Genomic DNA, 54812 nt, shown 5'->3' on the forward strand with positions numbered 1-54812 from the left:
TAAGCCGGCCAGCGCCGATGGTACTGCGGGGTAAGCCCGTGGGAGAGCAGGGCGCCGCTGACCGGTGGACGGCGTTTCGAGGAGGGGCCCCTTCGGGGGCCCCTTTTCTTTTTACAAGGACAATTTGACATCGTTGATGATTCATCCATCAACCGTTTCTCAACGATTAGACGCTCGGCTCATTCGAGCAGTCGCTGGTTACCGCGATCGTGCTGCTCGTTTTTGCATCGCCGCTCCTCGGCCTTCGTCGTGGTGTCTGTGCATATATGGTTCATCTGCGTGGTGTTGCGAGTACAATGAACCATACGTATGTGTATATCCGACAGATTGGTGATTTGCATGGCCGAGGCCGCTATCGGTGTCGACATCGTCGAGATCCAGCGATTCGAGGAGATCCTTCGGCGTACCCCGTCGTTCGCTCAGCGCATGTTTACCGAGCAGGAGCGTGCCTACTGTGAGCGATCGTCTCGTCCCGCCGCGCACTATGCGTGCCGTTTCGCCGCTCGCGAGGCGGTGCTTAAGGCCTTGGGCACCGGTTTCGGGCAGGGAGTGGGCCGTAAGGACGTGTCCGTCGAGCGTGATCCCAACGGACGTCCGCGCGCCGTTCTTTCAGGAAGGGCCCTTGAGATTGCCCAAGAAAAGGGCATTGTCGAGGTGGCTTTGTCGCTCTCGTTTACGAGCGGCCTTGCCGTCGCCAATGCCATGGCGATTACCGATTCTGCGCGCCCGAAGCCCAAGGCGACCAAGCAGGATGAGAAGGCCATGATAGCCCAGTCGTTTCGGGATGCACGCTCGGTGCTCGACGATCTCGAGCGCGTATCGATTGATGACGCATCTGAAACCGCTGTCGATTCCGACGATCTGCAGTAAAGACGGGAGTGTGCGATGAAGCCTATTTTGAGCACCGAGGAAGTCGTTCGCCTCGAGGATATCATCGAGCGGCAGGGAACGTCTAAAGCCGAGCTCATGGAGCATGCTGGCGAGTTTGTCGCCACGTTGGCGCTCGGGTACGAGCCCCACGAGGTCGTCGTGCTTGCCGGTTTCGGCAACAATGGCGGTGATGGCTGGGTTGCTGCGGATATTCTGCAACAGCGCGGTATCCACGTCGTTGTCGTGACGCCTGTCGAGCCCAACGAAATCCCGAGTGCGCTTGCGCGCCATGTCGCCCGTCGCACCGCTGGTCGCGAGGTGACGGTCGTCGTCGGTCCTTCTCGTGACGAGCTTGCCGAACTGATGGAAAAGGCTGACGTCGTTATCGACTCCATTTTGGGTACTGGTTTTCACGGTGCGGTGCGTCCTCCCTTCTCCATCTGGATTCCTACGGTCAACGAGCTCGCCAAGCATGTAATCTCCGTCGACGTTCCGTCAGGCTTGGATGCCCAGACGGGTGTCGTCGAGGACTGCTGCATCCGCGCTGACAAGACCGCGACCATGATCGCGCCGAAGATCGGCCTATACAGCGCTGACGGTCCGAGCTACGTAGGCGAGCTGGTGTGCGGCGAGCTGTATGACAACCTCGATGAGGTCATCGACGATGTCGACCATGCCGCCGAGATCGTCCAGGCAGGTGACTTGGTTGAGTTCATGGAGCCCCTGCCTGCCAACGTGAACAAATACTCCCGCGGTTCCGTTCTGATCGTGGCCGGTTCTGCCCGGTATCCCGGCGCCGCGATGATGGCTGCCAAGGCTGCGGCGCGCGCCGGCGCGGGCTATGTCGCTGTTGCCGCGCCCGACGCGTGCGCCAACCTGATTCGCATGGCGCTGCCGTCCGTTCCTGTTATTGCCATTCCCTCGGATTCCCGCGGTTCGTTTGGCGCTGCCGCCCGCTCGGTCGTGTGCGAGATCGCGCCCAAATACGATTGCGTGCTGTGCGGGCCCGGCATGACCACGGCCGCCGGCTGCATGCAGGTGGTAAGCGGCCTGCTGGAGCTCGACATCCCCTTGATTCTCGATGCGGACGCCCTGAACTGCCTCGCCCGCTTGGCGATCGACGGCATCGACAAGACGCCGGAGCTGTACCGCCGCGAGGCGCCGCTCATCCTGACGCCGCATCACCGCGAGCTCTCCCGTCTGGTTGGCGACGCTCCGGTGGACGATCTGGGCACTGCCATCGATGCCGCGCAGCGCATCGTGTGGGCTGTGGGCTCCGACAACCTCATCGTCGTCGCCAAGGGCGCCACAACCGCCATCGTGGGCGTCGAGAAGGTGCTGATTCCCATGTCGGGTCCCGCGTCGCTTGCGACCGCGGGCTCGGGTGACGTGCTTGCCGGCATCCTCGCGGGAGCCGTCGCCACGTCGCACGGCGAGGTCGACCACTGGGAGCTTCTGGCCTCCTATGCCGTGGCGATCCACTCGTATACCGGATTCGCTGCAGCGGCTGAGTACGGCGAGCGCAGCGTGATCGCGACTGACCTCATCGATCTGATCGGTGAGGCCATGCAGCTCGTCGAGAACGAGGCGTGCAAGGATCTGGGAATCTCTGCCGACCAAGGAGATGAATAGCCGATGATCGGTCGCAAGGAGCCGGCAACCCGGTGGGCGTGGGTCGAGATCGACCAGGGCGCCCTGCGTCGCAACACGCGCGCCTTCAAGAACCTGCTGGGTCCCCGTCAGCGGCTGTGCTGCGTCATCAAGGCCGACGCCTACGGTCACGGCGCGGTGGCGTGCGCCAAGGTCATGCACGCGACGGGCTGCGACATGTTCGCCGTCGCCACGGTGCTGGAGGGCGTCGAGCTCCGTCAGGGCGGTATCGAGGAGCCGATCCTTGTGCTGTCCGAACCTCCGCTGACCGCGATCGATACGCTGCTTGAATATCGCCTGATGCCGTCGGTCTACACGTCCGAGTTCGCGCTCGCCTACGGTGAGCGCGCAGTGAGCCTCGGTACGGTGGGCAAGTACCACATGGCGATTGAGACCGGTATGAACCGTATTGGCGTGCATTACACCGAAGTGCTCGACTTCAGGCGTGAGATCGATTTCCACCGCGGTATCCAGTGCGACGGCGTGTTTACCCACTTCGCGACGGCTGACGAGTCGAGCGGATGGGACTACCAGCTTCAAAGGACCCGCTTCGACGAGGCGGTCGGCGCCCTGCGCGACGCCGGCTTTGAGTGCGGCATCGTCCACTGCGACAACACCGCCGCGTCGATTCTGGACGCGTCGTCCCATTACGACATGATTCGCGCGGGCATCGGCCTGTACGGTCTGCAGCCCTGCGAGGCGACGCGCCCCGTCTTTCCGCTCGAGCCGGTCATGAGCGTGCGGGCGCGTGTGACGCGGACCGTGCATCCCGCGATGGGCGAGGGCGTGGGCTACGGCTTCACCTACCGTGTGCCGCGGGCCCGCGTGCAGATCTGCACGCTTCCGGTCGGGTACGCCGACGGTCTTGCGCGCACGCTGTCCAACCGGATGGATGTCCTGTATCGCGGCCAGCGCCTGCGCCAGGTGGGCAATATCTGCATGGACCAGTTCATGGTCGCTATCCAGCAGACCTCCATGCGCCAGATGCCGGAGGCCCAGATGGGCGACGTCATGACGATCGTCGGCCGCGACGGCGACGCCGAGATCACGATGGACGAGATGGCGCGTCTGCGCGGAACCATCAGCTACGAGGTCGCCTGCGGATTCGGCATGCGTCTCGAGAAGGTCTACTGCTGAAGGAGCGCTATGGGCGTTATGCATATTCCCGGTCACGACCGGCAGAAACCGCGCGAGGTCTCGCTTGACGAGATTCGCGACGTCATGGGCGACTGCAGGCTGTGCCCGCTCTATGAGACGCGGACCAAGCTCGTGTTCGGCGTGGGCAACCCGCGGGCGCGCGTGATGTTTGTCGGCGAGGCGCCGGGCCGCAACGAGGATCTGCAGGGCGAGCCGTTTGTCGGGCGCGCCGGCGAGAACCTGAACTCTATCTTGGCGCTTGCCGGCCTGAAGCGCGAGGACATCTATATCGCCAACGTGCTCAAGTGCCGCCCGCCCGGAAACCGCAACCCGCGCCCGGAGGAGGTGCTCGCCTGCTCCCCGTTTTTGCGCGAGCAGATCCGCAGCATCTGGCCGGACATCATCGTGACGCTCGGCAACCCGGCGACGCACTTCGTGCTCAAGACTGAGATTGGCATCACCAAGCTGCGCGGACGCTTCCATCAGATGGGTCACTTCGTGGTCATGCCGACGTTTCATCCGGCCGCCGCGCTGCGCAATCCGGCGTGGCAGGAGCTGCTCGAGCAGGACTTCCGCATGCTCGGCGATTACCTGGCCCGACATCCGGAGGACGGGCCGGTGATCCCCGCGACCGCCCATTCCGACGCGCTGCCGCGGGTGGAGGAGTAGCCATGGCGTTGACGCGCGAGGCGGCATGCCGCTACGAGAGCGAGTCCGCCGAGGATACGATGCGCTTCGGCGAGCTTACCGCCGACGCGTTCGACGAAGGCGACGTGGTCGTGCTCACCGGAGGGCTCGGCGTGGGCAAGACGCACCTCACCAAGGGCATCGCACGGGGGCTGGGGGACGACCGACCGGTCACGAGCCCGACCTTTGCGCTCATGGCGGTGCACGACAAGGGTCGTATCCCGCTGTTTCACTTTGACCTCTACCGCCTTGAGCACGCGTTCGAGCTCGAAGATACCGGGATCTACGACGTCCTCGGATACGAGGGGGTCTGCGTGCTCGAGTGGGGCGAGCAGTTCCAGGACGAGCTGACCGACGAGTACCTCTCGATCACGATCTCCCGCGATGGGCGGGGACCCGAGCTGCGCTCGATTGTTTTGGAGCCGTATGGCGGCCGTGCCGAGCGGCTCGCCGAAGCTATAGATTCGATTATCGCGGCGCGCGCCTAGACGCACCGTCGCATCTGCAAGGATGGACAGGATGGAAAACGACACCTCGCGCCCCTTGGTGGTGGCGATCGACACTTCGACGGATATGCTTGCCTGCGCGGTCGCCCGCTGCGGGCGCGCGAACGACGCCGAGCAGGTCGAGGTGCTCGCCGCCCGCGACCATCTGTGCCGTCGCCATGCCAACGTCGAGCTCGTCAACACGGTTGATGCCGCCCTTGCGGAGGCGGGGGCGGGCATCGCCGACGTGAGCGCCTTTTTCGTCGGGCGCGGTCCCGGATCGTTCACCGGGGTCCGCATCGGCATTTCGACCGCCAAGGGCCTTGCCCGCGGCGCGAACGCGGCGCTGTACGGCGTCTCGACGCTCGATGCGAGCGCATGGACCGCATGGCTGGCGGGAACGCGCGGCATGCTGGCGGTCGCTGCGGACGCGATGCGCGGCGAGGTCTATCCGGCGCTCTATCAGCTTGACGATGAGGGCCCGCGCCGTCTGTTCGAGCGCGAGCGCGTCGTGAAGGCCGCCCTCGCTGCGGACGAGTGGGCCGAGCGCGCCGACGCGCATGAGCTCCAGCTGACGGGCGACGGTTTGGTGCGCTACGCCAAGCTCTTCGAGGATGCCGGCCTCATGGGGCACAGTCTGCCCCGCGAGCTGTGGTGGCCGTCCGGCGAGGGCTTGCTGCGCGCTGCGTGCGCAAACGACGCGGGCTATCCCGCGGGCGACGGCGATCCCGCGCTCGTGTTACCGGTCTATACGCGCCTCTCCGATGCCGAGGAAAACGAGCGCAAGCGCCTGGGGCTTACCGAGAGCGCCAACGCCGCCCTCACCGGCGTCGCCGACGAGCTCGCCGGCCGTCACCTGCAGGTGCGCCCGATGGCGGCCGCGGACGCCGAGGCCATGGCGGCCCTCGAGGCCGAGAGCTTTGCCGGTGCGGGCCATGAGCCCTGGAGCGCCTCGATGTTTTTGTCGGAGCTCGACCCCGATGCGGCCGCTGCGCGCACCTGGTGGGTCGCCCACGACAACGGCGAGCTGCTCGGATTTGCCGGGGGCATGGTCGTCGACACCGATATCGAGATCCTCGACGTCGCGGTGGCCGTCGAGCACCGGCGGGAGGGCATCGCCCGCAAACTGCTGTCGCACGTGAGCTATGACGCCCAGATGCTCGGCTGCACGACCGCCTCCCTGGAGGTCGAGGACGGCAACGACGCCGCGCGCGCCCTGTACGAGAGCCTGGGCTTTGCCGAGGTCGGCCGCCGTCGGAACTATTACGGGCAGGGGCGCGACGCCGTCGTGATGAGCTCGACGCTTCCGCTGGTCTTGCCCCTGGATGCCGCCTCTCCCGAGCCCACCGCCGCAGTCCGTCGCGCCTGGCCGCTTCCTGCGCCCGTGCGGACGGATGCCGAGCGGGCCGAGATCGAGCGCCGTCAGCTCGTGCTGGCGATCGAGAGCTCGTGCGACGAGACGGCGGTGGCGATTATCGACGCGCAGGGCAACCTGCTCGCCAACCAGGTGTCCACGCAGATCGACTTCCACGCACGCTTCGGCGGCGTGGTGCCCGAGATCGCCTCGCGCAAGCACGTCGAGGTCATCGTGGGCGTGGTCGACGCTGCGCTCGAGGAGGCCGCCGCGTCGCTGGGGCTTGCCGGCGGCGCGATCGCGCCGGGCGAGCTTGCGGCGGTCGGCGTGACCCAGGGCCCGGGCCTCGTGGGGGCGCTCGTCGTGGGCGTCGCGTTTGCCAAGGGCTTCGCCTATGCTGCCGGCAAGCCGTTGATCTGTGTGAATCACCTTGAGGGCCATCTGTACGCCAACCTGCTGACCACCCCCGACCTCAAGCCGCCCTTCATCTTCACCCTCGTGTCGGGTGGGCACACCATGCTTGTCCACGTGCGCGCATGGGGCGACTACGAGGTGCTCGGCGAGACGCTCGACGACGCGGTGGGCGAGGCGTTCGACAAGGTCGCCAAGGCGCTTGGTCTGGGGTATCCGGGCGGACCGGTCATCTCCCGCCTGGCCGAGACCGGCGACCCACATGCCATCGAGTTCCCGCGCGCCCTCAACCGGCGCGGCGATTACCGCTTCTCCCTGTCCGGCCTGAAGACCGCCGTCATGCTCTACATCGAGCAGGAGCAGCGCGCGGGCCGTCCGATCCACCTGCCTGATCTGGCGGCGTCGTTTGAGGCGGCCGTCTTCGACGTGCAGTACAAGAAGGCGAAAAACGCGCTGCGCGAGACGGGCGCCCGCGAATACTGCATCGGCGGCGGCGTCGCCGCCAACCCGCACCTGCGCGAGATGATGGTGAGCAAGCTCACCCGCCAGGGGATCCGCGTGACGGTTCCGCCGCAGAACGCCTGCACGGACAATGCGGCGATGATCGCTGTCGTCGCGCGCGAGAAGTTCGGTCGGGGCGAGTTCGCGTCCTTCGACGTGGACGCCGACCCGAATATGACGCTGTAGGGAGCTTTCGGAAGGCGGGGACGAGGGTTGCCCTAGCCTTCGCACACGATGTCGATGAGCTGCGCGGGCGCGTCGATGATGTAGTCGGCGCCCGCGGCCTCGAGCTCATCGCGGCCGCGGAAACCCCAAGCCGCACCGGTGACGCGCAGGCCCGCGTTGTGGCCGGTCTCGACGTCGACGTTTGAGTCGCCCACGTAGAGCGTTCGCTTCGGGTCGGCATCGAGCTGCTCCAGAACATGCAGGGTTATGGGTGCGGCCGGTTTGGGCTCGTAGCCTTCGATATGGCCCTGCACCAGCTGAAAGCAACCGGCTCCAAAGTGTCGGTCGACGAGCGGGGTGGCGGCGGTGTGGTCCTTGTTGGTGAGGACGGCGAGCGTGACGCCCGACGTCCGGAGCGCCGAAAGCATGTCGATGACGCCCTCATAGGGCTTCGTGTGATCGTATTTATGCTCCTCATAGCAGGAACGCAGCTCGGCGAGGGCACGCCCCAGCACGGTGGCGTCGCCGGCGAACTCCGCCGGTGCGATGCGCTCGACGAGGCGCTCCATGCCGTTGCCGACCTTGTAGCGGTATGCGTGCACGGGGAAGGTGGGCCAGCCGAACAGCTCGCAGGTATGGTTTGCGGCAAACGCGAGGTCCTCGAGGGTATCGAGAATCGTGCCATCCAGATCGAAGATCACGTGGCTGAAGACGGGAGTGCTCACAGGGGGTCCTTTCCGGACTGTTGGACGGACGCGGTACTAGCAGATGCGGGGAAGCTGCTCGCCGACGAGCATGTCGAGGATGCGGGTGGCGCCCCAGCCGGTGCGGACGCGCACGTGCGCCTCGCGGCCGGGATCGAGCTCGAGCACGCGTCCGATGATCGCGGCGTTCTCGCCGTACGGCGCGCCGCGCATCGCCTCGAGGGCGGCCTGGGCTTCCTCGGCGGGCACGACGGCAACCATCTTGCCCTCGTTGGCCACCTGCAGCGGATCGTAGCCGAGCATCTCGCAGGCGCCGCGCACCTCCGGCCGCACGGGGATGGCATCCTCGTCGACCTCGATGGCGACGCCGCTCGCGTCGGCGAATTCATTGAGGGTGCTCGCCAGGCCGCCGCGCGTGGGATCGCGGAAGCACCGCGCGTGCGGTGCGGCGTCCATGGCGGCTGCGATAAGGTGGTTCAAGGGCGCGGCGTCGCTTTGTATGTCGGTTGCGAACGCGAGGCCCTCGCGCGTGCTCATGACGGCGATGCCATGGTCGCCGAGCGTGCCCGACACCAAGACGACGTCGCCGGGGCGGCAGTTGGCGCCCGAGAGGTTCACGCCGCACGGCACCTCGCCCACGCCGGCCGTGCTGATGTACACGCCGTCGGCGCTGCCACGGCCGACGACCTTGGTGTCACCCGTGACGATGCGCACGCCGGCCTCGCGCGCGGCGTCGGCCATGGATCGGACAATGGTGCGCAGATCGTCGAGGGGATAGCCCTCCTCGAGGATGAAGCCGCAGGAAAGATAGCGCACGCGGGCGCCGCTCGTGGCGACGTCGTTGACCGTGCCGCATACGGCGAGCCGGCCGATATCGCCGCCGGGGAAGAACGGCGGCGTCACCACGAAGCTGTCGCACGACATGGCGATGCGGCCGGTGCCGGGCAGCTCGCCCACGCCGGCGTCGTTTCCCTCCAGCAGCTCGGGCGAGCCGAACGCCTCGAGAAAGACCTCGTCTATCAGGCGCTTCATCATCTGGCCACCCGATCCGTGACCCAAGAGCACCGTGTTGTCTGCCATGGTCGACTCCTTGTTCCAAAGCCGCGTGGCGGCATGCGTATCGCCGGCGCCGCCTCGTGCCGTCGCGATGTCGCGTCAGACGCGGTAGCGATGGTATGCCGCGCAGCTGCCCTCGCTCGATACCATGCACGGACCGACCGGATGCTCCGGCGTGCAGGCATGTCCGAACAGCGGGCAGGTGTCGGGTGCGATGCGCCCGCGCAGCACGTCCCCGCAGCGGCAGCCGCGCGGCTCCTGCGTCGGCTCAACGTGCACGTCGAACCTCCGTTGCGCATCATAGCACGCGTATTCCTCGCGGATGCGCAGGCCCGAAGCGCAAAGCTCGCCGAGGCCGCGCCACGTGGCGCCGACCGTCTCGAAGACCTGCTCGGTCAGGGCGCGCGCGGTCGGGTTGCCGTCGGCGTTCACCCCGCGGCGATAGGCGTTGACGATATCGGGCGTGCCGTCGATGATCATGCGCACGAGCAGCTCGATGCTCGCGAGGATGTCGACGGGCTCGAACCCGGTCACCGCGCCCGGCAGGCCGAACTCGTCCACGAGGAAGCGGTAGGGCGCAAGACCGGTGATGGTCGACACGTGCCCCGGCAGGATGAAGCCGTCGATGCGCGTCTGCGGGTCGTCGGCGATGGCGCGCAGCGCGGGCGGCGTCAGCTTGTTGGCGCACAGCATGGAGAAGTTGGCGAGGTTGCGCTCGGCCGCATCGAGCAGGCAGGCCGCTATGGCCGGCGTCGTGGTTTCGAATCCGACGCTCACGAAGACGACCTGGCGGCCAGGTTCATCCTCGGCGATGCGCAGGGCATCGAGCGGGGAGTAGACGATGCGCACGTCGCGTCCGGCGGCTTTTTCGGCTGCGAGCGAGGAGGTCGATCCGGGGACGCGCATCATGTCGCCGAACGTGGCGATCGTGACGCCCTCGATGCGCGCGATGGCGATCGCGCGGTCGATATCGCGGTTGGCGGTCACGCAGACCGGGCAGCCGGGGCCCGAGAGCAAGCGAAGGCCCGCGGGCATGACGGAGCGGAAGCCGAAGCGCCCGATGCTCATCGTATGCGTGCCGCAGACCTCCATGAGGTTGATGGAGCGGTTGCCGACCGCGCCGCGGATGCGCGCGATGAGGTCGCGCGCGAGGCCGGGGTCGCGAAACGCGGAGAAATCGATGGCGGCGGCCTGCGGCCCGCTCACCGCGCTCATGCGCGGTCGCCCGCAGCGCCGGGGAGCTCTTCTTCTACCAGCTCGTCGAGCTCGCGCATGAGGGCGATGGTCTCGGCAGCCTCCTGGGGGTCGATGACCTGGATTGCGAAGCCCGCGTGCACGAGCACGTAGTCGCCGAGCGCGGCATCGGGCACCAGGCGCAGCGATACCTCGCGGCGCGCTCCGAGCATGTCGGCGACGGCGCTCCCATCCTGCGTCATCGATACGATTTTCCCGGGTACAGCCAGGCACATGGGCAGCTCACTCCTTTTTCGGGCGCGGTGTCGCGGCCCGCGATTGTCTGTGGGACATGGTACCGCGCGCGCCCCGGCAGGACAACGCTCGCGGTCGGGCTTCAGCGCGGAGCTTGAGCCAGCCGAGCGCGCGCGACCGACGCCTGGCCGTAGGCGATGCAGCCGTCGTTGACCGGGACGGTGCGGGGCACAAGAACGGTGCAGCCATCCGCGCGAAGCAGATGCGTGACGTCCTCGAGCAGCAGGCGATTGAGGAACACGCCGCCCGAGAGCGCGACCGTTGTGATGCCGGTGTCCTTGCGAATGAGGTATACCGTGCGAAGGATCAGGGCGGCCATGTCGCGGTGGAAGGCGAGCGCGATCTCATCGACCGGTATGCCGGCGGCGATGCGGTCGAGAATCCGGGCAATTATCGGCAGGGTGTCGACTACGTATGCCCCCTGCCCGCCTTTTTCGGCCGGGCGGTCGGGGCCGTGGAGTGCTTCGTACGGGCTGCCCTGCGCGACCGCGCACCACGCCGCGGCTTCGAGCTCGCATGCGGGCTCTCCCTCATAGGTCGCCTTGCCGCAGATGCCCAGCAGGGCTGCTGCTGCGTCGAACAGCCTGCCCGCGCTGCTCGTAAGCGGGCTGTTGAGCCCGCGTTCGATCATGGTGGCGATGACGGCGCGCTCCTGCTCGCCCAGGTCGCGCAGGAGGGTCGCGGCGCCGGGATGCTCGAGCAGGCCGAGGGCGTGGAGCAGCGAGAACGCGCAGCGCCGTGCGTCGCGGATGGAGGCCGCGCCTCCGGGCAGGCGCCAGGTGCGCAGGTGCGCGGCGCGTTGGGCGCCGGAGAGCGTGGCGACAAGGAACTCGCCGCCCCAGACGGTGCCGTCCGCGCCTGCGCCGGTGCCGTCGAACGCGATGCCGATGACGGGTTCCGCGAGATCATGGACGCCCGCGCTTGCCGCCTCCGCTATGACGGAAGCGATGTGGGCGTGATGGTGCTGGACCTCGATCAGGGGGGTGCCGTGGCGATGCGCCTGCTCGCGCGCCCAGCGGCTTACCTGATAGCCAGGGTGCGCATCGCAGGCGAGGGCGGCGGGGCGCAGGTCGAACAGGGTCTCCAGGCGCTCGCGCGCCTCGTGCCAGGCCTCGAGGGCGGCGGCGTTCTCAAGATCGCCGATGTGCTGCGACACGAAGCAGGATGCGCCGCCATCCTGCTCCTCGCGCGTGAGGGCGAGGGTTGATTTCTGCTCGGGGCCGCACGCGAGCACGCTGGGCGCCCGCACCCCTGCGTGGGGGAGGGTAGGCAGCGGAAGCGGCTGCGGCGCGTAGCCGCGGGCGCGCCGTACGGACAGGGCCGTGCCGTCGACGACGCGCATCACCGAGTCGTCGTAGCGCGACAGGATGGCGCGGTCGTTGCCCAGCAGGGCGTCTGCGATGCCCGTCGCGACGAGGTGGTTCCAGGCGCGCGCGTCGTCGACCTCGATGGGCTCCTCGCTGATGTTGCCGCTCGTCATCACGAGCGCGCCGACGCCGTGACGATCGCAGGCCGCAAGCAGAAGGTGCTGCAGGGGCGTATAGGGCAGCATGACGCCCACATCGGGCATGTCGCCTGCGACGGCTTCGGCGATGAGGGGCTCATGTGCCCCGGGGCGCCGTCGCATGAGGACGATCGGATGGGCGCTGCTTTCCAGAAGCTCGATCGCTTGATTGTTGGGCACGCAGCAGCGCCTATAGAACGCGTCCATGTGTGCGCGGTCCATCATGACAGCAAGCGGCTTGTTGCTGCGGCGCTTGCGGCGGCGCAGCTCACGGACGGATGCCTCGTCGGCCGCATTGCAGGCGAGATGGAACCCGCCCAAGCCCTTGATGGCGACGATGCGACCGTGTGCGAGCAGGTCGGCGCATCGCCCGATGATCGCATCGCTCGTCTCGCGCGTCGTGCCCACGGAAGGTTCCGCATCGCCGGACTCGCGCCAGGTAATGTGCGGACCGCAGGCGAAGCATGCATCCGGCTGGGCATGAAAGCGCCGGTCGGCGGGATCGGCGTACTCGGCGGCGCACGCGGGGCACATGGGGAAGCGATCCATGGAGGTCGCGGGCCGGTCGTAGGGCAGCGATCGGATGATGGTGAAGCGCGGGCCGCAGTTCGTGCAGTTGATGAAGGGGTAATGGTAGCGCCGGTCGGCGGGATCGAACAGTTCGCGCAGGCAGTCTTCGCAGGTCGCGATATCGGGGGAGACGAGCGTCGTGCGCTCGCTTTCCCCGTCCGAGGCGATGATGGAGAAGCCGGGTGCGCGGTCGGTCGCCGGGCAGACGCGCACCTCGATGTGCTCGATGCGCGCTGCGGCGGGCGCGTCGCACTCGAGAGCGCGCACGAAGGCGTCGATATCGCCCGGCGTTCCGTGCGCCTCGATGTGGACGCCATCGCCGGCGTTGTTCACCCATCCCGAGATGTCGTGCTCCAGAGCCTTTCGGTAGACGAACGGCCGCATGCCGACGCCTTGGACGATACCCGTGACGTGTATGTGCGCGTGCCCGGTCTCCATTGCGTCGAACCTTAGATATCCAGGCTTGCACCCGTTGCGGCGCAGGTCAGCTCGCCGTGCTTGACGCCGCGAAGCCCCAGCAGCCGGTCGGCGAGTTCGTAGACGCGCGATCCCAGGCCTTTGAGGGCGAGGATTTCCAAGCAGTTGTGATGGTCGAGGTGCACGTGCATGGTCGAGACGATCTCCGCCGTGAAATCGTGCTGAATCTCGTCGAGCCTGCGCGTGAGGTCCCCGGTGTGGTGGTCGTAGATCATCGTGAGCGAACCGATGACCTGCTCGTCGGGAGTGCGAAGGCTGTCTTGGACGAGCGCCGCGCGCATGAGGTCGCGTATCGCCTCGGAGCGGTTGCGCGCCTCGCCGCGGCGCGCGATGAGCGCATCGTACTCGTGCAGCAGGTCCTCGGGGACGGCCACGGAAAACCGGGCAAGTTCAGCGCTGTCCGCCGCGCCCATATCAGACCAGCTTCACGGTGCCGACGCTGTTGTGGTCGGCCTCGATGGCGTCCTCGTAGCCGGCAAGCGCCGCGCGCGCCTCGCCGAGGGCGTCCATCGCCGCCTGCAGCTTGGAGCCGATGCGCTCCATGTCGAACGCCTCGGTTGCGTGCAGAAGGTCGTGGCTCCAGGACCGTGCGAGCTCGATGGTGTCGTCAACCTGCTTGACGCTCATCGCGAGCTGGCTCATGTTCATGCCGGTATCGTGCATAGTGCCTCCTTGTCGATTTCGTCCAGTGTAGCGCAAACCGGAAGGGGGCAGGCGCCATCGAGGCCGCACGCAGCCGCCAGGCGCGAGCATCCGTTCATCGCGAAATGTCGGCCGTTCACCGTCCCGAATCAACCGGCAGGGTCTCATGATGCAGCAGCTCAACTCCGAGAAGCTGCTGGTCCAGGGCGCCATCGAGGGGTCCTACGAGAAAGTCCTCCAGGCGTTCACCCTCAACAAGACCGTGCCGTCCATGACGGTTGCCAAGGCCGTGCTCGATGACATGATTGAGGCCAACAAGGACTTCTGGCCCGAGCTCCATTAGGGCCTGCGCCCATCTTCGGGCATCGCTAACGTGCGGGAAGGGGCTGTATTAGAAGTCGTTTCCCGAACTCAGCCCCGTGAAGGCGGCCCGTCCCGGTTCCCCGGGGCGGGCCGCCGCCGTTCCCTGCGATGCCGCAGCCATCCGTGAAGAAGGGCGGGGAGGGGCTATTCCTCCTGCCCCTGGTCCTCCCTGAGGCCCGCCAGGAACATCTTGCGTATGTTGTGGCCGGTCGCGGTGCCTCAGGGTCGGCTTCCTCCGCGTGAAGCTGAACCTGTTGGCGACGGCCCCGACCTTCGCGCCGTCCAGGAAGCAGGTCTCGAGGGCGATGCGCCCCGCCTCGGCGAGCACGGCCACGACCTCGGCGAAGACCTCCTCGAAGACGGAGCGCGCCCGCTCGGTGCGGAACCCGTTGACGGTGGAGTGGCCGAGCGGCTCCATGCCGGTGAGCTGCATGGGGTTGATGTTCTCCCGCGTCGCGGCCGCTATCTTCCTGCTCGAGCAGATGCCGCCCGCGCAGCGGAACAGGACCACCTTGGGCATCATAGCGGGGTCGTGGGCGGAGGCGCCGCCCCCCGGGCAGGGCGACCCGGGCAGGCGCCTGTCCATGCGCCCGACGGCCGCGTCCACGAGCCTGACCATCGCGTTCGCGGGGATCGGGTCGGAGACGTCGGGCGGCAGCGGCATCGGCTGGCGCTGGCGGCAGGGGCGGAACCTGGGTCCTGGCATGGCGTCCCCCGCTCTCCGGGTGATAGCTCAATTATACCATAACCGCAGGTAGATAGCTGTTTTAGGGTCTCCGCGCCCCTTGCCGCCGGACCCTTCTGGCGCCCTCCCGGGACAAGGCGAGGGGCCCGCGCCGGAGCGCGGACCCCTCAATCGTTAGGGACCTTATGATACGGGCCCCGCGGGCGTTTCGTTCGGGTATCGCTGCTGCTGCAATGCCCGAACCGTATATCAGACGCGCCGGCTGCCGGTCTAACGTCGAGCGGCCGGCGCGCCCGTAAAGCGCGCATTCGGGTTTGCCGCGCTTTACCGCAAAAGAAGAGGGTCTAGAACACCGGGTAGATGATGGACAGCCAAGCCGCCAGGACGACCCAGATCAGCAGGGTGGGGAACCAGCCCATCTTGAGCATGGTCTTGAGGTCGTAGCCGCCGGCGCCCATTGCGTAGACGACCGTCGAGGTGGCCGTCGGCAGGATGAAGGCGCTCTGGGTGGCAGCCATGACGCAGATGATGCTGCCGATGGGGTTGGCGCCCAGAGCCTCGCAGACCTGGATGGCGATGGGGTAGAAGATGAACGTCGTCGTGCGGTTGTTCAGGAAGTTCGTGCAGATGTAGGGACCGACGCAGAGCAGGATGTAGTACATGAACGTGTTCTGGAAGGTGTTCACCAGGGCGGCGACGGTATTGCCGATGATCTCGCCCGCACCGGTGTTGGTAAGGGCACCGGCCATAACGAGGCCGCCGACGAACATGAGCCAGACCCAGATGGGCAGCGCGCGGGAAGCCTCTTTGGGCTTGAGGACGCCCGTAAAGACCATGAGCAGGGCGCCGGCCATGGTGACGACCCAGTTATCGAGCTGGATGGGCAGCTCGACGGTGCTGACGATGATCAGGGCCAGGGTGACGCCAAAGAAGATGATGAGCGCGGAGGCCTCCTGGAAGGAGCTCAGCTTGGGCTTTTCTAGCTCGGCCTTGGCACGGCCCTTGGTGTCCTGCTCCTCGACGCCCATGATGGCGGTCACAGGCTCTTTGGGCGTGAAGCGCGGGGCGATGAAGATGCAGTAGATGAACATGGCGACGAGCACAGGCCAGCGACCCATGAAGGGGTCGAAGATGCCGGCGCGGTACTCGGAGCCCAACGCCTCGAGCTGCGTGTTGTAGATGGCGTACTCGGTCGCGCCGCTGCCGATGGGCATGCACACGACGCAGGAGATCAGCAGGGCGGCGTAGGGGAACATGACGCGCGAGGGGCTGTAGCCCATGGTCTCGACCGTGGCGGCGAGCATCGGGGCCATGACGCAGAAGACGACCAGGATGCTCGGGATGAACTGCACGAGCAGAAGGCCGATGATGCTGTAGCCCAAAAGCACGAGCGTCAGGCTTCCCCTGGACAGGCGCTGCACGGTCTGCGCCAAGGTCTTGACGAATTGCGTTTTGTTAAATCCCGCTGTGACCACAAACATGGTGCACGTCAGAATACCCGTCGTGTTGCCGAAACTGCTGACGACGACCTCCTCGTCGACGCAGCCCGTGATGAAGAACAAGACGACGCCGAGCACCGTGGTGGTGGCGATGGACTTATAAGGATCCCAGATAAACAGAACCATCAACAAGATGGTGATGGCAAAGCAGATCATGACCTGCATATCCATATGGAACCCTCCTTCCTACGTTGGAAATGGAACAGGCGATGCGCTATTGGGCGGAGATTCCGGTGGTGATGCTGTACCACTGGTACGGCTTGGGGTTGAACGCCACGCCGGGGTAGCCGTCCGCCTTCAGCACCCCGTTCACGCGCCCGAAGTACTCGTTTAAGTCCTCGCCCTTGGCGCGCGCGTTGTTGTGGTGCAGCGGCATCATGAGCTGGGCGCCCATGGCCTCCATCTGGCGGGCGTACTCCTCGGGGGTGTACGAGCGGATGCGGTGGCGAAGCATCAGGTTCGGGGCCTTGTCGCGCACGTGGCGCACGTGGTCGGGGTAGTCGCGCCCCGCCGAGAAGTCGATGCGGTAGTTCTGCGGGGTCTCGATCAGGAAGTTGAAGCAGAACATGGTGCCCAGGCCGTTCAGACGGTTGGGGCACGGGATGGCAAAGTCATCGCTTGCCGCATACGGGGTCTCGGGGCTGCTCGGACGCATGAAGGCGCCCTCGCGGAAGGCGCGGTTGTCGTGCGCGCCCGGGTAGACCGTGAGCGTGAAGTCGTCCAGGTAGTAGGTGTTGCCCGGGTACAGCGGCATGATGGCCCCATACGGGATGTCCTCCACACGGGCGAGTTCCTCGGCCGCCCCCGCCGGGACCAGCACCCGCCCGTAGAACTTGTTCCAGAGGTCACCGGCGATATTCATGTGGTCGCCGTGCACATGGCTGATCAAGATGTAGTCGGCACCCGTGAAGTCGTCGACCGAAAACCCTTCCTGCGCGTAGACCTTGAGGGAGTTCGCCTGCTGCTTCGTGAGTTCGGGAAGCACCCGCAGGTTGTCGCCCTCCCAGTAGAAGGGGTCGGTGACGATCGTCTTGCCGTTGGGCAGCACCATCTCGTAGCACTGGACTGAGATCCAGCGGATGCGCAGCGCCTCGGACTGAACGGATTCGACATAGTCGCTCATCGTCGGTCCTCCTTTCTCGTTTCATGCTCCATAACCAGCATTCCTCCTTTTCACATGGGTGGATATCTCGTCGATGTGGAATATAGAAAGCGAGAAGAAATGTGTAAAATGACTTAATATTCAGTTTTGTTGAGAAAAAGGAATAGTGCAGACCGCGAGGGGTTGACGCATGGGTGGTCATGACATGAAAAACGCGCCCAGCAGGCGCGTTGAGACAAGAGATGCTATTTCTTAATACTCTTTAGGATATATATCCATATAACAATCTAACGACTTTCTGCATATGCATCAGCGACTCGTCCTGGTCCAGATCCTTGGATGTCACCATGCACATCTGCTGTTCTTCTCGTGTTCCTTCCGGCAAACAGAGGCAGGTGACGGAATTGCGCAGATAGGGAGGCTCCATCACGATGGTGTTGCCGAGACCGCGATACACGGCGCCGAGCGCACTGCGCACGTCATTTACGTACAGGCGGTTGACGGGATGCTTGCCGATACGGTCAAAATAGGCCTGCGCCGTCGCTCCGGACCTCGTCAGGGTGGCAATGCGGATAAAGGGCTCATCGAGCCAGCGGTCATCGGCGACGACCGGATAGGGGTAGCCGCTTTTGAGCTCGGCGGTGTCGAGCAACTCGGAATCGTCGGGCACCACGAGCACCGGGCGCGCAGGGCTGAGCGGGACGTAGGTGAGCCCCGAGCGGAAGCTGTCCACATAGGCCAGGCACACGTCCAAGTCGCAGTTTTCCGTATCGCGGATGAGCTCGGCCGAGCTGCTCTCCCGCACGCTCACGGGGCGGACGCCGGGGTTTGCAAAATAGGCTGGCAGCAGGCGGTCCAAGATGAAGTCGGCAAAGCCCATGCCGTACCCGAGGCGGATGGCGTCGGCGCCGTTGGCTTTAAGTTTCTGGATCCCATCCGCCACGAGCTGGTCCTGCCGGATGATCTCGCGCCCCCGGTCGACATAGAGCTTGCCGATGGGCGTCAGGGTGAAGCGCTTGCCGTGCCGGTAGAACAGCGGGCTGCCGAGCTCGGACTCGATGCGCCGGACGTATTTGGACAGCGCGCCCTGCGTGATGCGCAGGCGCTCCGCCGCCGCGGTCAGGCTCGCTTGGTCGGCGATCTCGACGATATAGCTGTAATCCTTGATGTTCATGGCGCTCCTGCGGCTCGGGTGCCTTACATCATATCCATGTGTCCGCGCTGCGGCTCATGAGGTGCAACGAAATGACGCGAGGGGCCCGCGTGCGAGCCCCTCGCGTCTTGAGGGAAGGCGCCTTGTTGGAAGGAGGGGGAGAAGTGGATTTACAGCGCCTTGGAGATTTCTGCAGCCAGGCGCGCCTTGGGCATCGCGCCCACCGTGCGCATGGCCTCCTGGCCGGACTTGAGCATCACGAGGGTGGGGATGGACATGACGCCGTACTTCATGGCGATGTCCTGGTTCTCGTCGACGTTGCACTTGGCGACGATGAGCTTGCCCTCGAGCTCGCCGGCGAGCTCGTCGACGATGGGGGAGAGCGTGCGGCACGGGCCGCACCACGGAGCCCAGAAGTCGATGAGTACGGGCAGCTCGGACTTGAGCAGGCTGTCAAAGTTCTGGAGCGTGGCCTCGACGATGTTTGCCATAAGATCCTCCTATGCGGTCTCGCGTCTGCGCGCGGGGCATTTCGTACGTTGGGGGTTATACCCAGTTGCCAGCGGGCATTGCATGCGGATTGCGGGAATTGCGCGTCGGCGGTTCGCGCGCGCCCGGTGCCGTCGGCGCGGTATGATGCCGTAAGGAATCGAGCGGCGAAGGGGGCCTTTCGTGCACATCTCAACCGCAGACAGGAAAGAGGCGCTTGCGCGTGCGACGGAGCAAGAGCTCGATGCACTGGCCCGCCGCGGCGTGCGCACCGCCGGCAACGCGTTGTCACCTATCGTGCTGGTCAAGGGCTGTCTGAACGCCGAAGAGCGCACGTGCGGCGAGCTGCTCGGCGGTGCAGACGGGGCCGCCCTGCGCTCGGCGCTTGCAGCGATCGGCTACGCTCCGGAGGATTTCTGCGCCCTTGCCGCCGTTGCCGGTCCCGCCGATGCTGCCGATTCGGTGGCTCCCGCAGGCGAAGCGCTTCCTGCCGACGTGTTTCGCGAGGCGCTCGAGACACTGGACCCCGAGGCCGTGTTGCTGCTCGACGACGTGGCGGCCGACGTCATGCGCGACGCGTACGCCGACGCTCTGGTCGTCATCGAGGATTTCGACACCGCTATGCTCAAGCCGGGCCTGGTCGCCCATGTGCTGGGCCGGCGCGTGCTGGCGCTCGACGGCTTCGAGGCGGCGCTTGCCGACCCACGCGAGAAGCAGCGCATGTGGGCCTACATCAAGCAGCTTCCCCCGGCAGGCGCTCCCTACTAATTGTGCCCCTGCGGCGCAGTGCCCGGCGTTAAAACACCCTAGGGATTATTTTACATTGCGCATTCTATTGAATGCGCAATGTAAAATAATCCCTAGGGTGTTTTAACGCCGGGCACTGCGCGGACGGGACCTCAGCGAAAGCCTGTGGTTCCGCACCGATACCCCTGATGAAAAAAAGAGCCCGGCTCCTTGTGGAACCGGGCTCTTCGTGCAATGCGCGATGACGCGAGCGAGTTACTCCTCGATCTCGGTGATAGCGCCGGCCGGGCAGGCCTCCTGGCAAGCGCCGCAGGCGATGCAGGAATCCTCGTCGGTCACGGTAGCAACATCGTTGAGCTCGAGAACGCCCTGGGGGCAGGAGTCAACGCAGACGCCGCAGGCGATGCACTCATCAGCATCAATGATAGGCTTGGCCATGATAGTATCCTCTCTCTGTGCGATACATGGTGCGCTCGATGCGATAGGCGATACGCGCATCGAACTTTTCTGGGCTTAACATACCACGAGGGACCATCAATGCAAGCCCCGAGGGGAGCATTTTCATACCGTTCGCCGAGTCAACCGAGGTTGACTCGATGCGCAGCTCGCGTGCTGTGCATCGAGTCGCGCCGAAGGACAGACGGCGCTGTTCGGATTCTCACCGCATGACCCCAAACCTCCTTTCAGGTCATCTGCCTGACCTTTTGCCTGCTTCGACCGCCCTCTCTCCAGTTTTTTAGAAAATCTTATATGGAATGACTTAGATTTTGTATAACTGGGCCTATAAGGGGATATAGTATGGTCGAACGAAAAAACGCGGGACGTTCGGAAGGCTCCGGCGGCCCGGCAAGTAAAAGGAAAGAAGAGGGATACATCATGGGCAAGATTCTTGGTATCGACCTTGGTACTACCAACTCCGCCATGGCCGTCTTTGAGGGCGGCGACCCCACCATCATCGTCAACGCCGAGGGCGACCGCACCACCCCGTCCGTCGTGGGCTTCCGCGCCGACGGCGACCGCGTGGTCGGCAAGGCCGCTAAGAACCAGGCAGTCACCAACCCCAAGAACACCGTGTTCTCCATCAAGCGCTTCATGGGCCGCAAGTACTCCGAGGTCTCCTCTGAGATCAAGACGGTCCCCTATGAGGTCAAGGAGGGCCAGGGCGGCCGCGCCGTCGCCTGCATCGACGGCCAGGACTTCACGCCCGAGCAGGTCAGCGCGATGATCCTGCAGAAGATGAAGACCGACGCCGAGAAGTACCTGGGCGAGACCGTCACCGACGCCGTCATCACCGTCCCGGCCTACTTCAACGACGCCCAGCGTCAGGCCACCAAGGACGCCGGCAAGATTGCCGGCCTGAACGTCAAGCGTATCGTCAACGAGCCGACCGCCGCGGCGCTCGCCTACGGTCTCGACAAGCAGGGCACCGACCAGCGCATCCTCGTCTTCGACCTGGGTGGCGGTACCTTCGACGTCTCCATCCTCGACCTGGCCGACGGCGTGTTCGAGGTCCTGTCCACCTCCGGCGACAACCACCTGGGTGGCGACGACTGGGATCAGCGCGTCATCGACTGGCTGGCCGATAAGTTCCAGTCCGACAACGGCATCGATCTGCGTCAGGACCCCATGGCCCTGCAGCGCCTGAAGGAGGCCGCCGAGAACGCCAAGAAGGAGCTCTCCGCCGCTCAGCAGGCCACCATCAACTTGCCGTTCATCACCGCTGACGCCACCGGCCCCAAGCACCTCGACTACACGCTGACCCGCGCCGAGTTCGAGCGCATCACGCACGATCTGCTCGAGCGCTGCAAGCAGCCGGTCACCAACGCACTGCGCGACGCCAACCTGCGCCTGTCCGACCTGACCGAGGTCATCCTCGTCGGCGGCTCCACACGTATGCCCGCCGTCCAGGACCTGGTCAAGAACATGACCGGCAAGCAGCCCAACATGTCCGTGAACCCCGACGAGGTCGTCGCCGCCGGCGCTGCCGTCCAGGGCGCCATCCTCTCCGGTGACGGCCCCTCCGACATCCTGCTGCTCGACGTCACGCCGCTGTCGCTGGGTGTCGAGACCATGGGCGGCATCATGACCAAGATGATTGACCGCAACACCACGATCCCGACCTCCAAGACCGAGATCTACTCCACGGCGGCCGACAACCAGACCTCCGTCGAGATCAACGTCCTGCAGGGCGAGCGCGAGCTGGCTCGCGACAACAAGAGCCTGGGCAAGTTCCAGCTGACCGGCATCCCGGCCGCCCGCCGCGGCGTGCCGCAGATCGAGGTCACCTTCGACATCGACGCCAACGGCATCGTGAAGGTCTCCGCCAAGGACAAGGGCACCGGCAAGGAGCAGCAGATCACCATCTCCGGCTCCACCGCGCTGTCCGATGAGGAAGTCGACCGCATGGTCAAGGACGCCGAGGCTCACGCCGAGGAGGACAAGAAGCAGAAGGAGGAGGTCGAGGTCCGCAACCAGACCGACAGCCTCGCCTACTCCACCGAGCAGACCCTCGCCGACCTGGGCGACAAGGTCAACGCCGACCTCAAGGCCAAGGCTCAGGCCGCCATCGATGAGGCCAAGAAGGCCCTCGAGGGCTCCGACGTCGAGGCCATCAAGACCGCCGGCGACAACCTGCAGTCCGTGGCCTATGAGCTCGCTCAGATCGTGTACGCCGACGCTCAGCAGGCCTCCGAGGGCGGCGCCGCCGGTACCGCGGCCGGCTCCGACGATGATGTCGTCGATGCCGACTACGAGGTTGTCGACGAGGACAAGTAATCATGTCCGCCCGCAATGACCACACGGAGGCGGCCGCCGCTGCCGCCTCCGCGGATGCTGAGGAGAAGGACGTGAAGATTCCCGTAGAGGCAGCCGACGAGGCAACGGAGGCTGTCGAGACCGAGGCCGTTCAGGCCGCGCCGGAGCAGGCCGACCAGGCGAACGCCGAGGAGACGCCCACCATGACCGAGGAGGAGATGGTGGAGGCGGCCATCCGCGCCGGCGAGCAGGCTGCCAACGACGACTTCAAGCTCAAGTTCGAGCAGGTCCAAGACGAGTTGGCGCAGGTTCGCGCCGAGCTCGACGCCGCCGCCGAGGCTCGTGACGCCGCCGAGGCGAAGGCCGCCGACGCCGTCGACCGCACCGCACGCCTGCAGGCGGATTGGGAGAACTTCCGCCGCCGTACCGCCGCCGAGCGTCTGGCCGAGCGCGAGCGCGCGACCGAGAAGCTCGTCTGCGCTCTGCTGCCGGTTGTCGACGATATCGAGCGCGCCATCGATCACGCGCGCTCCCAGGAGCTCGCCGATGACTTCAAGCAGTTCGTCGACGGTGTCGATGCGGTGCACGCGAAGCTCATGAGCGTGTTTGAGCACGAGGGCGTCGAGCCCATCGATCCGGCGGGCGAGCCGTTCGATCCGCTCGAGCACCAGGCCGTGGGCCGCGTCGAGGACCCGGACGTCTACGACGAGACGGTGCGCGACGTGTACCAGAAGGGCTACCGCATGGCCGACCATATCCTGCGTGCGGCCATGGTCACGGTGACCTACGGCGGGGCCAAGCGACCCGCCCCGGAACCCGAGGAGGCTCCCGAAGAGGCTGCCCCGGAGGATACCGAGGAGTAAGACGCGAAGGCTCCGGGGCAAATCGCTCCGGAGCCTTTTTAAAGTGTGCGCGACAGGAGCGCTTCCCAGGCCTGCCCGATGGGCGGACATGCGAGGGATGCCATCCCGGAGCGCACGGTGGAAAGGAGGAGGCGCACCATGCCACAGGGTAAGACGTTCTACGATGTGCTGGGTGTCCAGAAAAACGCCTCCGATCAGGAGATCAAGAAGGCTTTTCGCAAGCTCGCGCAGAAGTACCATCCCGATGCGGGCGGCGACGAGGCCAAGTTCAAGGAGATTTCCGAGGCGTACGAGACGCTGTCGGATCCCAAGAAGCGCAAAGAGTACGACCAGATGCTGATGTTCGGGGGCATCCCGGGCGCCGGCGGTGGCGGCTATGCCTATTCGGGCGGTGCCGGGGCCGGCGGCTGGAGCGACATCTTCAGCAGCATCTTCAACGGCGACGGCGCGTTTGGGTCCGACTGGGCGAGCGGATTCGGCGGCATGGGCGGCGCGGCCGGCCGTGCGGCGAACCGTCCGCGCAAGGGCAGCGACCTGTCGCTTTCCGTCGACGTGTCCGCCGAGGACGCGTTCCGCGGCGTCACGCACAAGGTGACCTACCGCATCCCGTCGACCGGCGAGCAGCAGACTATCACGGTCTCGGTGCCCGCGGGCGCGGTGGACGGCGGCAAGCTGCGCTACAAGCGCCGCGGCGAGTACGGCGTCAACGGCGGCGAGCGCGGCGATCTGGTCGTGACCACCAACGTCGCCGAGCACCCGCTGTTCAAGCGCAAGGGTGCCGACGTGACCATGGAGCTGCCGATTTCGGTGTACGAGGCGGCGCTCGGTTGCTCGGTCGAGGTGCCGACGCCCGGCGGCGCGACGGTGCGCCTGAAGGTGCCGGCGGGCACGCAGTCGGGCAAGACGTTCCGGTTCAAGGAAATGGGTGCGCCCGACGTGAAGCACCGCGGCCGCACAGGCGCGCTGCTGGTGAAGATCGCCGTGCAGGTACCCACCGGTCTTTCGGGCGACGAGAAGGCGGCGCTCGAGAAGCTTCGCGAGAGCGATCAGCGCGACTATCGCGCTGAGGTGAACCGCTATCGGGCGAAGGTGTAAGCGTCGGTGCCTTCGGCCCGGCCGGCCGGCTGAGGCACCGCACCTTGCCGCTCAAGCCTTCGGGCGCCGCACGCTAGGCGTGCGCCCTCGGCTTTCACGGCAATCTGCGGCACCTCAGCCGGCCGACTTCGTTGCTGACAAGATAGGGCTGGGTTCAATCTTGTCACTTGCGTGGTAGATTTATGACAGGGAAGCATATCCTGGCTGTCATGAAGAGTTGGGGGATAGAACATGGCTGATGATGCGCGCAACAAGCCGCTGTACATGATTTCCGTTGCGGCGGAGCTGACGGGCATGCACCCCCAGACCCTGCGCGTCTACGAGTCCAAGGGCCTGGTGAACCCGCAGCGCTCGGGCGGCAATACGCGCCTGTACTCGCGTGCGGACATCGAGCGTCTTGAACTCATCAATCAGCTTACCGACGAGGGTATCAACCTCGCCGGCGTGGTGCGCATTCTCGACATGAAGGAGCGCGCCGAGGAACGCGAGCGCGAGACGGAGAAGCTCCGCGCCCGCGTACGCGAGCTCGAGGAGCAGGTCCACGAGTTCAAGATGCAGAAGAAGATCACCGCGCTCGCCCCGCGCGACGGCTCGGCCGACCCCCATCAGGTCCTGCGCGGCCTGCTCGGCAACGGCGACCTGTAGGTTTGCATCGCATTCGGTTGACGAGCGCCCGCCCTTCGCATGAGGTGTGCGAAGGGCGGGCGCTTTGCTTTGCCGATTACGGGTGCCTACGGGCGATTGGGTCATCTGTACCTGCCTCCAATGGCGCAAACAATGGCATTGAAGAAATGCCCCGGCTGCATTGCGGGCAATTTGTTCAGATATGAAGGTTTTCGGCCGGCTAAATCGGCTGAAAGGGGCCATGCTCGGGGTGGGAGCTTGCCGGAGGTAAGCCGATCCGCAGAATCATAATGTCTCATATTGTGTGCGCGGGTACTTTCCGGGCCGTTGTCCCGTGCTGATGGCGCCGACGCCTTCATATCTGAACGAATTGTCCACCTTGAAGAGGTGTCAGCGGAGTCGCCCGCTCGCGCGCTGCGGCAGTCCGGTCGCTGCGTCGAATCGCTATCCCCACAGACTGCGGATCTTGTCGAGGAAGACACTTGCCGCCGGCGAGAACTCCTGATAGCGCTTCCATGCGATGGTGATGTTGGCATGCATGGGCGGATCGAGCGGCCGGAACGCAAGCCCGCTGCCTGCCGAGGTGTCCACGATATTCTCGAGGCTCACCACGTAGCCCACACCGCGGCGGGCGAGCAGCGCGGCGTTGAACAGCAGGTTGTACGTGGCGACGATGTCCAGCTCGGCAAAGTCATGCTTGAACCACCTGCGCATCTCCTGGCTGGCCTGGCGCGAGAAAATGAGCGGCCGGTCCAGCAGATCTTCGGCGCGGATGACGTCGAGCTGGACAAGCGGGTCGTCTTCGCGCATGAAGACGCCCCAGGTGTCGCGCGCGGGCAGCTCGATGGCCTCGTAGCGCGAGAGGTCGGTCTGCCCGATGAATACGCCGAAGTCGATGCGCCCGGTGTCCAGGCGCTCACCCACGTCCTCGGCGTTGCCGCTGAACAGCGAAAACCTCAGCAGGGGATAGGCTTCCTGCAGCTCGGCGATTACGTCGGCGATCAGTCCCATGGCCTGCGTCTCGCCGCCGCCGATGCGCACCTCGCCGGCAAGCGTGTCGGCCGACACCAGAAACTCCGATTCCGTGCGCCCCACGAGGTCGACGATCTCCTCAGCACGTTTGCGCAGACGCATGCCTGCCTCGGTGAGCTCGATGCGGCGGCTGCCGCGTTCGAAGAGCGTGCAGCCCAGCTCGTGTTCCAGGTCCTGCATCTGGCGCGAAAGCGACGGCTGCGAGATATGCAGCACATTCGCTGCGCCCGAAATCGTGCCCTCACGGGCGACCATCAGGAAGTACTGCAAACGGCGAAGCTCCATAGCGCGGCCTTTCTATGCGTTCGGGGCGTGGCGACAAGATTGAACCCGGCGCCAACTTGTCACGACAAGATGGGACCGGGTTCAATCTTGCCGCTTTGGCATTAGCGGTTTTCGTAGTGGCCTCGGCAGGAGACGATGCGCACTACGTCTCCGTCAACCCTGTAGGTGAGTCGGTTCTTCCCGTCGATGAGAACGCTGCTCAGGCCCTCTTTTGAGTGCTTGAGCAATTCGGCCTTGCCGATGCCCGGCTCGGTTCCGCCGGTTCGTGCGATGTCTTTAAGCAGAGCATTGATACGGCGGAGCGTCTTCTTGTCCTGCGTGAGCCAGTACCGATAGTCAATCCAAGCTTGGTCGTCCCATAGATACGGCATTTCTAGATCTCCACGAGATCATGCTCTGCTTCGTTCCCGTTGCGCATGGAGCGGTGGCGGGCATCCATTTCTGCCGTGTACTCAGATTCGCTGGGGACGCGCCGGCGCACGTCAAAGGGGAAGCCACCCTCCTCTACGAAGCGCTTCATGAAGACCGTAAGCGCAGAGGTGGCGCTGAGCCCGAGATCTTCCGCCGTTGCCTCGAATGCTCGTTTGAGGTTGATATCGACGCGGTTGCCAAGGGGTGCGGTCGTGCTCGCCATGTCAGCTCCTTGCTACAATTAATGACGATTGTATTCTAACCAATATCACTTGCTTTCAAACGTAGACATAGGCAACAAGATCGAACCTGGCGCTAACTTGTCGGTCAAGCTTGGAGCTCTTCCAGGAAGAGTTGGACCGCGCGCGAGCGCGGGGTGTTGCGCTTCCAGACGACGTCGATGATCGAGACCGCGGGTGGGTAGAGCAGGCGGAATGTGAGTCCCGTGTTGCCGCCCGTCGCCGTGAGCCCCTCGAGCGTGAGCATGCGGCCCGCGCCCTCTTGGACAAGCAGCGCTGCGTTGAAAGACAGGTTGTACGTTGCGGCGACATCGAGCGTGCGGCCGTGTTCGCCGAACCATGCGCCCAGGGGCCCGAGCGGCCCGTCGTCGCTCCATGAGCGCTCCGGCATGACGAGCGGGGCGTCGGCAAGGTCCGCGGGGCCGATGACCTCCTGCGCGGCCAGCGGATCGTCCTTTCGCATGACGACGCCCCAGGCGTCGGTGGGCTGCAGGCGCAGGTGCCCGTAGCGGTCGTTGTCGGGGTGAGACATGAGGACCACGAGGTCGTCCAGTCCGTGCTCGAGCCGCTCGATCAGGTCGGTGGCGATGGCGCTGTGCAGGTGGAAGCGCACGTGGGGATAGCGTGCGCGGAAGTCCGCGATATGTTGCGCGACCTGCCTCATGGCGACGCTCTCGCCGGCGCCGATGTGGATGTCGCCGGCGACGATACCCTCGTCGTGGGTGAAATCGGCAGCGGTCTGGTCGGCGAGCCCGACGATCTCCTGCGCGCGACGCCGCAAGTACAGGCCCTGTTCGGTGGGGGTAACGCTTCGACTATGGCGCTCGAGCAGGTCGCAGCCCAGCTCGCGCTCGAGTGCGGCGATCTGGCGCGACAGCGCCGGCTGGGTCACGTGCAGTGCTTCGGCAGCGCGCGACATGGTGCCGTATTCGCAGACGGCGAGGTAGTAGCGTAAGGCGCGAATCTCCACGAACTCCTCCAAACCATAACGATTCCTTATATCACGATATACAGTATAAGCAATTGTATTCATCTCATTCCGGACGGAAACTGAGTCTAGAGACGTTGTAGGAGGAGGTGGACATGGCGCGGCGCATCGTGATGCATGTTGGGGACGTGACGGTTGCGGCCCTGCTCAACGACTCCGTCGCCGCCCATCTGTTCGCCGAGCGACTTCCCGTGCGCATCCGCATGAGCGCATCGACGGTCGGTTGCTGCGGACCGGCGCCGTTCGAGATGCCCGTCGATGCCGCCCTCGTGCATCGCGGCTGGATAAACGGCGACATCAACTACAACCCCGGCGGCGGCTGGCTCGCGGTGTTCGTCGAGGACGAGGAGAACTCGGGCCGCTACGGCGACCAGTTCACCATCGGCCGCATCGAGGGACCGCTCGCGCCGCTACGTGCGCTCACCGGCGCGTATGACGTCCTGATCGAGGTGGAGTCGTAGGGAGCGGCCCCTTTTCACGAAAGGAGATCGGCCATGCAGTACACGACACTCGGCCATTCAGGTATCGAGATCTCGAAGCTCTGCCTGGGCGGCATGAGCTTCGGCAAGGCGTCGCCCGACTTCCACCAGTGGACCATCGGGCGCGACGACACCCGCGCGGTCATCAAGCGCGCGCTCGACCTCGGCATCAACTTCATCGACACGGCAAACTGCTATGCGTTCGGCACGAGCGAGGAGTGCATCGGCGCCGCCCTGCGCGACCTGGGCGTCGCTCGCGATCAGGTGGTGCTCGCCAGCAAGGTGTACTTCAACGAGGGCAAGCTCTCGCGCGCGGCCATCGACCGCGAGATCGACGGCACGCTCAAGCGCCTGGGTACCGACTACCTCGACCTTTACATCATCCATCGCTTCGATTACGAGACGCCGATTGAGGATACCATGGAGGCGCTCGACGCCCTTGCGCGCGCCGGCAAGGTCCGAGCCCTCGGCGCGAGCGAGATGTACGCCTACCAGCTGCATAACATGCAGGTCGCGGCGGAGCGCAACGGGTGGACGCCGTTCACGAGCATGCAATGCCACTACAACCTGCTCTACCGCGAGGACGAGCGCGAGATGATCCCCGTGTGCCGCCAGTTCGATATGGCGCTCACGCCGTATTCGCCCATGGCGTCGGGGCACCTGTGCCGCCCCACGTGGGATTCCGAGTCCAAGCGTTCTACGACCGACACCACCATGCGCAACAAGTACGACGCGGCGCGCGACAACGACATGCAGATCATAGGCCGCGTGGCCGAGGTCGCTGAGCACCATGGCGTGCCGATGGCGCAGGTCGCGCTCGCCTGGCACTGGGCGCGCGGCGTGGAGTCGCCCATCGTGGGCTGCTCGCGCCCCGAGCGCGTGGATGATGCCGTGGGGGCGCTCGACGTGGAGCTGACGGCCGACGAGGTGGCCTACCTGGAGGAGCCCTATGTCGCCCATGAGCTCGTGGGCCCCGCCGCCCGCCCGGGCGAAAAGCCGCTGGCCGGCACTACAAACCCCAACGTGAAATAGCGACAAGGTGGTACCAGGTACAAACGTGTCGCGCTGTGGAAGGGAATGACTATGGGCAAGACATTGGTTGCGTATTTCTCGGCGGGCGGGACGACGGCGCGCGCAGCGCGCGAGGTCGCGCAGGCGACGGGTGCCGATCTATACGAGATCGCGCCAAAGCAGCGCTATACGGCGGCGGACCTCGATTGGAGGGACGCATCGAGTCGCAGCTCGGTCGAGATGAACGACGCGGGTTGCCGTCCGGCCATCGAGGGCGTCGTCGGGAACATGGGGGACTACGACACGGTCTTTGTCGGCTTCCCCATCTGGTGGTACGTCGAGCCGCGCATCGTCGACACGTTTCTTGAGTCCTACGATTTCGCGGGCAAGACCCTGATTCCGTTCGCCACGTCGGGCGGCAGCGGCATCGCGCGGGCTGAGAAGAGCCTGGCGGAGCATTGCCCGGCGGCGATCTGGAGGCCCGGCCGCCTACTCAACGGCGGGGGCGCCGCAGCATGGGCGAAGGGCCTGCAGCAGGTGAAATAGCGCCAAGCGCACGTTTTCATACCAACGGACCGTATCGGCAAGCGATTGAAAGGAATCCAGAATGGCAGTGAAGCAGACGGCCGGACGCGATCAGCTCGGTGTCGTGGCACCCAAGTTCGCGCAGCTCAACGACGATGTGCTCTTCGGCGAGGTATGGAGCCGCGAGGACAAGCTCTCGCTCAAGATGCGCTCAATCGTCACCGTGGTGACGCTTGTGGCGAAAGGCATGGTCGACAGCTCGTTCGAGTTCCACATGGCGAGCGCCAAGGCCAACGGCGTGACGCGCGACGAGATGGCCGAGATCCTTACCCACGAGGCCTTCTATGCGGGCTGGCCCAATGCGTGGGCGGCTTTCCGCGTGCTGCTCAAGGTCTATGGCGAGGATGCGGACGATGGGTCGGGCAAGACGTTCGCCCCTATGTTCGGCATGGGCAACCCCAACGACGCCTACGCGCAGTACTTCATCGGCAACTCGTACCTCAACCCACTGACCGATGCGGCCGAGGCGGGCGTCGGGCTCGCCAACGTTACCTTCGAGCCCGGTTGCCGCAACAACTGGCACATCCACCACGCGAGCAAAGGCGGCGGGCAGATCCTCATCTGCACCGACGGCCGCGGCTGGTACCAGGAGTGGGGCAAGGAGCCGCAGGTGCTCACGCCCGGCACCGTCGTGGTGATCCCGGCCGGCGTCAAGCACTGGCACGGCGCGGCGCGCGATTCGTGGTTCAGCCACATCGCCTTCGAGGCTCCCGGTGAGGGCTGCTCCAACGAGTGGCTCGAGCCGGTGGATGACGCCTCCTATCCCGCGTAGGCTCTCTGGGGGACACGGCCCGTCCGCCTCGCCATGCTCGGGCGTGGCGGGCGTGTAAAATACCCCAGGGGTTATTTTACATGTGATACTCGAGCGGGCGGGCGGATGGGCCGTTGTGTCGCCCGCCCTCATCGCCGACGGGTCTGCTACGATGGGCGCGACGACATCGGAGGCGCCATGGATATCCCAGCGACGGAGCACTACAAGTTTTTCAACCACACGGCATGCGAATTCTATCCCTGTCATGACATGCCGGCAGACGAGCTCAACTGCCTGTTCTGCTTCTGCCCGCTCTACTGTCTGGGACCTGAGTGCGGCGGTAATTTCCGCTACGTGGGCGAGAACGGTGACATCAAGGACTGCTCCGCCTGCACCCTGCCGCACCGCAAGGAGAACTACGACTACGTCATGCGGCAGTTCGAGCGCGTGAAGGACATCGCAAACCGACGCACGACATAAGGATGCGGCGCCCGCCTTGCCGGAAGACGGCAGAAGCGGGCACCGCGCTTTCCATCAGCGGCCCTGCGATTAGAACGACGCAAGTGCCTCGGGGGAGAGTCCTTCGGCCACGGCGATGGCGACGTCGATCGTCGTGCGGATGTCCTCCACGGCGCAGATGGCCGTGCCCGCGTGGATGTAGCGGCACGGGATGCCCGCCACGACGCTCGGGATATCGAGCTGGTGGAGCACGCCGCCGTTGGTGCCGCCGCCCGTGCGGACGGCGGTCTGCACGGGCAGGTCGCGCGCCGCGGCGACGCCCAGCACAAAACGCTGGTAGCGCGGGTTGGTGATCATGCAGCGGTCGAAATAGCGGAACATGGGGCCCCGACGGAGCGCCGTTTGGATCTCGTCGGCCGGGGTGAAGGTGTCGTCGGCCGGGCAGCCCTCGAACAGGAAGGCGGCTGCGGGCTTGACCTGCCGCGCCGCAGCTCCTATGCCGCGCTCGCCCATCTCCTCCTGTGCGGAGATGCAGCCCGCGACGTTGACGGGGAGGCCGTTGCAGGCGGCGAGTTCACGCAGGGCGAGCAGTAGCGCGCAGACGCCGACGCGGCAGTCAAAGGCCTTGCCGATGGCGATGCCGGTCGTCTCGTCGTAGGTAAAGGCGGTCGCAGGCACGATCGGCTCGCCGATACCGATGCCGAAGCGCTCGATGGCGTCCGCCTTGGACGTGGCGCCCACGTCGAGCGTCAGCGGCGCTGCGCCCTCGGCGCGCTCGGTGGCACTCCAGAAGTGCGGGGGCTTGACGCCGATGACGCCGCGGATCCACGCGCCGCGTGTCGTGCGCACCCAGACATCCTGTCCGGCGAGCGTGTTGGGGGCGAAGTGCCCCAGCTCCACGAAGTTCATCGTGCCGCCCGCGTGGATCGACTGGACCATGCCGCCGACCTCGTCGCCGTGCGCGTCGAACATGAGTGTCGGTTTGTCCGGTGCGGCGTTGTTCGGCGTGATGATGACGTCGAGCAGACTGTTGACCTCGACGGTCGCCCAGCCGCGGCAGAACTCGCGGACGATATCGACGACCTCGTCCTCAAAACCCGACGGGGACTTCGCGTCTGAAAGACGGGCGAGCAGATCGATCAGTTCGGCATCGGTGACGGCCATGGGCGCTTCCTTTCGGGGATGGTTCATCGCTCTCTATTGTTCCACAACGGATTTGCTCGCGCTCCGATGGTTTCGCGTCGCGTGGGCATGGCCGCCAGCGTCCCGAATGTTAAAAAATCCCTAGGGTGTTTTTACATCAATAGCTTCTAGGTATAGATAGCCATAGCTTATAGGTCTTTTACATGGGAGGAGGCCGGTCGTACCATGGTTTCACGATGGGAGGCTCCTATGGGTGATTTAAGCGAAGATCTTGAACGCTGTCTGTGCGACTGCGCGTGCGACGAAGCGCGCGCCGCGAAAGCCCGCTGCTCATGCGAGGAGGGGCGTGTTCGCGAGACCAAGCGCGTACTGCTCGACGAGCGTCGACGCCTGCTCGACGAGCTGCATGCCAGCCAGCGCGGCATCGATGCCATCGACCACATGCTCCATCGTGTGAGCTGCGAGTGCGCGCCTCGTGACCTGTTTGCCGATGGGAAGGAGGCGGGCGTCCATGAGTGACCGTGTCGTCGAGATCCTACTCGACTCGTTTTCCAAGATCCTCATCCCGGGTCTGACTGCCACGATCCCGTTGGCGCTCATCTCGTTTGCCATCGCGCTTGTGATCGCCATCGCGGTGGCGCTCGTGCAGTACGCGCGCGTGCCCGTGCTCACGCAGCTCGCGCGCTTCTACATCTGGATCGTCCGCGGTACGCCGCTGCTGGTCCAACTGTATGTGGTGTTCTACGGCCTACCCGATTTCGGCATCGTGCTCGACCCGTTTCCAACGGCGATCATCGTGTTTTCCATCAACACAGGCGCCTATTCGGCCGAGACCATCCGCGGCGCGCTGGAGTCGGTGCCGGCGGGGCAGCTCGAGGCTGGGTACTGCGTGGGTATGAGCTATATGCAGATCATGCGTCGCATCCTGTTGCCGCAGGCGCTGCGCACAGCGTTCCCGCCGCTTTCCAACGAGCTCATCGCGCTCGTGAAGGACACCTCGCTCGCCGCGAACATCACGGTGCTCGAGATGCTCATGGCGACGCAGCAGATTGTGTCGCGCACATATGAGGCACTGCCGTTGTATCTGGAAGTTGCAGCCATCTACCTGCTGTTCTCCACAGTGCTCACCTGGCTGCAGGGCATCGGCGAGAAGCGGCTCGCATCGTTTGGCATGGAGAGGGGGTAGGCGATGGCGGAGGACATGCTGCGCCTTGAGGGCGTGCGTAAGACCTTCGGCGGCTCCGAGGTGCTGCACGGCATCGATCTTACCGTGCGCCGCGGCGAGGTCGTGGCCATCCTGGGCCCGTCCGGTTCCGGCAAGACCACGCTGCTGCGCTGTGCGAACTTCCTGGAACGCGCGGACGCCGGCGTGCTCGAGCTCGGCGGCGAGCGCTACGATTTGGCGCAGGCGACCAAGCGCGAGATGGCGGCGGTGCGGCGCCGGACGGCCTTTGTGTTCCAGAACTACAACCTGTTCCGCAACAGAACGGTGCTGGGCAACGTGACCGAAGGGCTGGTCGTCGCTCGCAAGATGCCGCGCGCCCAAGCGGAGGAAATCGCCCGCGGCTGCTTGGAGCGCGTCGGCATGGCGGACCGTGCCGACGCCTATCCGGCGGAGCTGTCCGGCGGCCAGCAGCAGCGCGTGGCGATTGCCCGGGCCATGGCGACCGACCCGGAGATCATCTACTTCGACGAGCCCACGAGCGCTCTTGACCCCGAGCTGACCGTCGAGGTGCTGGGCTCCATGCGCCAGCTTGCCGAAGGCGGCATGACCATGCTCGTGGTCACGCACGAGATGGGCTTCGCGAAAAACGTCGCCGACCGCGTGGTGTTCATGGAAGACGGAGCCGTGGTGGCCGCGGCGTCCGCCCACGAGTTTTTCGACCATCCCGCCAACGACCGTGTGCGCATCTTCCTGCGCACCGTCGGAGGAGAGGGCTAGCACGGGTTGGACGGGTTGAATGGGGACGTGTTCCGTCCAACCCATCCGACTGTCTTTGACGCGGGTTGGATGAAAAAGGGTTGGAACGAACACGTCCCCAAATGACCCAAAAAGGGTTGGAGCGAGCACGTCCCCAAATGCCCCACCCAAATGCCCCAACCGTTTACTTCAGAAAGGAAGAGATATGTCCATTCAGATGATTTCGCGCCGTGGGCTCCTGACGATTGCAGCCGGCGCTGCGTCACTCGGTCTTGTCGGTTGCGGCGACGACGGCAGTGCGGCCGGCTCTGCGTCATCGGCGGGCGATGGCGATCTGCTCGCGCAGATTACCGGGCGCGGTTCCATGACGTTTGCCACCGAGGGCACCTGGAGCCCGTGGACCTTCCACAACGAGGCCGGAGATCTCACCGGGTACGATATCGAGGTCGCGCGCGCCATCGCCGAGCGCTTGGGCGTGGAGGCAGAGTTTGCCGAGGGCGAGTGGGACGGCCTGCTCGCGGGTCTCGATTCGGGCCGTTACGACACGATGGCCAACGGCGTGTCGGTCACCGAGGAGCGCGAGGAGAAGTACGACTTCACCGAGCCGTATGCGTACAACCGCATCGTGGTGATCACGACGGGCGACTCCGACATCGCGAGCATGGACGACCTTGAGGGCAGGACCACGGCGAACACGCTGGGCTCCAGCTACGCGATTCTGGCGGAGAGCCACGGCGCCATCAACACGGGCGTCGACGACTTCAACCAGACCATCCAGCTGCTCGAAAGCGGTCGCATCGACGCGACGCTCAACGACGAGGTCGTGTTCTACGACTACATGGAGCAGCACTCGGATGCCGATCTGAAGATTGCGGCGGAAAATGGCGAGTCCACGCACGTGGCGTTTCCGCTGCGTCGTGAGGAGGCCACGGCGAGCTTGCTTGCTGCTATGAACGAGGCGATCGCGGCGCTTCGCGAGGACGGCACGCTGTCCGAGCTTTCGCAGGAGTTCTTCGGCATCGACATCACCGAGGCCTAGACCCGGTTGTTGCGAAAGAGCCCCTGGGGCATTTTGCGTTATTCGGCGTGGTGACGCCTGCCTGAGCCCTGGCCCCCGCCCTGGCTCTTGCCTTGGCCGCGGTGGCCTTCCTCGTTGTGATGCGCGCCGCCGGCGACGCTTGCGGCAGTCTGCGAGGTGTCGACGCCCTCGGCCTCGATGAGGTCGAGCAGTTCGCGCATGGTCATGCTGGATGCCTCGTCGGCCGAGATGTCCACGCCCGCGGCGACGAGCTCCTGCCACACGCGGTACCTGCCGACGCCGATGCCGACGCTTGCCGCGGCGTGGTGCTCCTCCTCGCTTGCGTGCGAGCAGTGGACCTGATCCGTGCCCGATGCGCGCAGACAGCGCGTACCGACATCTTCAAGCTGGCTCGCCGCACGTCGGTCGTCGCAGATGATGGTGACCTCGATGGCCGAGGTATCGTCGAGGTAGTCTCGCAGGGCTTGTTCGATGGAAGTCATGGCCTGCTCATATGTCTCGCCATCGACATTCGCCGCGGCGAGCACGCGCTCGCCGTCGTCGTTGTAGGCACGTGTGCTCGCCACACGGTCAAAGCGGTTGATGCCGAGCTCGATGGAGGGATTCACGTCGATCGCCACGTAGGCGTAGGGCTGCCACGCCCATGCCACGCCGCCGATGCCCAGAGCCACGAGCGCCAAGCAGGCAGCTAGGACAGCGACGAGCGGCAGGCGGTGGTGCTTGCGCACCGTACGGCGCGATGGCTTTCCGTCGACGATGGAAAGCGGCTCCGTTGTGACAGGGGAGGGGCTGGCTGCGGGCTCGCGGGCCGCCTCCGTCTGCCGCTCAGCTTCGATTCGCGCGAGCGTGCGCTCAGCGAGGCCGGCGGGCATATGCACCTGATCGAAGGCCCCGCGCATCCGCTGTTCAAGCTTGTCGGTCATGACAGGGCCTCCCTCAGCTGCTTTTTCCCGCGCGAGATCCATGAGTACACGGTGCCCTCCGGCATGCCGGTCATTTGCGAGATCTCGCGCGCGGTATAACCCTCGTAGAGGGCGAGGTATAGTTGCGTTTTCGGCGGATCGCCCAGCGCGTCCATGGCGTCGAGGATCTCGCGCAGGCCGAGTGCCGCGTCATCGCTCTCGGCGCCGAGTTCCCCCTCGCGCCCCGCATCGGTGAGTTCCTCGACTGAGCTGTTCTTGGTACGCGCGCTTTTGAGGACATCCTTGCAGGCGTTGATGGCGACGCGCAGCAGCCATGCCTTTTTGTGGGCGTCGTCGTTAAACGGTGCATCGTGCAGCGCGAATTTGAGAAACACGTCCTGAAAGACGTCTTCGGCGTCAGCGGGGCGCAGGTACAGAAGGCACGCGCGCCACACGGCATCGCCATACGCGGCGATTGCCTGCTCGATGTCGCTGGCTGGACGCACGCGTTACACTCCTCTCCGCGTCGACGGGCTCGCGTGTCGCGATAGGATGGCAGCGGGCCCTTTCAGCATACCGCTCTTGCACGTGCCGCAGCGCCCGCACGGCGGGAGACGTCGTGCGGGCGCGGCCAATCGCTTGGATTTCCGAGGACAGGGGTAGATGGCTAGCAGCGGCCGTGGCCTGCGCCGTGGTGGCCGCCGTTGCCGGAGCCGTTGCCGCCGTGATGGCCGCCGCCGTTGCCGGTGCCCGTGCCTGCGCCGTTGCCGTATCCGCTGCCAGCGCCCGTGCCGTAGTTGTCGCACACCCCGTCGCCGTCGGCATCGACGTAGTTCGCACCGCAGCCCGCGCCCGCGCCGTATCCGTTGCCTGCGCCGGTACCGCCGCCTGCGCCGCTGCCAGCGCCCGTGCCGTAGTTGTCACACACCCCGTCGCCGTCGGCGTCGACGTAGCCCGCTCCGTTGCCGCCGCCTGCGCCGGTGCCGCGGTTGTCGCAGATGCCGTCGCCGTCGGCATCGACGAATACTGCGCATGCAGCCGATGTGCTGACGCGAGCGGCTCCGGAAGAAAGCGTGCCTGCAGCTTGGCAGACGCCGCTTTGCATGCCGGCGCCTCCGCCGGTGCCGGCGCCTCCGCCGGTGCCGGTGCCTGCCGCCAGCGCGGGAACGGCGCCGATAAGCGTCGCGCCCAGCGTGACGATCCCCAGCGTGGCTGCGATCGTGAGTTTCGTGTTCGTCTTCATGGCTTCGTCCTTTCCGTCGCTATGCCTGTGAAGCTTTCCTTCACAACAGAAACGAGCGACGCGGACGAATCCTTGCATCAACATGCGAAATACGTTCAGGCATTTTTTCGGGATGGGTTTGTCTCAGATAGAAGACTGTAACTGAGACAAACCCATGGGCATGAAATTACGCCCGACGCTTTCCCATGCTCGTTCCTGCGACAGGCTCTTTCTAACTATGCATATTCTGCATGAAACATCATCAGACATAGGTATTTGAAATGCCGCTGCAGCGCCCTGACAATGGAAGTGAACCTACATCGTCGCAGGAAGGGGCGCATATGCAGAACGCAGAGCTTACGTTGACGCAGGAATGGGACAAGACGTTTCCGCAGTCGGAGCTGGTTGACCATAGCAAGGTGACGTTCCACAACCGCTATGGCATCACGTTGGCGGCAGATCTCTACAAGCCGAAGGATGCTCCGGCGGACGCCAAGCTCGCCGCCATCGCCGTGTGCGGTCCTTTCGGTGCCGTGAAAGAGCAGTGCGCCGGCCTGTACGCTCAGACCATGGCGGAGCGCGGTTTTATCACCATCGCCTTCGATCCGTCGTTCACCGGCGAGTCGGGCGGAGAGCCGCGCTACATGGCGAGCCCCGACATCAACACCGAGGATTTCCTCGCCGCCGTGGACTACCTGAGCTGCCGCGACGATGTCGACCCCGAGCGCATCGGTATCATCGGCATCTGCGGTTGGGGCGGCATGGCCATCAACGCCGCGGCCCTCGACCCGCGCATCCGCGCGACGGTCGCCTCCACGATGTATGACATGGCGCGCATCAACGCCAAGGGCTACTTCGACGAGGCAGACAGCCCCGAGGCCCGCCAGGCTCAGCGCCGCACCCTCGCCGACCAGCGCACGCGCGATTACGCTGCGGGTACCTACGACCGCGCCGGCGGCGTCGTCGACCCGCTGCCCGCCGACGCTCCGTTCTTCGTCAAGGACTACTACGACTACTACAAGACGCCGCGCGGCTACCATCCGCGTTCGCTCAACTCCAACGACGGCTGGAACGTCATCGGCACGCAGAGCTTCCTGAATCAGCCGATTCTCGCCTACGCTGACGAGATCGAGACCGCCGTCATGGTGCTCCACGGCGACGCGGCGCACTCCTGCTACATGGGCAAGGACGCGTTCGCTCAGCTCAAGGGCGATAACAAGGAGCTCGTGCTCGTGCCGGGCGCCGTGCACACCGACCTGTACGATGGCGGCGGCAAGAACGCCATCCCCTGGGACGGGCTCCAGGCCTTCTTCGAGCGCTATCTGGCCTAGCGACACGCCGGGGCAAGATGGTGCCGGGTACAAACTTGTCGCGTCGGATCGGTTCGCCGGCGCTCGCCCGCAGGACCCTTGTTGTGGCGCTTGCTTTCGCCGTATCCGGTCTGACCGGATGCGGCGAGTCGGAGACGCCGACGACGGAAGGCTTGTCGGATATGGCGGGCGCCATCGCGCGCGAGAGCGCGGTGGGCATCGAGACGGATGCAGGTACGAAAGGGGAAGCCGTGCAGATCACGGTGACGGTCAACGGTGTGCCCTTCGCGGCGACGCTTGCGGACAACATGGCGGCGTCAAAACTCGCCGAGATGCTTTCGGGCGGGCCGCTGACGTTTGGCTTGAGCGACTATGCGGGGTTCGAGAAAGTTGGTGACCTGGGGTTCTCGCTTCCTGTGGAGAACGAGCGCATCACGACTGCTCCCGGCGATATCGTCCTGTACCAGGGCGATCAGATCGTGTGCTTCTACGGTGAGAACACGTGGAGCTACACGCGTTTGGCCCGGATGGACGACCTCGCGGGCTGGGAGGAGGCGCTCGGGTCGGGCGCTGTGGAGCTCACGCTTGCGCTCCCATAGCAAACGAATGCGGCCAATAGGGGCGGGTCGCTTTTGGTCTGGGCGCCGCGACCGCGTCACTCGAGATGACATGGGCGATAAGGTTGCACCCCGGCACCATCTCGTCGGTCAGCTTGACTTGAGTTGACGCTCGCAGAACTCCTTCAGGGGCGGCAGGTCCTCGGTGATGCTCTCCCAGAGGCCATCGGTGTCTACACTGGCGTAGGCGTGCGCGATGATGTTCCGGAACCCGCGTATCTCGTGCCAGGCGATGTCGTCGCGCTGTTCGATAAACTCGTCTGACAGGTCGTTGACGAATTCCCCCATCTGCTGGATGTAGAATGCACATCCGTCGCGGTAGAGCTCCTCCTCATCGAACCGCTCGCGTGTGGGGAAGAATCTCGCCCTGACGTCTTCGGTTTTACGGCACTATCTGAGAATCTGCTTGAGCGCGTTTCGTTCCTTATCGTTCATAGAGCAGCACCTGGTCCTGTTGGATATTCTGGCGAAAATCCTCGTCAAGGGAATCCAGGGTTACAACATCGACTGCCGCTTGGAGTTCGTGTTCAAGCTCATCGAGAAAGCCGCCCAGTGCAAGTCCCCGCATGGAGCCCTTATCGATAAGGATGTCGACATCGCTGTCCGGTTTTGCCTCGCCGCGGGCGTAAGAACCGAACAGCTATGCACGCTCGACGCCGTAACGGCGTGCGACATCCGAGACGACACGCTTGATGCGTCCGAGGGGAAGCGCATCCTGTGAGGCCTGCGGCATCTGAACGGCAAAGGGGAGGCCTTTATTCAAGACGATCTGGGCGTAGAGGGCGGCAATCGCAGCGGAGGGGCTGAGCCCCAACGTGCGGAGAATGGCATCCGCCTGCTGTTTCGTGCTGCTGTCGATACGCGCGCTGACGGTGGTGAACGTACCCATGGTTCCTCCGTAATAGTATCTATTACAATGTAATAATGGCTGAAACTAATAATGCCTGAAACAGGAGTCGCCGACGTGACAGGACAGTGCCAGGTACAAACTTGTCGGCTATTCAGAATGAGGCCTCGCGCGAAATGAGGCTCGGTGTTTTCACAAGGCGTTTTTCGGGATGGGTTTGTCTCAGATAGAAGCCCGTAACTGAGACAAACCCATGGGCATGAAATTACGCCCGACAAGATTGCACCTGACACCATCTTGCCGCACTTAGAAAATCTTATATATGGAGACTTAGATTTAGGTATAGCTGCAGCAAAAATCGGTAACAATACCTCTCGAACAGACGAATGCTGCCCCGGAGGGCAGCAGGCTGACCGCGTGGGAAAACGGTGCCTGTCCCCATGTTCCCGCGGGTCGGTAACACCCCAGGAGAGGTGAGGCATATGAGAATCGAGAAACTGGCCGTGACGTCGCGCGAGGCGCTGCAGGCGGCCATCGGCATCGCAAGCGATGCCCAGGCGGGTGCGGTGGAGCCCATTCACCTGCTGTCCGCGCTGCTCACGGGTGGTGAGCGCAACATCTCCGTCATCATCGAGCGCATCGGCGCCGATCCGACGCAGCTTTCGCGCGCCGCGGCGGAGGCCATCGAGCGCGCCCCGAAGGTCTCCGGCGACGGCGCCGAGATGGGCCTGTCGCGCGACCTCGTGCGCACGCTCGAGCGCGCCGAGAAGCGCGCCACCAAGATGCAGGACAACTTCGTGGTGACTGAGCACCTACTCATGGCGCTTGCCGAGGACAAGGGCGCCGCGGGTCAGGTCCTCAAGGCCGCCGGCGTCACGCCCGAGCGCATCGAGGAGGTCTACCAGGAGCTCCGCGGCGACGACCGCGTCAAGACCGCCGAGGACAAAACGCAGTTCGAGGCGCTGGAGCAGTATGGCCGCAACATCTGCGACCTCGCGCGCGCCGGCAAGCTCGACCCGGTCATCGGCCGTACCGACGAGATCCGCCGCACCATCCAGGTGCTTTCGCGCCGCACCAAGAACAACCCTGTGCTTATCGGCGAGCCCGGCGTGGGCAAGACCGCCATCGTGGAGGGCATCGCCCAGCGCATCGTGGCGGGCGACGTGCCCAGCACGCTGAAGGATCGCGACCTTATCGAGCTCGACATGAGCGCCCTTGTGGCCGGCGCCAAGTACCGCGGTGAGTTCGAGGACCGCCTGAAGGCCGTGCTCAAAGAAGTCGAGAAGTCCGATGGCCGCGTCATCCTGTTCATCGACGAGCTCCACACTATCGTGGGCGCGGGTGCGACCGAGGGCTCCATGGACGCCGGCAACATCCTCAAGCCGGCGCTCGCCCGCGGCGACCTGCACGCCATCGGCGCCACGACGCTCGACGAGTACCGCAAGTACATCGAGAAGGACGCCGCCTTGGCCCGTCGTTTCCAGACGGTCATGGTGGGCGAGCCCTCCGTTGAGGACACCATCTCCATCCTGCGTGGCCTGAAGGAGAAGTACGAGATCTACCACGGCGTGCACATCACCGATGGCGCGCTCGTAGCGGCGGCTGACCTGTCCGACCGCTATATCGCCGACCGCTTCCTGCCCGACAAGGCCATCGATTTGGTGGACGAGGCCGCGTCCCGCCTGCGCATGGAGCTCGACTCCATGCCGGTCGAGATCGACCAGACTCAGCGCAAGCTCACCCAGATGCAGATCGAGGAGCAGGCGCTCATGAAGGAGACCGACGAGGCCTCCGCCGAGCGTCTGGAGACCCTGCGCCAGGAGATCGCCGAGGTCCAGGAGAAGCTGAACGTCCAGAAGGCCGGCTGGCTCAACCAGAAGAACGCCATCGACCGCGTGCAGGACCTGAAGGCCCAGCTCGACCAGGCAAAGAGCGAGGAGGAGCGCGCCACGCGCGACGGCGACCTCGCCCGCGCCTCGGAGCTGCGCTTCTCGGTGATCCCGAGCCTGGAGCAGCAGGTGCGCGACGGCGAGGCCGAGATCGAGGCGCAAAAGACCGAGGGTGGCCTGCAGGAACAGGTGACCTCCGACGAGATCGCCGAGGTCGTCTCCGCATGGACCGGCGTGCCCGTATCCAAGATGATGCAGGGCGAGATCGAGAAGCTCCGCGACCTGGAGGGCGAGCTGCACAAGCGCGTCATCGGCCAGGACGAGGCCGTGCGTGCCGTCGCCGCGGCCGTGCGTCGCAGTCGTGCGGGCCTGGCGGACCCCGACAAGCCCATCGGAAGCTTCTTCTTCCTGGGTCCCACCGGCGTGGGCAAAACCGAGCTCGCCAAGGCGCTCGCCACGTGCCTGTTCGACGATGAGCGCGCGCTCGTGCGCATCGACATGTCCGAGTACATGGAGAAGTTCAGCGTCCAGCGCCTGATCGGTGCGCCCCCGGGATACGTGGGCTACGACGAGGGCGGTCAGCTCACCGAGGCCGTGCGCCGTCGTCCGTACAGCGTCATCCTGCTCGACGAGATGGAGAAGGCACATCCCGATGTGTTCAACATCCTGCTGCAGGTGCTCGATGACGGCCGTCTGACCGACGGTCAGGGTCGCGTGGTGAGCTTCAAGAACACGATCGTCATCATGACGTCGAACGTGGGCTCGAACGCCATCGCAGAGCTCTCCGGCAAGGACGACGAGGCCATGAAGCGCGAGGTCGACGAGGCCATGCGCACCACGTTCAGGCCCGAGTTCCTGAACCGTATCGACGACATCGTCGTGTTCCATCCGCTTGGCATGGCCCAGATCGAGAAGATCGTCGACATCCAGCTTGCCGACGTCCGCGCGCGCCTGGCCAAGGAGCGCATGACGCTCGACATCGCGCCGAGCGCCAAGCAGATGCTCGCCGTGGGCGGCCTCGACCCGGTCTTCGGCGCGCGTCCGCTGAAGCGCCTCATCCAGACCGAGGTCGTGGACACCATCGCCGAGGCCATCATCGACGGCCGCGTGCGCGAGGGCGACCAGATTACGGTCGACGTCGACTCCGACGGCAAGTTCTACGTGGTCTCCGACGCCACGGGCCCGGCTCCGACCTATGAGGTGCCGGACGAGGCGTAAGCCGTACAATGTCCCAAAAGGGGCCAGTCCCCTTTTGGGACATTTTCTTTGAATGAGAGGGAGACGCCATGGCTCAACCGGAGGAGAAGGACCGTGCGACGGTGCAGCAGCGCCCGACGACGTCGGACGACCCGTTTATCCGCGCGGAGAACGAGGACGACGACGGCTACGATCCCTATTCCGACCGACGCCCGGAACCCGAGCCGCTGTTCGAGCGCGATCCGTGGGGATAGACGGCAGGTTGCTGCTGCTTAGACCGTTGTAGCAGGCTACAATAGACAAGTTGATTCGTTCGAATCCGATTGCGTCGCGCGTGCGTCGTCGTGCCGCATCATGGAAGGAGACCTATGTCCTCGTTGTGCAAGACCGTCAAGGTCATCGCGCTCATCATGCTTGTGCTGGGCGTGCTGTCCATCATCTTCGGCGCCGTGATGTTCGTGAACGCCGGCGCGCTCGATGCCGTCGACGGCGGTGCCGCCTCGGCCCAGACCGCCGGTATCGTCATGATTGCGACTGGCGTGTTCTACCTGATTGCCGGCATCTCCGGTGCACTCGGTGCGAACAATCCCTCGAAGCTCGGTACGTTCATCGTGCTGTGCGTCATCATCATGCTCGTCAGCGTCGCCGGCGTGGCGCTGGTCCTGACGGGTGGTTCCGGCTCTCCCGTGTACAACATCGCGTACGCGGTCGTGGCACTGATCGCCGCTGTGTGCGCGGTGCGCGCCAAGAAGGATGCGGCGGACCGCCTGCTCTAAGGCGTGGAGATTCGCATCGGGCCGATGGGCCGATGGGCGTTCTGTTAGAATGCACACTACTTGCCTCCGTAGCTCAGGGGATAGAGCACCGCTCTCCTAAAGCGGGTGTCGACGGTTCGAATCCGCCCGGGGGCACCAGGGAACAAGACGGCGTCGCGGCTGCGGCGCCGTTTCTGGTTTGTAGGGCTGCCCGCGGATTCGAACCCGTTGGGGTCGCGAGGCTGAGCAAACGCGTGAGCGTTTGCCAGCGAGCGTGCGAGGGCGCGAAGCGCCCGGAGCCGCGGACGGCGCAGCCGGACGCGAATCCGCCCGGGGGCACCAGCAAGCAAGACGGCGCCGCCGCTGCGGCGCCGTTTTCGGTTTGTGGGGGGGCTGCCCGCGGACTCGGGCCACCGACATTCGCATCGCCAGTCTCCTCGTAGGCATCATTTTGGCTCGGGGTGCCTTCTTCCTTGCTTGAGAGTCTGTTTTTGGTCACGCATGGACGATTACTGTCATCGCAGGCTGACGGGATGGCGATATTCAGGGTGGTTGAGCTGGCGGCAAGCAATATGCTTTCGCGAGGTTCGGCTGCCGACTGCGCGGCGATTGGCAAAATGCAATATAAGATATCAATTCATATTATATCGACTGACGATTCCGATGCGGCGCTCGTGGGTGAGCGCCTCCATCCTGTCAGGAATCGTTCGTTGATGACCACTTGCCCCAAAACGAAGTTTCCCGTCCGGTTAAGTCGGGTTTAACGATGCATATTTCGGGTGTATTCCGCCAAATAATGAATAGCGGGCGCGCGCTCGTTTCGAGATGTCGCAATTACGAAAGCAATCCCAAGATGAACTCTAGGAAAAGCCATAGTCCGGTGCCCAGGGCGATATATGCCGCGAACGACCGTGGGCGCCCGGAGTGCTTCGGCAACGTTCCGCGCTCGATATACTCGGCAACCTCTCGCGCGCACCGCAGTCCAAGGTCGCGCTCCACCGCAAAGGCTCGCCACGAAAACCAAATCGCCGGCGGTATCAGAGCGCACGCGAACCAAAGGGACGCTGCTGTCCCGTGCATGAATTCGAGCAGGATTACCGCGGGCACGAATAGGGAAAGCCCTACGTAGATCGTCATAAGCTCGCGACGGGTGTCGCCGCCGCGCTCGACCATGCGCCGCATCTCGGGTTCTCCCAGCAGTTCGGGCAGCGTTGTCTCGAGCGCGCGGGCCATCTCGGCGAGACTCTGCACGTCGATCAGGGTTTTACCCCGTTCCCAATTTGATACCGTTTGCCGTGACACGTGAAGCGTTTCGGCGAGGGCCTCTTGGGATACACCGCGTTTCGTGCGCACATCGCGAATGCGGGCTCCGATTGTCGCCTTGTCGTATTCGAATTCACGCGTATTTCTGTTCATGGACGCCTCCAGCTCGTGCTCCACGAACCAAGTATGGTGGCCGCCGCTCGCGTCGTCTATCAAATGTCTTTGACATTGGCCTGAAATCCGCCTTGTGTCATGATGGACGAAGCGGGGGTGCGTAGTTTCGCCCGTGTGAAGGAACGGGTGCTCGCTATTATAAAGAGCGCGTATCGTGGTATAAGTTCCAATCAGATGCCCTCCGGCACAGCGAACGATACAAAGGAGCGTCGTCGTGGCCAACAAGGTGACATTGAAGCAGATCGCGCGGGAGGTGGGTCTGTCGCCCGCATCCGTGTCGCTCGTGCTCAACAACCGGCCGTGCCGCATCTCAGAGGAGAACCGCCGCCGCATCAAAGAGGTTGCATCGCGCGAGCACTATATTCCCAACCAGATCGCCCGCAGCCTGGTCACGCAGCAGTCCAAGACGCTCGGCCTGATCGTGCCCAACATCGAGAGCCGCTTCTTCTCGTCCCTCGCCAAAAACCTCGAGCAGCGCTGCCGCGCCGAGGGCTATGCGCTGTTCATCACCAACTCCGACGGCTTGGCCGAAAACGATCTCGAGCTGCTCAATCTGCTCGTGACGCGCGGCGTCGACGGTCTGTTTCTGGTCGTCAGCGACGAGGCGCCCGACGATCGCGCCCTGTTTGACGAGCTGTCGAGCCTCACCATCCCTTACGTCATGGTCGACCGCGTCATGGACGAGCTGCCTTGCGACAAGGTGATGTTCGACCACGAGCTCGGCGGCTATATGGCCACGCGCTACCTGCTGCAGCAGGGGCATCGACGCATCGCCTGCATGGTGAACGCCGCCAAGACGGTCACGGGGCGCAAGCGCCTGAGCGGCTACCTGCGCGCGCTGCGCGAATCCGGCATGGAGCCCGACCTCTCGCTGGTCGTGGAGAGCGAGTATTACATCTCGAGCGCCTACGAGGCGGCTGAGCACGTGCTCGCGAGCGATGCGACGGCGGTCTTTGCGAGCTCCGACAACATCACGCTCGGCCTGCTCAAGCGTCTGCATGAGAACGGTCAGCGCGTCCCGCGCGACTACTCGCTGGTCAGTTACGACAACAGCGCCGCCGACGCGCTGTTCGAGCCGTCGCTGACGTCGATCGAGCAGAACGTCAGCGAGCTGTCCCACCATGCGGTGCGCCTCATGATGCGCCGCCTGGGCAATCCGGGTATCGAGCCGGTGGAGCGCGTGCTCAAGCCCCATCTGGTGATCAAGGAAAGCGTCGCCTCGCTTGCCGACGACCGCGCGCGGATGCTCGCCTAGCGCAGCGCTGGGGCGCGACCGCCCTGCGACCGTTCGCGCCGCTCACCGCGAACGGTATCTTTTTGACGATGAACGGCAAATCGTGTGAAGGAAGCGCGCACGCGCGAAGGTGAACGGCTCTTTGAGGGATGGCCCCAAACGTTCGGTAGGGGAGCGCCAAGCCGAAAATTCCGCGCCGCGCCAATTGCAAAATACCTGTTAAATCCTGCGGAAATGTCACGGCTAGGCAATCGGGTAGCGGCCGTCGCGGCGGCCTGACAAAACGCCGTACTCCCGCTTACCGCCACCTGACCAAAACTTTTCTGAAAGATAAAACGTTTTTTCAGAATGCTAAAACGTTTTACCACTTATACTTCACCTTGATGCTCGTGACGGGTGCGTGCCGGTGGCCCGGCGGTTCACCCCGATGCCGGGCGGCATCATGAGGCGAGGAACCCCTGCCCGCGCCTCGTACTGTCGGCTCGCGCCCGTCCGCATCCAACTTCGTGCTTTGTCACCGGGCAGCCCGTCCGGTGCGATGAAAAGGAGGAGTACATGTCCAACCCCGTGATCGGAACTCCGTGGAAGAAACTCAACGCTCCCGTGAGCGCCGAGGCCCTTTCCGGTGTCGAGAAGTACTGGCGCTGCGCCAACTACCTCTCCGTCGGTCAGATCTACCTGCGTTCCAACCCGCTCATGAAGAAGGACTGGGTTGACGAGAAGACCGGTGAGACCCGTGACTTCGGTCGTCCCGACGTCAAGCATCGCCTCGTCGGCCACTGGGGCACCACCCCGGGCATCAACTTCCTGTTCGGCCACGTGAACCGCCTCATCGCCGATCACCAGCAGAACACCGTGTTCCTCATGGGCCCTGGTCACGGCGGTCCCGCGGGCACCGCGCAGTCCCTGCTCGACGGCACCTACCGCGAGATTCGTCCCGACATCACCGATGACGAGGCCGGCCTCCAGAAGTTCTTCCGTCAGTTCTCCTACCCCGGCGGCATCCCCAGCCACTTCGCTCCCGAGACCCCCGGCTCCATCCACGAGGGCGGCGAGCTCGGCTACACCCTGTCCCACGCCTTCGGCGCCGTCATGGACAACCCGAGCCTGCTCGCGGTCGCCGTGGTGGGCGACGGCGAGGCCGAGACCGCGGCGCTGGCCACCTCTTGGCAGTCCAACAAGCTCGTGAACCCCAAGACCGACGGTATCGTGCTGCCGATCCTGCACCTCAACGGCTACAAGATCGCCAACCCGACCATCCTCGCCCGCATCTCCGACGAGGAGCTCACCAAGTTCTTCGAGGGCATGGGCTACAAGCCGCACTTCTTCATGGCCGGCTTCGACAACGAGCCGCACATGTCCATCCACGCGCGCTTCGCCAACCTCCTCGAGGAGGTCTTCAACGAGATCTGCGACATCAAGGTCAAGGCTGAGACCGGTGTCGAGACCCGCCCCGTCTACCCGATGATCATCTTCCGCACGCCCAAGGGCTGGACGTGCCCCAAGCACATCGACGGCAAGAAGACCGAGGACTCCTGGCGCGCCCATCAGGTGCCGCTGGCGAGCGCCAAGGACACCCATGAGCACTTCCGCGTCCTGCGCGCGTGGCTGCGCTCCTACAACCCCGAGGAGCTCTTCACGCCCGAGGGTCAGGTGCGCCCCGAGGTGACCTCCTTCATGCCCGCCGGTGACCTGCGCATCGGCGCCAACCCCAACGCCAACGGCGGCAAGATCCGTCGCGACCTCGTCCTGCCCGACATCCACGCCCACGAGGTGCCGGTTGCCGAGAAGGGCCACGGTTGGGGCTCCACCGAGGCCGCCCGCGTCTTCGGTGCCTACACCGCCGACGTGCTGGCCGCCAACGATGACTTCCGCATCTTCGGCCCGGACGAGACCGCTTCGAACCGCCTGCAGGATGCCTACAAGGTGACCAAGAAGCAGTGGGAGGCCGGCTATCACGCCGACGCCGACAACGACGACCTGCTGTCCACCTCCGGCAAGGTCATCGAGCAGCTCTCCGAGCACCAGTGCGAGGGCTTCCTCGAGGCCTACCTGCTCACCGGCCGTCACGGCGTGTGGAGCACCTACGAGAGCTTCGTGCACGTCGTCGACTCCATGGTCAACCAGCACTGCAAGTGGCTCGAGGCCACCGTGCGCGAGATTCCGTGGCGCGAGCCCATCGCCGGCCTCAACATCCTGCTGACCAGCCACGTCTGGCGTCAGGACCACAACGGCTTCTCGCACCAGGACCCCGGCTTCATCGACCTGCTGCTCAACAAGGCCAACGACACGCACATCGTGAACGCCTACTATCCGTGCGACGCCAACATGGCCCTGGCCGTGGCCGAGCGCGCCTACCAGTCCACCAACTGCGTGAACGCCATCTTCTGCGGCAAGCAGCCGTCCCCGACCTTCATCACCGTCGACGAGGCCAAGGCCGAGCTCGAGGAGGGTCTGGCCGTCTGGGATTGGGCCAGCACCGCTGACAGCCTCGAGGATGCCGACCTGGTGATCGCCTCCTGCGGCGACGTGCCCACCATGGAGGCCCTGGCCGCGACCGACCTGCTGAAGAAGCTCGGTGTCAAGGTGTGGTTCGTGAACGTCGTCGACCTGCTCAAGATCCAGAGCCTCGCCGACAACGATCAGGCCATCTCCGACGAGCGCTTCTGCGAGTTCTTCGGCGACGGCGACAAGCCCGTGCTCTTCTGCTTCCACGCCTACGAGGGCACCATCCACCGCATCCTGTGGGATCGCCCGGGTGTCAAGTCCTTCCGCGTGCACGGCTACGAGGAGAAGGGCTCCACGACCACCCCGTTCGACATGCTGCGCCTCAACAACATGGACCGCTGGGCGCTGGCTGCCGACGCGCTGCGCCTGGTCGACGGCGACAAGTTCGCCGACCAGATCGACGCGTGGGAGGACTTCCGCGAGGAGGCGTTCCACTTCGCCGTGGACGAGGGCTTCGATCACCCCGACTTCACCAACTGGGTCTGGCCTGACGCTGCCGCCGCGACCGACGGCGAGCTCTCCGCGACCCAGATGACCGCCGGCGACAACGAGTAGTCGCTCGGTCTCACATCAGGCTGACGAAAAGCGCCCCGGAGCAATCCGGGGCGCTTTTTGCATGCCGAGGCGGGGTGCTGTGGCGAGGCGGCGAGGGGGCGGCCGCTGACGGACGCTGGCGGCGAGGATGAAGCGCCGACCTGCCTTTGTCGGGGGGATGCGCCGCCTGCCTGCTTTGCCCCGCTGGCCCGGCTCGGTGCGCCTTGTTTCGGGACGCACATTTCGAGCGCCGCCATTCGCGATGGCACTCCAGTGTGCTAAAGTACCGCAATACCTGCCCGGGACGCCCACATGTCCCAAAAGGGGCCAGGAGAAAATTGGGACATGCTGACGTGCCGCTGCGCCCGCCCCGTAAGGGGTGCGGGCGGATCGGCGCACCGTGAGACCGGCTCAGACGAAGGGGGCTTTTGCCATGACGAGCACGCCGTGGGGCTTCAGAGATATCTTGCCCGACGAGGCGCAGGCGCGCGAGGATATCGCGCTGACCGTCAAAGGATGCCTCCGTGCCCATGGATACGCGCCGGTGGAGACGCCCCTGCTCGAGGATCGCGCGGCGCTTGCGAGCGGCGGACGTCTGACGGATTCGCCGTTCAAGCTTTTTGACGATGACGGGCGCTCGCTCATGGTGCGCCCCGATAACACCCTTCCCATCGTGCGGCTCGTGTCAACGCGCATGCATGGGTCCGAGCTGCCGCTGCGCCTGCGCTACGAGGCGCCCGTGGTACGCGCCTCGACACGCAACTCGGGGATGTCGCGGCAGTTCACCCAGCTTGGCTACGAGCTGATCGGTGCGGGCGGCGTCGAGGGGGACGCCGAGATCGTGTCGATCGCCGTCGAGGCGGTTCGCCTTCTGGGGCTCGCCGACTGGAAGCTCGTGTGCGGCAGCGTGCGGCCCTTCAAGGAACTGCTGGACCGGTGCGCCGACGCGTCGCTTGCGGCGCGCGTGCTCGACCTCGTGCACCTCAACAACCTGGTGGACGTGGACGACCTCGTGCGCGCCAGCGACGAGAGCGATGCGGTCAAGCGGGCCATCTGCGAGCTGCCGCGCCTGCACGGGGGCGCCGACGCGCTCAGTCGCGCGCAGGAGCTGCTCACAGCGGCGGGCGTCGACGGCGACGCGATCGATGATCTGCGCGAGTTGCAGACCGCGCTCGAGAAAGACGATCCCGCCATCGCCGCGCGCCTGTCCTTTGATTTCTCGATCATGAACTCGTTTGACTACTACACCGGGCTCGTGTTCAAGGTGTACGCGGCGGGCATGTCGGAGTCGGTGGGCTCCGGAGGGCGCTACGACGCGGTGCTCGACGGTGCGCTCGAGGGAGTGCCGCACGTTCCCGCCGCGGGCTTTGCGTTCTCGCTCGAACGGCTCGAGGCGGTGCGTCCTGCCGGCGAGCAGGTAGAGTCCGCCGCCCCGGGTGCGGGCGGGGACGGTGCCATCATACGCGACGTCGCGGCTCCGCTGCGCATCGCGGTGCCCAAGGGGTCGCTGAACCGGGATGCCTTGGATGTCCTTGAGCGCGCGGGGCTCGACGTGTCGCCGCTGCGCGATCCGGGCCGCCATCTTATCTTCCGGGCGCGCGACACGCGTTGTGGCGAGGGGTCGATCGGCGAGGTCGAGTACATCATCGTGCGCCCGACGGACGCGCCGGCCTTCGTGGCGTGCGGCGGTGCGGACTGCGGCATCTGCGGGCGCGATTCGCTCATCGAGGCCGACTACAACTTGCTGCAACTCGTGGACTTGGGATTTGGCGCCTGCCGCTTCATCGAGGCTGAGCCGGCGTCCGCCGCGGGAGCGGCCGAGCATGCCTATGCGCGCCGCGGGAGCCTGCGCGTGGCGACCAAGTATCCGCGCATCGCGAGCGCGTGGTACGAGCGCCGCGGCATCAACGCGGACATCGTAACGCTTCACGGCAACATCGAGCTTGGCCCCATCGTCGGCATGACCGACCGCATCGTGGACATTACCGCTACCGGCACGACGCTGCGCGAAAACGACCTGGTCATCACCGGCGAGATCATGGATTGCACCGCCCGCTTCTTCGTGAACCCCGGCCGCGCGCGCATCGACGCCCGCGTCCGCGAGCTTGCGACGCGCCTGGCGGCCCTTGGGTAGCGGTATCGCCGACCGCGCGGGTGGCGCTTCGGTGCCGGCATCATCTTCGTCACCTGCTTGCTGATCGCTCCCGCGCGGGCGGCGCTCCGCCCGTGTGGTCCGATTTCACAGCGGAATCCGGGCTTGCCTCGCGAAGTAAGTGCGTCGTTTTGGAAACGACGTGTACAACAACGTGCTCTTATAAAGAATGCGCAGGTAGATGAATTGCTACTTCACCGGTATACAAAGGGCTTCTGAAATGACGTACACACTTCGCGAAGGGTCGTGCACGGTCGCCTTTCGTAACCAACGTATAACGCACGACGCCCCGCGTTGTGGGGGAAACTTTATCGTGATAAAGTCGAAGCGCATACCCGCGGGCGCACGGTCGCATGGCCGTGCGCCCTTTCCAGCTGATTCGCCGTCGGTTCGACCGAAGGCTGTAAGGAGAGAGCCCATGAAGACCGTCACCCTGGCGTCAGGCGAGCGCCTTGCCGCGGAGATGCTCACGCGCGAGGGCGTGCTGCCGGCGGACATCACGGCGTCTGCGCAGCGCATCATCGACGAGGTCCGCCGCGGCGGCGACGATGCCCTGCGCCGTTTCTGTCGCGAGTTCGACGGCGTGGACGTCGAGGATTTCCGTCTGCCGCTCGAGCAGATCGACACCGCGCTCGAGGGGCTCGACCCTTCGTTCGTGGCGGCGCTCGAGAAGGCGGCAGCGCAGATTCGCGCCTTCCACGAGCGCGAGGTGCAGCAGTCGTGGTTTACCACCCGCGCCGACGGCACGATGCTCGGCGTCAAGGTGACGCCGGTCGCCGCGGCGGGCATCTACGTGCCCGGCGGTCGCGCCCAGTACCCCTCGACGGTGCTCATGAACGCCATCCCCGCTAAGGTAGCGGGCGTGGAGCGCGTGGTCATGGTCACGCCGCCCCAGCGCGATGCCGCTCCGGGCGCCTGCCCCATCTCGCCCTACACGCTCGCCGCCGCCAAGGTCGCCGGCGTGGACGAGGTCTACACCGTGGGCGGCGCGCAGGCCGTGGCGGCGCTTGCCTACGGCACCGCGTCCATCCCGCGCGTGGAGAAGATCACCGGCCCGGGTAACGCCTACGTGGCAGCCGCCAAGCGCCTCGTCTCGGGCGACGTTGGCATCGACATGGTCGCCGGCCCCTCCGAGGTTTGCGTGCTCGCTGATGCCACGGCCGAGCCGGCGGTGATCGCGGCGGACCTCATGGCGCAGGCCGAGCACGATCCGCTGGCTGCGTGCTATCTGGTGACCTGCGATGTGCAGCTCGCGCACGACGTCGAGCGCGCTCTCGAGGTGCTGCTGGCGGCGAGCCCGCGCGCGGACATCACGCGCGCCTCGCTGGACAACCAGGGCATGGCGATCATCGCCGCGGACATGGACGCGGCCGTCGACGCCGTCAACACCATCGCTCCCGAGCACCTGGAGCTGCACTGCGCCGATGCCCTGGGACTGCTCGGGTCCATCCGCAACGCGGGCGCCATCTTCGTGGGCGCGTGGAGCTCCGAGCCGCTCGGCGACTACGTGGCCGGGCCCAACCATACGCTGCCCACCGGCGGCACCGCGACGTTTTCCAACCCGCTGTCGGTCGACGATTTCGTCAAGCGCTCGTCGGTCATCTGCTACACGCCCGCCGGCCTGCTCGCCGACGCGCCTGCCACCCAGCGTCTCGCGCAGGCGGAAGGCCTGTGGGCCCACGCGCTTTCGGCCGGCTTGCGCCGCCGCGTGCTCGAGGAGGGCGCGTCGGCGGTTCAGATCGACGCGCTCGCGCAGGCGGACCTGACCACCGTCGCGTGGCCCGGCGACACCCCGGACGTCGTGGTTCGTGGCGCCGGCGTGCCGGAGGAGGGGAGGTAGCATGGCCGAGCTCTCTGCGCGCATGCGCTCGATGGTGCAACCGTATCTTGCGGGTATCGAGCCCTACGACCCCAACTTCACCCCGACGCGCATCAACCTGTCGGCCAACGAGAACACCTATCCGCTTCCCGCCGACGTGCGCGAGGCGGTGGATGCGGCGCTTGCGGCCACGCCGCTCAACCGCTATCCCGATCCCATGTCAAATGAGCTGCGGGACGAGCTGGCGGCGCGCCACGGTGTGGCGCGCGAGAACATCTGCGTGGGCAACGGCGGCGACGAGCTGCTCTTCAACTTTCTGCTCGCCTTCGGCGGCGAGGGGAGGCAGCTGCTCAACTGCCCGCCGTGTTTCTCGGAGTACGAGTTCTTCGCCTCGCTGACCCGCACCGGCGTGCGCAACGTCCGGCGCGACCGCAAGACGTTCGCCCTCGACGAGCGCGCCCTGCTCGCGGCGGCGCCGCAGGCGAGCCTGGCGATCATCACCTCGCCCAACAACCCGACGGGCGACATCGTCGAGCGTTCGTTCATCGAGCGTCTGTGCCATGCATGTCCCGGTCCCGTCATGGTCGACGAAGCCTACATCGAGTTCGCAGATGCGGGGGCGTCGACAGAAGAGCTGCTTGAGGACTGCCCGAACCTGGTCGTCCTCCATACGCTGTCCAAGGCATTCGGCGCGGCGGGCATTCGCTGCGGCTACGTGATCGCTGCCCCGGATGTCATCGAGGTGTTCGCCGCGATTCGGCAGATCTACTCCGTCAACGTGCTCACGCAGGCGGCGGCGGCCGCCATGGTGCGCGCCCGCGATGCGTTCTCACCCGTGGTGGAGCAGATTCGCAGCGAGCGCGAGCGGATGTACCGGGCGCTTGCGGCAGACGGGCGCCTGACGGTGTGGCCGAGCCAGGGCAATTTCCTGCTCGTGCGCATGGAGGGGGCGAGTCGCATCCGCGAGCGCC

General features: G+C 65.2%; 55 protein-coding genes, 1 tRNA gene and 1 pseudogene (1 of these 57 running past the window's edge). 32 read left to right on the top strand and 25 right to left on the bottom strand.

What is annotated here, in order from left to right; translation table 11 throughout:
- Positions 1-339: 339 nt before the first annotated feature.
- The 6 genes from acpS to tsaD are packed head-to-tail and all read left to right on the top strand — an operon-like array spanning position 340 to position 7281.
- Positions 340-870 carry a holo-ACP synthase gene (acpS, locus tag QUW00_RS05315; protein WP_289613352.1) on the top strand — a complete coding sequence of 177 codons (531 nt, stop codon included), beginning with the start codon at positions 340-342 and terminating at the stop codon, positions 868-870.
- A gap of 15 nt (positions 871-885) precedes the next feature.
- The gene (locus QUW00_RS05320; protein ID WP_289613353.1) at positions 886-2502 is read left to right on the top strand and encodes an NAD(P)H-hydrate dehydratase; all 1617 of its coding nucleotides are present in this window, start codon (positions 886-888) and stop codon (positions 2500-2502) included.
- Positions 2503-2505: 3 nt separating this feature from the next.
- A complete protein-coding gene (gene alr, locus QUW00_RS05325) occupies positions 2506-3657 on the top strand; it encodes an alanine racemase (RefSeq protein ID WP_289613354.1) in 1152 nt (383 codons plus the stop codon).
- Between the two features lie 9 nt (positions 3658-3666).
- Positions 3667-4326, top strand: a complete 660-nt coding sequence (locus QUW00_RS05330; RefSeq protein ID WP_289613355.1) for a uracil-DNA glycosylase — start codon at positions 3667-3669, stop codon at positions 4324-4326.
- Positions 4327-4328: 2 nt separating this feature from the next.
- Complete coding sequence (gene tsaE, locus QUW00_RS05335) at positions 4329-4832, top strand: tRNA (adenosine(37)-N6)-threonylcarbamoyltransferase complex ATPase subunit type 1 TsaE (protein WP_289613356.1); 504 nt, start codon at positions 4329-4331, stop codon at positions 4830-4832.
- Between the two features lie 31 nt (positions 4833-4863).
- Positions 4864-7281: a tRNA (adenosine(37)-N6)-threonylcarbamoyltransferase complex transferase subunit TsaD gene (tsaD, locus tag QUW00_RS05340; protein WP_289613357.1), complete on the top strand. Its 2418-nt coding sequence runs from the start codon at positions 4864-4866 to the stop codon at positions 7279-7281.
- A 32-nt stretch (positions 7282-7313) separates the two neighbouring features.
- On the opposite strand, the gene QUW00_RS05345 is transcribed toward tsaD, so the two are convergent.
- The 7 genes from QUW00_RS05345 to QUW00_RS05375 form a co-directional block, all read right to left on the bottom strand.
- Entirely contained in the window at positions 7314-7985 is a 672-nt protein-coding gene (locus QUW00_RS05345; RefSeq protein WP_289613358.1) for an HAD family hydrolase, read from the bottom strand.
- A 36-nt stretch (positions 7986-8021) separates the two neighbouring features.
- Positions 8022-9044, bottom strand: coding sequence for a hydrogenase expression/formation protein HypE (hypE, locus tag QUW00_RS05350; RefSeq protein ID WP_289613359.1), 1023 nt, complete (start codon positions 9042-9044; stop codon positions 8022-8024).
- Positions 9045-9119: 75 nt separating this feature from the next.
- Positions 9120-10235, bottom strand: coding sequence for a hydrogenase formation protein HypD (gene hypD, locus QUW00_RS05355; RefSeq protein WP_289613360.1), 1116 nt, complete (start codon positions 10233-10235; stop codon positions 9120-9122).
- Positions 10232-10489: a HypC/HybG/HupF family hydrogenase formation chaperone gene (locus tag QUW00_RS05360; RefSeq protein WP_289613361.1), complete on the bottom strand. Its 258-nt coding sequence runs from the start codon at positions 10487-10489 to the stop codon at positions 10232-10234. The genes hypD and QUW00_RS05360 overlap by 4 nt, the downstream gene beginning before the upstream one ends.
- Positions 10490-10590: 101 nt before the next feature.
- Positions 10591-13020: a carbamoyltransferase HypF gene (gene hypF / locus QUW00_RS05365; protein ID WP_289613362.1), complete on the bottom strand. Its 2430-nt coding sequence runs from the start codon at positions 13018-13020 to the stop codon at positions 10591-10593.
- Between the two features lie 11 nt (positions 13021-13031).
- Positions 13032-13472 carry a nickel-responsive transcriptional regulator NikR gene (nikR, locus tag QUW00_RS05370; protein WP_289613363.1) on the bottom strand — a complete coding sequence of 147 codons (441 nt, stop codon included), beginning with the start codon at positions 13470-13472 and terminating at the stop codon, positions 13032-13034.
- A 1-nt stretch (position 13473) separates the two neighbouring features.
- Entirely contained in the window at positions 13474-13722 is a 249-nt protein-coding gene (locus tag QUW00_RS05375; RefSeq protein WP_289613364.1) for a hypothetical protein, read from the bottom strand.
- A gap of 148 nt (positions 13723-13870) precedes the next feature.
- Between QUW00_RS05375 and QUW00_RS05380 the strand changes: the two genes are divergently transcribed.
- The gene (locus tag QUW00_RS05380; RefSeq protein ID WP_289613365.1) at positions 13871-14044 is read left to right on the top strand and encodes a hypothetical protein; all 174 of its coding nucleotides are present in this window, start codon (positions 13871-13873) and stop codon (positions 14042-14044) included.
- 48 nt (positions 14045-14092) lie between these two features.
- On the opposite strand, the gene QUW00_RS05385 is transcribed toward QUW00_RS05380, so the two are convergent.
- The 5 genes from QUW00_RS05385 to trxA form a co-directional block, all read right to left on the bottom strand.
- Positions 14093-14770: a transposase gene (locus QUW00_RS05385; RefSeq protein ID WP_289613366.1), complete on the bottom strand. Its 678-nt coding sequence runs from the start codon at positions 14768-14770 to the stop codon at positions 14093-14095.
- 323 nt (positions 14771-15093) lie between these two features.
- On the bottom strand, positions 15094-16419 hold the full coding sequence (locus QUW00_RS05390) for an SLC13 family permease (RefSeq protein WP_289613367.1): 1326 nt from the start codon (positions 16417-16419) through the stop codon (positions 15094-15096).
- A 43-nt stretch (positions 16420-16462) separates the two neighbouring features.
- The gene (locus QUW00_RS05395) at positions 16463-17371 is read right to left on the bottom strand and encodes an MBL fold metallo-hydrolase (protein ID WP_204539660.1); all 909 of its coding nucleotides are present in this window, start codon (positions 17369-17371) and stop codon (positions 16463-16465) included.
- A gap of 241 nt (positions 17372-17612) precedes the next feature.
- Positions 17613-18524, bottom strand: a complete 912-nt coding sequence (locus QUW00_RS05400; protein ID WP_289613368.1) for a LysR family transcriptional regulator — start codon at positions 18522-18524, stop codon at positions 17613-17615.
- A gap of 149 nt (positions 18525-18673) precedes the next feature.
- Positions 18674-18994, bottom strand: coding sequence for a thioredoxin (trxA, locus tag QUW00_RS05405; protein WP_289613369.1), 321 nt, complete (start codon positions 18992-18994; stop codon positions 18674-18676).
- Positions 18995-19175: 181 nt separating this feature from the next.
- Here trxA and QUW00_RS05410 point away from each other — a divergent pair, with 181 nt between their 5' ends.
- On the top strand, positions 19176-19760 hold the full coding sequence (locus QUW00_RS05410) for a hypothetical protein (RefSeq protein WP_289613370.1): 585 nt from the start codon (positions 19176-19178) through the stop codon (positions 19758-19760).
- A 234-nt stretch (positions 19761-19994) separates the two neighbouring features.
- Here the strand turns inward: QUW00_RS05410 and QUW00_RS05415 are convergent, their stop codons facing one another.
- The gene (locus tag QUW00_RS05415; protein WP_204618010.1) at positions 19995-20177 is read right to left on the bottom strand and encodes a DUF362 domain-containing protein; all 183 of its coding nucleotides are present in this window, start codon (positions 20175-20177) and stop codon (positions 19995-19997) included.
- Between the two features lie 438 nt (positions 20178-20615).
- On the opposite strand from QUW00_RS05415, the gene dnaK reads away from it, so the two are divergent.
- The 4 genes from dnaK to QUW00_RS05435 all read left to right on the top strand — a co-directional run bounded on the left by dnaK (position 20616) and on the right by QUW00_RS05435 (position 25096).
- Positions 20616-22514 carry a molecular chaperone DnaK gene (gene dnaK, locus QUW00_RS05420; protein ID WP_289613371.1) on the top strand — a complete coding sequence of 633 codons (1899 nt, stop codon included), beginning with the start codon at positions 20616-20618 and terminating at the stop codon, positions 22512-22514.
- A gap of 2 nt (positions 22515-22516) precedes the next feature.
- Positions 22517-23356 (top strand): nucleotide exchange factor GrpE, encoded by an 840-nt coding sequence (locus QUW00_RS05425; RefSeq protein ID WP_289613372.1) that lies wholly within the window; start codon positions 22517-22519, stop codon positions 23354-23356.
- Positions 23357-23494: 138 nt separating this feature from the next.
- Positions 23495-24451: a DnaJ C-terminal domain-containing protein gene (locus QUW00_RS05430; RefSeq protein ID WP_289613373.1), complete on the top strand. Its 957-nt coding sequence runs from the start codon at positions 23495-23497 to the stop codon at positions 24449-24451.
- Positions 24452-24682: 231 nt separating this feature from the next.
- Positions 24683-25096, top strand: a complete 414-nt coding sequence (locus tag QUW00_RS05435) for a heat shock protein transcriptional repressor HspR (RefSeq protein WP_289613374.1) — start codon at positions 24683-24685, stop codon at positions 25094-25096.
- A 423-nt stretch (positions 25097-25519) separates the two neighbouring features.
- Here the strand turns inward: QUW00_RS05435 and QUW00_RS05440 are convergent, their stop codons facing one another.
- The 4 genes from QUW00_RS05440 to QUW00_RS05455 all read right to left on the bottom strand — a co-directional run bounded on the left by QUW00_RS05440 (position 25520) and on the right by QUW00_RS05455 (position 28024).
- Positions 25520-26392, bottom strand: coding sequence for a LysR family transcriptional regulator (locus QUW00_RS05440; protein WP_289613375.1), 873 nt, complete (start codon positions 26390-26392; stop codon positions 25520-25522).
- Positions 26393-26493: 101 nt separating this feature from the next.
- Positions 26494-26763 (bottom strand): Txe/YoeB family addiction module toxin, encoded by a 270-nt coding sequence (locus QUW00_RS05445; RefSeq protein WP_289613376.1) that lies wholly within the window; start codon positions 26761-26763, stop codon positions 26494-26496.
- A gap of 2 nt (positions 26764-26765) precedes the next feature.
- Positions 26766-27026: a type II toxin-antitoxin system RelB/DinJ family antitoxin gene (locus tag QUW00_RS05450; protein ID WP_289613377.1), complete on the bottom strand. Its 261-nt coding sequence runs from the start codon at positions 27024-27026 to the stop codon at positions 26766-26768.
- 104 nt (positions 27027-27130) lie between these two features.
- A complete protein-coding gene (locus tag QUW00_RS05455) occupies positions 27131-28024 on the bottom strand; it encodes a LysR family transcriptional regulator (protein WP_289613378.1) in 894 nt (297 codons plus the stop codon).
- A 101-nt stretch (positions 28025-28125) separates the two neighbouring features.
- Here QUW00_RS05455 and QUW00_RS05460 point away from each other — a divergent pair, with 101 nt between their 5' ends.
- The 5 genes from QUW00_RS05460 (at position 28126) to QUW00_RS05480 (ending at position 31336) form a co-directional block, all read left to right on the top strand.
- A complete protein-coding gene (locus QUW00_RS05460; protein WP_289613379.1) occupies positions 28126-28491 on the top strand; it encodes a cyclophilin-like fold protein in 366 nt (121 codons plus the stop codon).
- 33 nt (positions 28492-28524) lie between these two features.
- Positions 28525-29541, top strand: coding sequence for an aldo/keto reductase (locus QUW00_RS05465; RefSeq protein WP_289613380.1), 1017 nt, complete (start codon positions 28525-28527; stop codon positions 29539-29541).
- A gap of 51 nt (positions 29542-29592) precedes the next feature.
- Positions 29593-30066, top strand: coding sequence for a flavodoxin (locus QUW00_RS05470; RefSeq protein ID WP_289613381.1), 474 nt, complete (start codon positions 29593-29595; stop codon positions 30064-30066).
- A 61-nt stretch (positions 30067-30127) separates the two neighbouring features.
- Complete coding sequence (locus tag QUW00_RS05475; protein WP_289613382.1) at positions 30128-30877, top strand: carboxymuconolactone decarboxylase family protein; 750 nt, start codon at positions 30128-30130, stop codon at positions 30875-30877.
- A gap of 177 nt (positions 30878-31054) precedes the next feature.
- Positions 31055-31336 (top strand): cysteine-rich small domain-containing protein, encoded by a 282-nt coding sequence (locus QUW00_RS05480; protein ID WP_289613383.1) that lies wholly within the window; start codon positions 31055-31057, stop codon positions 31334-31336.
- 69 nt (positions 31337-31405) lie between these two features.
- Here the strand turns inward: QUW00_RS05480 and QUW00_RS05485 are convergent, their stop codons facing one another.
- Positions 31406-32479, bottom strand: a complete 1074-nt coding sequence (locus QUW00_RS05485; RefSeq protein WP_289613384.1) for a M42 family metallopeptidase — start codon at positions 32477-32479, stop codon at positions 31406-31408.
- A 228-nt stretch (positions 32480-32707) separates the two neighbouring features.
- On the opposite strand from QUW00_RS05485, the gene QUW00_RS05490 reads away from it, so the two are divergent.
- From QUW00_RS05490 to QUW00_RS05505, 4 genes are all read left to right on the top strand, one after another.
- Positions 32708-32977: a hypothetical protein gene (locus QUW00_RS05490; protein WP_289613385.1), complete on the top strand. Its 270-nt coding sequence runs from the start codon at positions 32708-32710 to the stop codon at positions 32975-32977.
- Positions 32970-33644 (top strand): amino acid ABC transporter permease, encoded by a 675-nt coding sequence (locus QUW00_RS05495; RefSeq protein ID WP_289613386.1) that lies wholly within the window; start codon positions 32970-32972, stop codon positions 33642-33644. The genes QUW00_RS05490 and QUW00_RS05495 overlap by 8 nt, the downstream gene beginning before the upstream one ends.
- Positions 33645-33647: 3 nt before the next feature.
- A complete protein-coding gene (locus QUW00_RS05500; RefSeq protein WP_289613387.1) occupies positions 33648-34400 on the top strand; it encodes an amino acid ABC transporter ATP-binding protein in 753 nt (250 codons plus the stop codon).
- Between the two features lie 184 nt (positions 34401-34584).
- A complete protein-coding gene (locus QUW00_RS05505; protein WP_289613388.1) occupies positions 34585-35418 on the top strand; it encodes a transporter substrate-binding domain-containing protein in 834 nt (277 codons plus the stop codon).
- A gap of 38 nt (positions 35419-35456) precedes the next feature.
- On the opposite strand, the gene QUW00_RS05510 is transcribed toward QUW00_RS05505, so the two are convergent.
- From QUW00_RS05510 to QUW00_RS05520, 3 genes are all read right to left on the bottom strand, one after another.
- Positions 35457-36341, bottom strand: a complete 885-nt coding sequence (locus QUW00_RS05510; RefSeq protein ID WP_289613389.1) for an anti-sigma-I factor RsgI family protein — start codon at positions 36339-36341, stop codon at positions 35457-35459.
- The gene (locus QUW00_RS05515) at positions 36338-36826 is read right to left on the bottom strand and encodes an RNA polymerase sigma factor (RefSeq protein ID WP_289613390.1); all 489 of its coding nucleotides are present in this window, start codon (positions 36824-36826) and stop codon (positions 36338-36340) included. Before QUW00_RS05515 ends, QUW00_RS05510 begins: the two co-directional genes overlap by 4 nt.
- 161 nt (positions 36827-36987) lie before the next feature.
- Positions 36988-37563, bottom strand: a complete 576-nt coding sequence (locus QUW00_RS05520) for a hypothetical protein (protein ID WP_289613391.1) — start codon at positions 37561-37563, stop codon at positions 36988-36990.
- Positions 37564-37883: 320 nt separating this feature from the next.
- On the opposite strand from QUW00_RS05520, the gene QUW00_RS05525 reads away from it, so the two are divergent.
- Positions 37884-38873, top strand: coding sequence for an alpha/beta hydrolase (locus QUW00_RS05525; protein ID WP_289613392.1), 990 nt, complete (start codon positions 37884-37886; stop codon positions 38871-38873).
- An 83-nt stretch (positions 38874-38956) separates the two neighbouring features.
- On the top strand, positions 38957-39451 hold the full coding sequence (locus tag QUW00_RS05530) for a cyclophilin-like fold protein (protein ID WP_289613393.1): 495 nt from the start codon (positions 38957-38959) through the stop codon (positions 39449-39451).
- A gap of 108 nt (positions 39452-39559) precedes the next feature.
- On the opposite strand, the pseudogene QUW00_RS05535 reads toward QUW00_RS05530, so the two are convergent.
- The 3 genes and pseudogenes from QUW00_RS05535 to QUW00_RS05540 form a co-directional block, all read right to left on the bottom strand.
- Positions 39560-39814, bottom strand: a pseudogene (locus QUW00_RS05535) (HepT-like ribonuclease domain-containing protein); the annotation flags it as partial.
- A 79-nt stretch (positions 39815-39893) separates the two neighbouring features.
- Complete coding sequence (locus tag QUW00_RS09365) at positions 39894-40109, bottom strand: nucleotidyltransferase family protein (RefSeq protein WP_354003410.1); 216 nt, start codon at positions 40107-40109, stop codon at positions 39894-39896.
- Positions 40110-40358, bottom strand: coding sequence for a type II toxin-antitoxin system RelB/DinJ family antitoxin (locus QUW00_RS05540; RefSeq protein ID WP_289613394.1), 249 nt, complete (start codon positions 40356-40358; stop codon positions 40110-40112). It abuts the gene before it with no gap.
- A 440-nt stretch (positions 40359-40798) separates the two neighbouring features.
- On the opposite strand from QUW00_RS05540, the gene clpB reads away from it, so the two are divergent.
- The 4 genes from clpB (at position 40799) to QUW00_RS05560 (ending at position 44316) form a co-directional block, all read left to right on the top strand.
- The gene (gene clpB, locus QUW00_RS05545) at positions 40799-43423 is read left to right on the top strand and encodes an ATP-dependent chaperone ClpB (protein WP_289613395.1); all 2625 of its coding nucleotides are present in this window, start codon (positions 40799-40801) and stop codon (positions 43421-43423) included.
- A gap of 68 nt (positions 43424-43491) precedes the next feature.
- Complete coding sequence (locus tag QUW00_RS05550; protein WP_289613396.1) at positions 43492-43656, top strand: hypothetical protein; 165 nt, start codon at positions 43492-43494, stop codon at positions 43654-43656.
- A gap of 114 nt (positions 43657-43770) precedes the next feature.
- Positions 43771-44178 (top strand): hypothetical protein, encoded by a 408-nt coding sequence (locus QUW00_RS05555; RefSeq protein WP_289613397.1) that lies wholly within the window; start codon positions 43771-43773, stop codon positions 44176-44178.
- A 62-nt stretch (positions 44179-44240) separates the two neighbouring features.
- Positions 44241-44316: transfer RNA gene (locus QUW00_RS05560), tRNA-Arg, on the top strand.
- A gap of 675 nt (positions 44317-44991) precedes the next feature.
- Here the strand turns inward: QUW00_RS05560 and QUW00_RS05565 are convergent.
- Positions 44992-45573 (bottom strand): helix-turn-helix domain-containing protein, encoded by a 582-nt coding sequence (locus tag QUW00_RS05565; protein ID WP_289613398.1) that lies wholly within the window; start codon positions 45571-45573, stop codon positions 44992-44994.
- 235 nt (positions 45574-45808) lie between these two features.
- Between QUW00_RS05565 and QUW00_RS05570 the strand changes: the two genes are divergently transcribed.
- From QUW00_RS05570 to hisC, 5 genes are all read left to right on the top strand, one after another.
- On the top strand, positions 45809-46849 hold the full coding sequence (locus tag QUW00_RS05570) for a LacI family DNA-binding transcriptional regulator (protein WP_289613399.1): 1041 nt from the start codon (positions 45809-45811) through the stop codon (positions 46847-46849).
- A 534-nt stretch (positions 46850-47383) separates the two neighbouring features.
- Complete coding sequence (locus QUW00_RS05575; RefSeq protein WP_289613400.1) at positions 47384-49891, top strand: phosphoketolase family protein; 2508 nt, start codon at positions 47384-47386, stop codon at positions 49889-49891.
- A gap of 412 nt (positions 49892-50303) precedes the next feature.
- Entirely contained in the window at positions 50304-52004 is a 1701-nt protein-coding gene (gene hisG / locus QUW00_RS05580; RefSeq protein ID WP_289613401.1) for an ATP phosphoribosyltransferase, read from the top strand.
- A 436-nt stretch (positions 52005-52440) separates the two neighbouring features.
- On the top strand, positions 52441-53862 hold the full coding sequence (gene hisD, locus QUW00_RS05585) for a histidinol dehydrogenase (protein WP_289613402.1): 1422 nt from the start codon (positions 52441-52443) through the stop codon (positions 53860-53862).
- Position 53863: 1 nt separating this feature from the next.
- Positions 53864-54812, top strand: partial view of a histidinol-phosphate transaminase gene (hisC, locus tag QUW00_RS05590; RefSeq protein WP_289613403.1) — the 5' portion only. 134 nt of this gene lie beyond the right edge of the window; only the first 949 of its 1083 coding nucleotides appear in the window; the start codon lies at positions 53864-53866; the stop codon falls past the right edge of the window.

Source organism: Collinsella tanakaei, from assembly GCF_030373545.1.
Lineage (GTDB): Bacteria > Actinomycetota > Coriobacteriia > Coriobacteriales > Coriobacteriaceae > Collinsella > Collinsella tanakaei_C.

What these genes read in the sequence shown, in the direction of transcription:
- QUW00_RS05510 (WP_289613389.1), bottom strand. Translation starts at nt 36,341, where the DNA reads ATGACCGACAAGCTTGAACAGCGGATGCGCGGGGCCTTCGATCAGGTG.
- QUW00_RS05565 (WP_289613398.1), bottom strand. Translation starts at nt 45,573, where the DNA reads ATGAACAGAAATACGCGTGAATTCGAATACGACAAGGCGACAATCGGA.
- QUW00_RS05380 (WP_289613365.1), top strand. Translation starts at nt 13,871, where the DNA reads ATGCAGCAGCTCAACTCCGAGAAGCTGCTGGTCCAGGGCGCCATCGAG.
- QUW00_RS05445 (WP_289613376.1), bottom strand. Translation starts at nt 26,763, where the DNA reads ATGCCGTATCTATGGGACGACCAAGCTTGGATTGACTATCGGTACTGG.
- QUW00_RS05430 (WP_289613373.1), top strand. Translation starts at nt 23,495, where the DNA reads ATGCCACAGGGTAAGACGTTCTACGATGTGCTGGGTGTCCAGAAAAAC.
- tsaD (WP_289613357.1), top strand. Translation starts at nt 4,864, where the DNA reads ATGGAAAACGACACCTCGCGCCCCTTGGTGGTGGCGATCGACACTTCG.
- QUW00_RS05460 (WP_289613379.1), top strand. Translation starts at nt 28,126, where the DNA reads ATGGCGCGGCGCATCGTGATGCATGTTGGGGACGTGACGGTTGCGGCC.
- QUW00_RS05495 (WP_289613386.1), top strand. Translation starts at nt 32,970, where the DNA reads ATGAGTGACCGTGTCGTCGAGATCCTACTCGACTCGTTTTCCAAGATC.
- dnaK (WP_289613371.1), top strand. Translation starts at nt 20,616, where the DNA reads ATGGGCAAGATTCTTGGTATCGACCTTGGTACTACCAACTCCGCCATG.
- nikR (WP_289613363.1), bottom strand. Translation starts at nt 13,472, where the DNA reads ATGGGCGCGGCGGACAGCGCTGAACTTGCCCGGTTTTCCGTGGCCGTC.
- QUW00_RS05550 (WP_289613396.1), top strand. Translation starts at nt 43,492, where the DNA reads ATGGCTCAACCGGAGGAGAAGGACCGTGCGACGGTGCAGCAGCGCCCG.
- QUW00_RS05425 (WP_289613372.1), top strand. Translation starts at nt 22,517, where the DNA reads ATGTCCGCCCGCAATGACCACACGGAGGCGGCCGCCGCTGCCGCCTCC.
- QUW00_RS05330 (WP_289613355.1), top strand. Translation starts at nt 3,667, where the DNA reads ATGGGCGTTATGCATATTCCCGGTCACGACCGGCAGAAACCGCGCGAG.
- clpB (WP_289613395.1), top strand. Translation starts at nt 40,799, where the DNA reads ATGAGAATCGAGAAACTGGCCGTGACGTCGCGCGAGGCGCTGCAGGCG.
- QUW00_RS05490 (WP_289613385.1), top strand. Translation starts at nt 32,708, where the DNA reads ATGGGTGATTTAAGCGAAGATCTTGAACGCTGTCTGTGCGACTGCGCG.
- QUW00_RS05575 (WP_289613400.1), top strand. Translation starts at nt 47,384, where the DNA reads ATGTCCAACCCCGTGATCGGAACTCCGTGGAAGAAACTCAACGCTCCC.
- QUW00_RS05415 (WP_204618010.1), bottom strand. Translation starts at nt 20,177, where the DNA reads ATGGCCAAGCCTATCATTGATGCTGATGAGTGCATCGCCTGCGGCGTC.
- hypF (WP_289613362.1), bottom strand. Translation starts at nt 13,020, where the DNA reads ATGGAGACCGGGCACGCGCACATACACGTCACGGGTATCGTCCAAGGC.
- QUW00_RS05505 (WP_289613388.1), top strand. Translation starts at nt 34,585, where the DNA reads ATGTCCATTCAGATGATTTCGCGCCGTGGGCTCCTGACGATTGCAGCC.
- acpS (WP_289613352.1), top strand. Translation starts at nt 340, where the DNA reads ATGGCCGAGGCCGCTATCGGTGTCGACATCGTCGAGATCCAGCGATTC.
- QUW00_RS05485 (WP_289613384.1), bottom strand. Translation starts at nt 32,479, where the DNA reads ATGGCCGTCACCGATGCCGAACTGATCGATCTGCTCGCCCGTCTTTCA.
- QUW00_RS05475 (WP_289613382.1), top strand. Translation starts at nt 30,128, where the DNA reads ATGGCAGTGAAGCAGACGGCCGGACGCGATCAGCTCGGTGTCGTGGCA.
- QUW00_RS05320 (WP_289613353.1), top strand. Translation starts at nt 886, where the DNA reads ATGAAGCCTATTTTGAGCACCGAGGAAGTCGTTCGCCTCGAGGATATC.
- QUW00_RS05465 (WP_289613380.1), top strand. Translation starts at nt 28,525, where the DNA reads ATGCAGTACACGACACTCGGCCATTCAGGTATCGAGATCTCGAAGCTC.
- QUW00_RS05480 (WP_289613383.1), top strand. Translation starts at nt 31,055, where the DNA reads ATGGATATCCCAGCGACGGAGCACTACAAGTTTTTCAACCACACGGCA.
- QUW00_RS05450 (WP_289613377.1), bottom strand. Translation starts at nt 27,026, where the DNA reads ATGGCGAGCACGACCGCACCCCTTGGCAACCGCGTCGATATCAACCTC.
- QUW00_RS05500 (WP_289613387.1), top strand. Translation starts at nt 33,648, where the DNA reads ATGGCGGAGGACATGCTGCGCCTTGAGGGCGTGCGTAAGACCTTCGGC.
- trxA (WP_289613369.1), bottom strand. Translation starts at nt 18,994, where the DNA reads ATGGCAAACATCGTCGAGGCCACGCTCCAGAACTTTGACAGCCTGCTC.
- QUW00_RS05400 (WP_289613368.1), bottom strand. Translation starts at nt 18,524, where the DNA reads ATGAACATCAAGGATTACAGCTATATCGTCGAGATCGCCGACCAAGCG.
- QUW00_RS05555 (WP_289613397.1), top strand. Translation starts at nt 43,771, where the DNA reads ATGTCCTCGTTGTGCAAGACCGTCAAGGTCATCGCGCTCATCATGCTT.
- QUW00_RS05385 (WP_289613366.1), bottom strand. Translation starts at nt 14,770, where the DNA reads ATGCCAGGACCCAGGTTCCGCCCCTGCCGCCAGCGCCAGCCGATGCCG.
- QUW00_RS05395 (WP_204539660.1), bottom strand. Translation starts at nt 17,371, where the DNA reads ATGAGCGACTATGTCGAATCCGTTCAGTCCGAGGCGCTGCGCATCCGC.
- QUW00_RS05520 (WP_289613391.1), bottom strand. Translation starts at nt 37,563, where the DNA reads ATGAAGACGAACACGAAACTCACGATCGCAGCCACGCTGGGGATCGTC.
- alr (WP_289613354.1), top strand. Translation starts at nt 2,506, where the DNA reads ATGATCGGTCGCAAGGAGCCGGCAACCCGGTGGGCGTGGGTCGAGATC.
- QUW00_RS05540 (WP_289613394.1), bottom strand. Translation starts at nt 40,358, where the DNA reads ATGGGTACGTTCACCACCGTCAGCGCGCGTATCGACAGCAGCACGAAA.
- hisD (WP_289613402.1), top strand. Translation starts at nt 52,441, where the DNA reads ATGAAGACCGTCACCCTGGCGTCAGGCGAGCGCCTTGCCGCGGAGATG.
- hisG (WP_289613401.1), top strand. Translation starts at nt 50,304, where the DNA reads ATGACGAGCACGCCGTGGGGCTTCAGAGATATCTTGCCCGACGAGGCG.
- QUW00_RS05435 (WP_289613374.1), top strand. Translation starts at nt 24,683, where the DNA reads ATGGCTGATGATGCGCGCAACAAGCCGCTGTACATGATTTCCGTTGCG.
- tsaE (WP_289613356.1), top strand. Translation starts at nt 4,329, where the DNA reads ATGGCGTTGACGCGCGAGGCGGCATGCCGCTACGAGAGCGAGTCCGCC.
- QUW00_RS05470 (WP_289613381.1), top strand. Translation starts at nt 29,593, where the DNA reads ATGGGCAAGACATTGGTTGCGTATTTCTCGGCGGGCGGGACGACGGCG.
- hypE (WP_289613359.1), bottom strand. Translation starts at nt 9,044, where the DNA reads ATGGCAGACAACACGGTGCTCTTGGGTCACGGATCGGGTGGCCAGATG.
- QUW00_RS05525 (WP_289613392.1), top strand. Translation starts at nt 37,884, where the DNA reads ATGCAGAACGCAGAGCTTACGTTGACGCAGGAATGGGACAAGACGTTT.
- hypD (WP_289613360.1), bottom strand. Translation starts at nt 10,235, where the DNA reads ATGAGCGCGGTGAGCGGGCCGCAGGCCGCCGCCATCGATTTCTCCGCG.
- QUW00_RS05440 (WP_289613375.1), bottom strand. Translation starts at nt 26,392, where the DNA reads ATGGAGCTTCGCCGTTTGCAGTACTTCCTGATGGTCGCCCGTGAGGGC.
- QUW00_RS05375 (WP_289613364.1), bottom strand. Translation starts at nt 13,722, where the DNA reads ATGCACGATACCGGCATGAACATGAGCCAGCTCGCGATGAGCGTCAAG.
- QUW00_RS05390 (WP_289613367.1), bottom strand. Translation starts at nt 16,419, where the DNA reads ATGGATATGCAGGTCATGATCTGCTTTGCCATCACCATCTTGTTGATG.
- QUW00_RS05360 (WP_289613361.1), bottom strand. Translation starts at nt 10,489, where the DNA reads ATGTGCCTGGCTGTACCCGGGAAAATCGTATCGATGACGCAGGATGGG.